Here is a 57671-nt window from a genome sequence, read left to right on the forward strand (position 1 = left end):
GTTCATATGCTCCACTTAACAGACGAAGAAGTGTACTTTTGCCCGCACCGTTGTGTCCTAAAAGACCCACTCGATCACCATCTCTCAGTACAAATGACAAATTATCAATTGCACGAACAACAACTCTTCCTTGTTGATCCGAACCTAATTGCCCCCCAGTGGCCACTTGTAATAATCGTTTTTTCAATGAACGACCATCGGCATTGTAAATAGGGAAGTCTACGCAAACGTTATTGAATTCAACAAAAGCCATATATAAGTCTTCTTATAACCAGTAAGCAATTCGACGCTTATAGCGCCCGTAAACTATAAGTGCGAATGACCATCCAAGTACCGCAAGAGCAAGTGATATACCCCAGCTAGCAACGCCAGGTAACTGACCAAGTAATGGTGCGCGGACAATATTTATCAGATGGAACACAGGATTTAAACCTAGTATATATACCCCGACCCTTTCTGGGACTAAATGAGGCATCCACATTATTGGCGTGAAATAAAATATTACATTTAGAAGGCTGGCAATAATTTGGGGAAGATCTCTATACCTTGCACACAATATCCCTAAAACAAGTGCCATCCATGTTAAATTTAATGCTGTTAACATAAACCCCGGGATCGCTAGAAAAGCATATAATGTTAATGGCTTACCAACAGCTAAAAATACTAATGGAAGGATGACAATATTGTGACCTAATATAAGAATATTACGCCAAAGTATTCTTAATATATGTACAAACAAGGGAATGGGAAGTTGTTTAATAATGCGTTCTGCACTTATAAATCCAGCACAACCCTCATTTATTGTTGTAGTGAAAAAAGTCCAAAGAATCATGCCACAAGCAAGGAAGGGTAAAAACTCAGAAAGTGGTGCTCTGAAGATAGAGCCGAATACGATACCAATAGTACCGATTATTACCCCCATACTGATGGTCAACCAGAAGGGACCTAATGTTGAGCGGCGATATCTTTGTCTTACGTCCTGCCAACCAAGCATTCCTACTAATGAGAAACGTCTTATTGCAGCAGTAATATCTTTGAGGGCGACTTGTATAGAACTACCTTGCATTAGTTTAATCCAGCGATGAAAGTGAGGTATTTTAAACGGTGGGGGAATGTAGTCAACTTCAATTATCGTTCAAGTTTTAGCTTTGTGGTAGCTAAGAATATAATAAAGGTAGCTATTTTTCGCAAAGATTGTGCAGGGGTTAAGAAAAGAAACAAGTTGGTACATTTCATGTCAAAAGATGTTTAAGATGACTTTTAGTCATTTCTTTTTATTTCCCCAGTAAACTCTTATCTTGATGATGACATATCTATATGTTTTATATTGTTATTGTTTAATTTTCGCACTAATGTCATCCACTAAGATAATAATGTATGAGTATTGATTACTCCAATACAGCTTATTGTTTTTCATTATAACAACATCTTGTTGATCTAAACTTTTCCCCAATCAACAGCAGGTGAGTGTATTTGATGGTAAAGTTATCATCTTGATACCTAGTGTTAGTGTCATATGCGGCTTATTTAAGCATAATGCACTAATTTATCCGTCAGAGTACTTAGCTCTACTAGGTGCTCTTTTGACCTCACTATCACTAATCCCAGAGTGACTATGAGCGCAGAATCACATCTGTTATACCGTCAGTTACCGGCAATTGATCGCCTGCTGCACGAGCCTGAAATGGCATCTTTGGTGGCGGAGTATGGCTCTGTTCTATTGGCTGAAACCCTACGCCAGTTACAATTAGAGGCACGGGATCATATCCGCCAATTCGATACATTGCCTGACTGGTGTACAGATTGGCCTGCTGCTCTACGTCGACGGTTAAGCCAACGCCAGCCCGCGCTAAAACCTGTCTTTAACCTCTCCGGTACAGTTTTGCATACCAATTTAGGCCGTGCGTTGTTGGCTGAATCAGCCATTTCTGCTGTGGATGACGCGATGCGTGGCGCAGTGACGTTGGAATACTCGTTAAGTGGCGCGCGGCGGGGCCATCGTGATCGGGCGGTGGCTGACTTGCTTTGTGAACTGACCGGGGCTGAGGATGCTTGCATCGTCAATAACAATGCCGCGGCAGTATTCCTGATGTTAACTGTGATGGCAGCCGGGAAACAGGTAGTGGTTTCTCGTGGGGAATTGGTTGAAATTGGTGGCGCTTTTCGCATTCCTGATGTGATGCGTCAGGCGGGTTGTGAACTGGTGGAAGTGGGGACGACCAACCGTACTCATCTGAAAGATTATCGTCAGGCTATCAATGAACATACTGGCCTGCTAATGAAAGTTCATACCAGTAACTACAGCATTGAGGGTTTCACTGCCTCGGTTGCAGAGCAGCAACTGGCTACGTTAGGACGCGAGTTTGCCATCCCGACCGCAACTGATCTGGGCAGCGGTTCACTTATCGACATGACCTGCTATGGCCTGCCTGCCGAACCTATGCCACAACAATTGATTGCGGCGGGTGTCGATTTGGTGACTTTTTCCGGCGATAAGTTGCTGGGTGGCCCTCAAGCGGGGATTATTCTAGGCAAAAAACAGTGGATTGAGCAATTACAACAGCATCCCCTTAAACGAGTACTGCGGGCCGATAAAATGACTCTCGCTGCACTGGATGCGACTTTGCGTCTCTATCAGCAACCAGACCGATTGACTGAACAATTACCGACCATGCGGTTACTGACACGCCCGGCAGAGGCCATTGCCGAGAGCGCCCGTCGAGTGCAGGCCGGACTGGCTGGTTACTATACTGATTTTACTCTGGCTGTTGAGCCCTGTTCATCGCAGATTGGTAGTGGTTCATTGCCCGTCGATAGATTACCCAGTTGGGCGGTGACCTTTACGCCCAAAGAGGGGAGTGGGCGGGCTTTAGAGGCGCTAACGGAGCGCTTGCGTGGGCTAGCCAAACCCGTCATTGGCCGTGTTGCTGACGGGCGTTTGTGGCTGGACCTGCGTTGTCTTGAAGATGAAACCGAATTGCTCAGGGAACTGGCACTATGATTATTGCCACAGCGGGTCATGTTGATCACGGCAAAACGACGCTTTTACAGGCGATTACCGGGGTCAATGCTGATCGTCTACCGGAAGAAAAGCAGCGCGGGATGACGATTGACCTAGGCTATGCTTACTGGCCACAGCCTGATGGCACCATCATTGGGTTTATTGACGTTCCTGGCCATGAAAAGTTTTTAGCCAATATGCTCGCTGGCGTAGGTGGCATCGATCATGCCTTGCTGGTGGTCGCTTGTGATGATGGCGTGATGGCACAAACCCGCGAGCATCTGGCTATTTTACGACTGAGTGGGCATCCGACACTCACCGTGGCGCTAACCAAGGCGGATAGAGTTGATGGCGAGCGTATTGAGCAGGTTCGCCAGCAAGTCATGGCGGAACTGGTGGCACAAGGTTGGCAGGTTGAACGCGTCACTCTGTTTGTTACTGCGGCAGTGGCAGACCGTGGGATCAACGAATTGCGAGAACATTTAGCGCAATGTTATCAGCAAGATGAAGATGATGACCGGTTGCAAAGATGCTTTCGTTTGGCTATCGACCGCGCATTTAGTGTTAAGGGGGCCGGTTTAGTGGTAACAGGCACCGCGTTGGCAGGCAAGGTCGCGGTGGGGGATACATTATGGCTCACCGGTGGTGATTGCCCGGTGCGGGTGCGAGGCATCCACGCCCAAAACCAAAATACCCAGCAAGCGCGAGCCGGCCAGCGTATTGCTCTAAATATTAGTGGTGATATCAGTAAGCAGCAGGTTAACCGTGGCGATTGGTTGCTGGCGCAGCGGCCGCCAGAGGTGGTTGATCGCGTGCTGGTTGTCGTTGATGCAGACGCACCGATACAACATTGGCAACCGCTACATTTGCATCATGCAGCCAGCCATATTACCGGGCGCTTTTCGCTGCTCAACAATTCACAGTTTGAGGAGGGGAAACCTCAATGGGTGCTGGCCGAACTGTTGCTGGATAACCCACTCTGGCTGGCTGAAAATGACCGGGTGATCCTGCGGGATATCGCGGCGAAAAAGACATTGGGTGGTGCGCGGATCATTCATTTGTCCGTACCTAAACGGGGTAAGCGGCAACCGGCATTTTTAACTTGGCTCACCGAGCTGGCACAGGCAACGAGTGATCGTGAAGTGTTGGATTTGCATTTAACGCAGGGGCCAGTTTCTTTACGAAAATTCAGCTGGGCGCGTCAGCTGAAAGAGAGTGATACGGCCACATTACTGGCAAGCACCAATAGCATTGTGGCGGGTGATATCGCGCTGTCATTTCCTCATGCCCAACAGGCACAGCAAACCCTATTGCATGTTTTATGTTTGTATCATCAGCAACATAGTGATCAATTGGGGCTAGGGCGGGCGCGTTTACGGCGTATGGCTTTGCCGACACTGGATGAAGCGTTGGTTTTTCGCTTGATTGACACTTTGCTGGCGGAGGGAAAATTAAAAAATACCCGAGGCTGGCTGCATCTACCACAGCATGGTTTGGCATTCACAGAGCAAGAACAGGGGCTATGGCAGCAAGTCGCACCTTATTTTACTGACTCACCGTGGTGGGTACGGGATTTAGCCACGGCACTGCAAATCGATGAAGGTGAGATGCGGAGCCTGTTGCGAAAAGCGGCGCAACTGGGTTTTATCACGGCAATTGTTCCAGATCGCTATTACCTAAGCCAGAGGATTGAGCAGTTTGCTGATTTGGTCCGTGAGTTGGATGCCAGCCAAGGCAGCACCAGTGCTTCAGACTTTCGTGATCGGCTGGGGGTTGGCCGCAAGTTGGCTATTCAGATTCTCGAATTCTTTGACCGCAGTGGATTTACCCGACGCCGGGGCAATGACCATTTACTGCGCGACCGCGGATTGTTTGCTCCAATAGACTAAAATCTATTGATCTAAAAGATTAATGACAGCCTTGTTTTCATCATCGAAATTATCTGGGCAAGAAACCGTCTTCGCCAGTGGTTGTCACTGCGTTAATCAATCCAGATAGGTTGGCCTATATCATCAATATAGGCCATTGTATTATGTCGGTAGACTATTTCTGAAATTACTCCGCTGCCAATGTCTTTGGCTGACGGCGAATAAATATCACCACCAAGCCCAGCCACAGTAATCCACTGATCAGATTGAACAGATTAAAGATGCCGCTGTTGCCCCACAGATAGGCGACTTTGGCAAACTCAATGCCAAAAGTGAAGACCATCATACTGATCATCCCCATGGCGGCTGATACAGTGCCTTTACTCATCTCGCTGGAGAATAGAGTCAGTCGGACTAATCCGGCATTCGCCAAACCAATACCAAAGGCATAGAGACTCAGCCCGGCAGTCATCCACAGATAGGCATGAGATGAATAGAGTGTAGAGCCTGCGGCAATCATCAATCCCACAATCATCGGGCCTGCGCCGTAGCGGATAAGCTGTGGAACGCTGGTTTTACCGCTCAATCTCGCCAGTGTCAGGTTGCCAATAATCAGCGCACCGAAAATAGGAACCTGCAAGATACCGTATTCAACCGTTGAGAGTTGCTCGCCGCTAATCAGAATCACCGGGGATTGTGCAATCCACGCCAGCAACGGCAGACTGGCAAAGCCCAACGCCAGAGAACCACATAGGAAGCGGCGATTGGCGAGCACGAGTTTATAGTCGTGCCACATGGCCCCCACGGACAGTTTTTCCCCTTTGCGCGAGGCAGTTTCTGGCATAGCGCGCCACAAACCCACAAACGAAATGGCTCCCAGCACAGCAAATAGCACAAACATTGTCTGCCACGGCGCAACATGAATCAGTGCTGCCCCGGCCAGTGGGCCAAGTAGTGGGGCGATTAATGCCACATTTGCCATTAGCGCGGTAATTTTAATACAGACCGCCTCTTCAAATGATTCCTGAATCGTGGCGTAACCCACTGCACCAATAAAGCACAAGCCAATTCCTTGCAGGAAACGCATGGCTATAAATTGCTCGATGGTATTGACCAGTAAAATAGCCAGGCATGTCACAACAAAGAATGCGACTCCAGCCAGCATCACCGGACGTCGCCCACGGCGATCCGACAGCGGGCCAAGCAGCCATTGCAAGAACATACCGCCTGCCAGATAAGCCGTCATGGATGTCGGAACCCACTCTACGCTGGCGTTAAAATCAGCCACTACGGCCAGCATTCCGGGCTGAATCATATCGTTGGCAATATACGCAGCAAATTCGAACAACACTAAACACAAGGGAAATAAAAGCGCCCGCCGACCTAAACGCGTCGCGGGTGAAAATGAAGTTTGCATAGATTAAGCTATTAATAGTAAACAAAAAAATGGGACTGCTCAGGCAGGATATACAGTCAGAGCATGTCGGGACGGCTATTTTGCCGTCAATGTTCAAGTATAGCAACCCTCCTTACGGACTTGATGTTGCGGACATGCTAGCTGCAATACCATTTACTTTGTGTATATCACTCAATTTACGTTATTGTTTGCAGCCTGATGATTGGCATCCTAAATAACAAGAAAATAACTCGAGTGATAGAGAGTATGCATGACCAATAAGATTGGCTGGATTGATAATTTGCGCGCAGTGGCCTGCATTATGGTGGTTATGATCCATGCCACAACCTATTACGTCACCAGCGGTGCGCTGGTAGGGGAAACCAATTGGGACATTGCCAATTTATTGAATTCGGCTTCTCGTGCCTGTGTTCCGTTGTTTTTTATGATCTCTGGTTATCTGTTCTTTGGTGAAAAAAGCGCGCAATCAAAGCATTTTACCCGCATCGGGCTGTGCTTGTTGTTCTATAGCGTAGTGGCGCTGATTTACATTTCGACCCTGACCTCCATCAATGGTTGGGCTTCCCTGAACAATATTCTGCAAAAGCCGGTGTTTTATCATTTGTGGTTTTTTTACGCCATTATCGTGGTCTATCTGGTTTCACCGTTGATTAACGTCAAGCCGGTATCGGGACGCTATCTGGCGGTAATCATCTTGCTGTTGGCCGTGCTGGCTAACCCACAAACCAGTAAATACTCGATGGGCGACTTCCATTTACTACCAATAAATCTCTATATTTACGGCGATACTTTCTACTACCTGTTGTATGCGCTGTTGGGGCGGGCAATAGGGATGCTGGATACTCAAGGGCGAGCCATCAGTTGGGGGGCCGCATCGCTGTTTATAGTGAGCGTTATATTGATTGCCATTTCGACGGAGAAACAGACGCGAATTAATGGCAGCTTTGCAGATACTTTCTATATGTATTGTGGCCCGCTGGTTTTTGTTGCTGCTGTATCACTGTTGGTGTGGTTTAAAAATTGTCTGAATCGACCTGTTGCTTGGTTAAGCTGGCTTGCTGGGCATTCATTGGCGATTTATGGGTTCCACGCGCTGATTATTCATTTTATCCGCACCCATCATTACGATTTTACCGCCTATCCAATCTTGGACATTTTCTATGTCTTTGCGCTTGCACTGGCATTGAGTACGTTATTATCGATGGGGTTGCAGCGCATTGATAAGCGGCGTTTGGTCAGTTAACCACAACCAATCCACGCTGTTGCGCGCGACGTAATTGGCGACCGGAGGAGAACCCGGCCGCCAGTGCTGCCTTCTCCAGTGTTAATCCTTCCTGTAACCGAACTTCCGCTACCGCTACCCGTAATTGTTCGTGAAACTCGCGCACGCTGATCCCGACATGTTCCCGGAATAGTCGGGTTAAGTGGCGGCTACTGACATGGGCTTTTTGCGCAACATCAAGCAGCGACCACTCCGCTTGGGGTTCTGCCGACATCACATCTTGCGCGCGGTGAACCGCGGGATGAAGATGATTACGATAACGGAGCCAAGGAGAAAGCTGTGGATCATCACCAGAGCGGCGAAAATAAACCACCATTTCCCGCGCCACTTCCAATGCCGTCTGTGGGCTGCAATAGCGGCTAATCAGGTGCAAAGATAGGTCAATCCCCGCCGTAATCCCAGCACTGGTATACACCCCACGATCTTCAACAAAAATCCGATTCTCTTTGGTTTGCGCGCGTGGCGCTTGTTGGCGCAATCGCTCCAACACATGATGGTGGGTGGTGCATTGGTAACCATCCAGTAATCCGGCTTGGGCGGCTAACAGCGCACCAGAACAGACACAAACTAAGATGTTTTTTTGTTGCGCGATGGCTGCTTTCTGTTGCTGTAACCACTGGCGAGCCACGCCAGCCGTTTCGGTGGCAAAATAGTGGCGCGAATCACTCACTCCCGGCACCACCAACAAGCTACCTTCTGGCAAGCTATCGGGGAGTGGTTGTAGCTGGCCCAACATCATCTCGGTAGATGACATCACTTCCGGTAACGGGCTGATATAGGAAAGTGTAAACGCCCCAGCCAACCGCAAAGTTTCAGCAGGGCCGGTTAAATCCAGCGATAGCACGCCGGGCAGCAAGAGAAAGTAGACATTTCGTTGCATAATTAATCCACAGTTATCGTCAGATAACGGTTCATATAAGCCAGAATATCTGGGATAGGCTGTAGCAAAGTATCAACAAAAGCATCGCGTTCAAAGGCGATTACTTGCAAATCCCACACACAGAAAGATTCGTCTCGTGCTGCGCGCCAAATTCCGTGCTCCTGTACCCAGACTTTTACGCGCAATTCATTTTCGTTATCCCACCATCCGACAATCAGGTAATTCAGCGTTTTGCCTTGATGTTCAATCACCAACCCCACTCCGGGGCGATTTACCGTTTCAGCTTCATTAGGTAACCACTGTTTAACGAGTTGATAAGCCGGAGTGTAATCGGGTACCGCCCCTTGGGCCTGCGAATAACGAATGACATAGCGTTTCAACTGCCAGCGATTAAGATTTTTAATTCCCGCAGGCGTAATGGATCTGGGCAAGTAAGGCTGTGGTTGCCAACTGATTGGTGTTTCATTGGTTGTAATAGGCGGTTGTGAATCCAGCGCATCCAAGGTTTGGGCAACACTTTTAAGGGTGGCAAACCGGTCAACGAGCACCGTTTCAGTGCGTAGCTTCAATTCTTCACTGCTGAGTATTACGCCATTCGGTTGGGTCATAGGGAAGGTCAGCGTCGCTTCAGTGACAAACGTCACCTGATAGCCTAGATCTGATGCCACGCGAGCCGTCGTTTCGCAGCATTGTTCGGTGCGCATTCCGGCAATAATCAGATGATTGATATGCCGCTCCTTGAGCCATTGATCCAGCCCTGAATCTGTCAGCGCATTATGTACCCGTTTTTGCACAGTAACATCTGCTTGATGGGACACCAGTGACATGGGCTTAACATAGCCGGAAGCCAGAGAAAACGGGCCTTCAGCCGCCACATGAAAGACATCCACCAGAGCGACACCTCGCAGCTTACACCCAGCGATAAGCTGGTTTAAGGCCGCAGAAAATGCAGGTAAATCTTGCTGCTGCCAAAAATCTTTATGTTCAAACGATTGTTGGACATCAATGATAAGTAGTGCACTGTGAGTCATTTTCGGCCCTCCGCCGTGTAGGTAGAGGGCCATCATCACCGTGTTTTATGTTAAGTGGAATGCCAAATCCGGCCATCATAGGGAGTAAAAGAGACCAGATTCAGAACCACTACTCACATAATGGCAGTAATTGCTGATAGAGCTTTTTAAACGTGCTCCGACGAGCGGCATAATCGCGGTGCCGCTGTGCATCAGGATAATGGGTCTGTTCCAGTGGTAATGGTGGTAATAAATTGGCTAATGGAATATCTGGATTCAGGGCAATTTGCGCTAACCGAGCGGCACCCAAGGCTGGGCCAACGTCACCTCCGGTGCGATACTCCAGTGTCTGGCCACTGATATCTGCTAGCATTTGCCGCCAATAGGAGCTGCGTGCACCACCGCCAATTAATGTGACCGCTTTGGGCTGCAATCCACTGGCATGCAGAGCATCCATCCCATCGGCTAAGGCAAATCCTACGCCCTCCAACACCGCACGGGCCAAATCTGCTCGGCCATGTTGGTGAGTAAAGCCCCAGAAAGCGCCTTTAGCATTCGGATTATTATGGGGAGTCCGTTCACCGGAGAGATAGGGCAGAAACCACACGGGCGTGCTGGCGGAAGGCGTATTTTCCACGGCTTCAATGAGTGCTGGAACACTCTCCACGCCAGTGAGCTGGCAAGCCCAATCCAGACAGGATGCCGCACTTAGCATGACAGACATCAAATGCCAGGTATTTGGCAATGCATGACAAAAACTGTGCACTGCACTAGCAGGGTTACTCAGAAAACCATCACTGACCGCAAAATAGACGCCTGATGTACCCAGCGATAACATGGCTTGCCCGGTTTGGTATAACCCAACACCGATGGCACCGGCAGCATTATCACCTCCGCCTGCAACGACAGGCACCTGTTTAATTCCCCAACGGCGTGCTATATCAGCACTGACATGGCCGGTAATCTGGCTGCCTTCAAATAGGGTCGGCATGTGTTGGCGATTAAGGCCACAGGCCGCCAGCATTTCATCGCTCCAGTCGCGCTTGGCAACATTGAGCCACATTGTTCCGGCGGCATCGGACATATCAGAGGCAAAATCGCCACTGATGAGAAAACGAAGATAATCTTTTGGTAACAGCACCTTATCGATACGATTGAACATATCTGGCTCATGTTCCGCCAACCATTTCAGCTTCGGCGCGGTAAAACCCGGCATCATCAAATTACCCGTAATTTGGCGTGATTCTGGTACTGCTTTTTCCAGCGCCAAACATTGGGAAAAGCTGCGACCATCATTCCATAAAATGGCGGGACGCAGCACTTGATGCTGGTGGTCCAGCAAGGTTGCGCCGTGCATTTGCCCAGTTAGGCCGAGGGCTTTGACCTGTTGTAAATTATGCTCCGCGGCAAGAGCTTGCATGGCGTGATCAGTCGCCTGCCACCAATCAGCAGGGTTCTGTTCTGACCATAAAGGATGTGGGCGAGAGACGGATAACGCAGCACCTTGGCTGGCAATCACTTGCCCGTTTTCAGCCAGTAGAATGACTTTAACGCCGGAGGTGCCCAGATCGATGCCAATGTACATGTGTTTTCCTTATGCGAGATAGGGGCACCGTGTGCCCCCCTATTGACCATCAACCAAACAGATAGCGATTAACCAGATTTTCCAACTGCTCTTGATGCCCACTCTGATGCTGCGGGTTCAGATTATGCTGGCTGGCATAGCGGGCCAAATCTTCCAGTGACAACTTACCTTTCAGGATCTGTTGACCCAATTCAGTATTCCAACCGGCATAACGTTTCGCAACCCGTTGATCTAATTGCCCGTCTTCAATCATTTTGGCGGCAATTTTTAGTGCCAACGCCATGGTGTCCATTGCCCCAATATGGCCGTAAAACAGATCATATTTATCAGTACTTTGACGGCGCACTTTAGCATCGAAATTCAGGCCACCAGTGGTAAAACCACCTGCTTTCAGGATTTCAAACATGACCAGCGCATTTTCTTCAACACTGTTAGGGAACTGGTCGGTATCCCAACCCAGTTGTGGGTCGCCACGGTTCGCATCTACCGAGCCAAAAATGCCGAGCGCAATCGCACTGGCAATCTCATGGTGGAAGGAGTGCCCAGCCAGAGTGGCGTGGTTGGCTTCAATATTGACTTTAATTTCTTTTTCCAGCCCAAACTGTTTAAGGAAGCCATAAACAGTCGCAACATCATAATCATATTGATGCTTGGTCGGTTCCTGCGGTTTTGGCTCAATAAGCAGTGTGCCCTGAAAACCGGTTTTGTGTTTGTGCTCAACCACCATCTGCATAAAGCGACCAATCTGTTCGCGTTCTTGCCGTAAATCGGTGTTTAGTAGGGTTTCGTAACCTTCACGGCCACCCCATAACACATAGTTTTCACCGCCGAGTTTTTGGGTTGCATTCATTGCTGTGAAAACTTGAGTCGCAGCCCAGCTAAAAACTTCTGGATCTGGATTGGTTGCGGCACCGGCACCGTAGCGCGGGTGAGTAAAGCAGTTGGCTGTGCCCCATAATAATTTTACGCCGCTGCTCTCTTGTTTCTCGGCCAAAACATCAGTCATGGTAGCGAAGTTATTCAGATATTCTTTAAGAGATGAGCCTTCTGGTGACACATCCACATCGTGGAAGCAGTAATAAGGTACGTTTAATTTGTGGAAAAACTCAAATGCGACATCAGCTTTGCGTTTAGCGAGGGTGAGTGCATCACCCGGCTGTTGCCATGGACGCTCAAAGGCATTGCTGCCAAACATATCAGCCCCACCCCAGCAGAATGTGTGCCAGTAACAAGCCGCAAAGCGCAGATGGTCTGCCATCCGCTTACCAAGGATAATTTCATCCGGATTGTAGTGATGAAATGCCAGCGGATTAGTGCTCTGGCTGCCTTCGTAACGCACTTGTTCTAATTCATCAAAATAAGATTGCATGCAATACTCCTTGGAAGCTGGCCCGCATGACCGGGCTGGTGAGCTTTTATCTTCGGAGTTGTTTGTTATTCTCTCAATTACGTTATTTCACACTTAAATTCAGAGAATTATTAATTGTGGTGTAGATCTCATAAATAAACGATTAATTATAAAAATACCTTAATATTCATTGCACTGATAACATCTCTTGGTGGAATTATGTATTTTCTAGGAAAGAAAACATGATCGTTATCATAAAATTAACATTAAACCAAAAAACATAATTGGTGGATGAAAATCTGTAATTGCCGATGAGCAAATAAGCGTCAACAATCCCTAATGCAGTTGATGTTTACCGTTTCTCTTACCCTGCTTGCACAATAAGAAAGGTACTGAAAGATGAAATTTAAGAACATTTTACTCTCCGCTTGCGCCGCACTGGTAATGATTAGCCAGCCAGGCTTCAGTAAAGAAATTAAAATCGGTATGGCGATAGATGATCTACGCCTTGAGCGTTGGCAGAAAGATCGCGATATTTTTGTTAACAAGGCTGAATCCCTCGGTGCTAAAGTATTTGTTCAATCAGCAAATGGCAATGAAGAAACTCAAATGTCGCAGATTGAGAATATGATTAACCGTGGTGTGGATGTTCTTGTTATTATTCCCTATAACGGACAAGTATTAAGTAATGTTATTGCTGAAGCAAAACGAGAAGGTATAAAAGTCTTAGCTTATGATCGTATGATAAATAATGCTGATATTGATTTTTATATCTCCTTTGATAATGAGAAAGTCGGTGAGTTGCAAGCGAAGAGCCTGGTTGAGCGGGTACCGCAAGGCAATTATTTCCTGATGGGCGGTTCGCCTGTTGATAATAATGCCAAACTGTTCCGCCAAGGGCAGATGACAGTCCTTAATCCATTGATAAAAGACGGAAAAATAAAAATTGTTGGCGACCAGTGGGTTGATGCCTGGTTACCGGAAAATGCTTTGAAAATCATGGAGAACGCATTAACAGCCAACAATAATAAAATTGATGCCGTTGTGGCCTCTAATGATGCCACCGCAGGTGGTGCGATTCAGGCATTGGCGGCACAGGGGTTGGCAGGTAAAGTGGCTATTTCCGGGCAAGATGCTGACTTAGCTGCAATAAAACGTATTGTTGCAGGCACTCAAACCATGACTGTATATAAGCCAATCAGCAAATTAGCGAATGATGCCGCAGAAATTGCTGTGACTTTAGGTAAAGGTGAACAACCGCAATCGAACAGTAAATTAAATAATGGCATTAAAGATGTTCCGGCTTATTTGTTAACACCGATCCAAGTGGACAAAAACAATATCGACAGCACCATTATTGCTGATGGTTTCCACAAGAAAGCAGATATATATTAATTAACTTACCGCTAGTTTTTATCCGGTGATTAAATTAGCTGTTATTTCATATATGCCAAAGTTCTTGGAGTTGCAGTTAACACCCTGCAACTTCGAGGATGAAGGTTATATGGGGGAATTATGCCCTACCTGCTAGAAATGAAAGAAATAACGAAGCAATTCGGTGTTGTTAAAGCCGTTGATAATATTAGTCTGACACTTGAGGCTGGGCAGGTATTATCTTTATGCGGGGAGAATGGCTCCGGAAAGTCCACATTGATGAAAGTGTTATGTGGTATTTACCCTGCGGGTTCTTATCAAGGCGAAATAATCTTCTCAGGTGAAACGCTTCAGGCCAAAAACATTCGGGAAACAGAGCAAAAAGGCATTGCAATAATTCATCAAGAATTGGCACTAGTGAAACAAATGTCTGTGCTGGAAAACATGTTCCTCGGTTCCGAATGGGGGCGTTTTGGCATTATGGATTACGATGCCATGTATTTGCGTTGCCAACGGATGTTGGCGCAGGTGAAATTGGTCGTAGACCCGCATACGCCAGTAGGTGAACTGGGGCTGGGGCAGCAACAGTTGGTTGAAATTGCGAAAGCGCTAAATAAACAAGTGCGGTTGTTGGTATTGGATGAACCGACGGCCTCTCTAACAGAAAGCGAAACGGCTATTTTGCTGGATATTATTCGCGATCTGCGTAATCACGGTATTGCCTGCATCTATATTTCGCACAAATTAAATGAAGTTAAAGCTATATCGGACGATATCTGCGTGATCCGTGATGGCCGCCATATTGGCACTCGGCCCGCAGCGGCCATGACTGAAGATGACATCATTGCCATGATGGTTGGTCGTGAACTGAAAGAGCTTTATCCACATGAAGCCCATCATATTGGTGAAGAAATTCTCCGCGTGGAAAATCTCTGCGCCTGGCACCCGGTAAACCGCCATATCCGTCGGGTAGACGAGGTTTCTTTCTCCTTGAAGCGTGGTGAGATTTTGGGGGTGGCTGGATTGGTGGGATCTGGCCGGACAGAAACAGTGCAATGCTTGTTTGGTGTCTACCCTGGTCGCTGGCAGGGCGATATTTTTATTGATGGTCAAGCGGTCACCATTAACCATTGTCAGCAGGCTATGAAACTGGGCATTGCCATGGTGCCGGAAGATCGCAAAAAAGATGGCATCGTGCCGGTCATGGGGGTAGGGGCCAATATCACACTGGCTGCATTAGATGACTTCACCGGTTCTTTCAGCATGCTGGATGACGCGAAAGAGCAGTCGACTATTGTGCAGTCCTTAGCTCGTTTAAAAGTAAAAACGTCTTCTTCGGAACTGGCGATAGCTCGCCTGAGCGGGGGGAATCAGCAAAAAGCCATTCTTGCAAAGTGCCTGTTGTTAAATCCGCGCATTTTGATTCTCGACGAACCGACGCGCGGTATCGACATTGGTGCAAAGTATGAAATTTATAAACTTATCAACCAATTGGTCCAGCAGGGGATTGCGGTCATTGTGATTTCCTCTGAATTGCCGGAGGTCTTGGGATTAAGTGATCGCGTACTGGTCATGCACCAAGGGCGCATCAAGGCCGATCTCATTAACCATAACCTGACTCAAGAAAAGGTCATGGAAGCCGCACTCAGGAGTGAAACCCATGTCGCAAGCTAATCAAACGGATATCAACACACCAGAAAATGGCGATAAAAAGCCACTATTTCGGCTAAAGTCGCTTAATTTGCAAGTTTTTGTCATGTTGGCGGCTATCGCCGTTATTATGCTGTTTTTTACTTTCACCACTGAAGGGGCTTATCTCAGCGCCAGAAATATCTCTAACTTACTGAGACAAACAGCGATTACCGGAATTTTGGCCGTGGGGATGGTTTTTGTCATTATCTCGGCAGAAATCGATTTATCCGTTGGCTCAATGATGGGGTTATTAGGGGGTGTCGCGGCAATTTTTGATGTGTGGCTTGGCTGGCCATTACCGCTGACCATCGTTGTCACACTGATGCTGGGGTTGGTGCTCGGCGCATGGAATGGGTGGTGGGTTGCTTATCGCAAAGTCCCCTCGTTTATTGTCACCCTCGCGGGGATGTTGGCTTTTCGCGGTATCTTAATCGGCATCACCAATGGCACCACGGTATCACCTACCAGCAATGCCATGTCACAGATTGGTCAAAGCTATCTACCCAATGGCCTAGGATTTGGTATTGGTGCCATTGGCCTGATGCTATTTGTGGCCTGGCAGTGGCGTCGGCGTAGCCATCGTATTCGGTTGGGCCTGCCTGTTGCAGCTCCGCAAGGGGATATCACCCGCCAATCGATTACCGCCGTTATCGTTCTTGGTGCCATATATTTATTAAATGATTATCGTGGCGTACCTACTCCGGTGTTGATTCTTACTGCCCTAATGTTGGCCGGAATATTTATGGCCACTCGAACTGCTTTTGGCCGCCGGATCTATGCCATTGGTGGCAATATTGATGCTGCCCGCTTGTCTGGGGTTAATGTGGAACGCACCAAATTGGCGGTATTTGCAATCAATGGATTGATGGTCGCCATGGCCGGTTTGATTCTTAGCTCACGTTTGGGGGCGGGTTCACCTTCTGCGGGGAATATTGCCGAGTTGGATGCGATTGCCGCCTGTGTCATCGGGGGCACCAGTCTTGCTGGCGGGATCGGCAGTGTGGCGGGGGCGGTGATGGGGGCATTTATCATGGCTTCTCTCGACAATGGGATGAGCATGCTAGATGTGCCGACTTTCTGGCAGTACATTGTCAAAGGTGCAATTTTGCTGCTGGCTGTGTGGATGGATTCCGCCACAAAACGCCGGGTGTAATTTTACCCATCGCAAAGAGATCAACGCGATATTGCTTTGGTCTCTTTGCGCATTCAGTTTTGCTATCCCACCCCTTTCAGGAGCTATTCCATGTTTGAGAAACGCTACCGGATAACCTTATTATTTAATGCCAACAAAGTGTACGACCGACAAGTGGTGGAGGGCGTTGGCGAGTACTTGCAGGCTTCGCAATGTGACTGGGATATTTTCATTGAAGAGGATTTTCGCTGCCGCATCGATAACATTAGGGATTGGTTGGGTGATGGGGTGATTGCGGATTTTGATGATCGACAAATAGAGCAGCTACTGGCGAATGTCGATGTCCCGATTATTGGTGTGGGGGGGTCTTACCATCAAATAGAAGATTATCCACCGGTAGATTATATTGCGACAGATAACGCCGCCTTGGTGGAAGCAGCATTTATGCATTTGAAAGAAAAAGGATTAAATCGCTTTGCGTTTTACGGGCTGCCCGCCAGCAGCGATAAACGCTGGGCACAGGAGCGGGAATATGCGTTTCGACAATTAGTGGCCGCAGAACAATATCAGGGGGTCGTTTATCAGGGAATGGCCACCGCCCCTGCTAATTGGCAATACACACAAAATCGGCTGGCGGACTGGGTACAAACGTTGCCGCACCAGACAGGTATCATTGCGGTCACCGATGCAAGAGCGCGCCATTTATTGCAGGTTTGCGAGCATCTGGATATTGCAGTACCGGAGAAGTTAAGTGTTATCGGCATTGATAATGAAGAGTTAACCCGTTATTTATCGCGAGTGGCACTTTCGTCGGTAGTACAAGGCACACGACAGATGGGCTATCGAGCGGCTAAGTTGTTGCATCAGCGTCTTAATCAACGCCAAAAGCAACAAGAAGCCCCTCCATTGCAGCGTATTCTGGTGCCGCCGGTCAAAGTGATGGGGCGGCGTTCCACGGATTTCCGTTCATTACGCGATCCGGCAGTGATTCAGGCCATGCATTATATTCGCCATCATGCTTGCAAAGGGATTAAGGTCGAACAGGTGTTGGATGCGGTGGGCATGTCGCGCTCAAATCTGGAAAAGCGCTTTAAAGATGATATAGGGCAGACTATTCATGGTGTTATTCATGAAGAAAAACTGGATAGGGCACGCAATTTGTTGTCTGCAACATCATTGCCTATCAATGAGATTTCACAGATGTGTGGCTATCCATCATTGCAATATTTCTATTCGGTTTTCAAAAAAGGGTATTCGATCACGCCGAAAGAACACCGCGATAAATATGGCGAAGTGAGTTATTAGCTGCTTGGTTCTGACGGTGATGATTCTACAATCCACCTTATCGGGCAGTTTTATTCATCATGTTTATCTAATGGATAGCGCCATACAATAAAAACGCTATAATCCCCCCTGACTCACTCTTCCCTATGGAAGATCATCGTCCCCGGTGGGGCGGCTGGACTTCAAATCCAGATGGGGCCGCCAGCGGTCCTTGGCAGGTTCGACTCCTGTGATCTTCCGCCAAAAGTCCTCTTTTTACGTCAACTCAAGTCAATAAAAATCCATATAAACCAATGGTTAACTTGTATTTTTTCTCTCCTGATGTCAAGCAGTGTCTGCTGAAATCTATCCCCAGAAGGAGAAATCATGCCCCTAACGGATGTTAAGGTGCGTACAGCTAAAGCGCGGGATAACCCTATAAGCTAGCTGATGGAGCCGGCCTCTATGCTATTGGTCAAAACGGTAAGTATTCCGCATAGTCGTGCCATTCATATTTAGAGATCTTTAGAAACTACGGCATAACGGCCAAAATGCAAAAAGGCATCGTGATAGATGCCTTTTCAAAGAGTTAATGACCGCGATGGCGGCTTTTGTTGGGTAGCACACCGATATCATCGACCTCCATATTAACGCACGTTATATAACCGATCACCGGTGAATCCAATTCTCTGAGAAATGGATAACGCAGCTTGCGAAACCAGCGTTCCTAACTCTTTTACCCGTTCTGGGTTTCCGACCATTTTTGATGAAAGGCATGCCACACTGATTGCCGCCAGAGGCGCATTGCGTGAGTCATATATCGGCGCTGCCACACAAAAGACATCTATATTGTGTTCACGATCGTCAATAGCATAACCCCGCTGACGCGATTGATTCATCTCTTCAAGAAGGCGCTCTTCGGTGGTGATAGTGGTGGGGGTAATCGGAGGCATGCCACCGGTTCGACGGACAATATCAAGCAAACGCTCATCAGAATAGGCAGAAAGCAGCGCTTTACCTAAACCGGTGCAATACATCGGGCGATTTGATCCCAGTTTGCAGGAAGTACGAACAGAACTTTCGCTTTCCGCTTTATCCAGATAAACCAGCATTCCACCACTTTCAATAGCCAGAAATGAGGTTTCATTCACCTGAGCGGTAATCTTCTCGAGAACGGATTTCGCCACGTCATAGAATGGCTTTTTATCGCGATATCCAGAACCAACCTGGAAAAGTTTGACCCCTAAACGGAACGACTTAAGCCGCTCATCCGCCACCTCAAGATACCCCTTATTCACTAGCGTATAGATAATATCGAACGCAGTACTTTTCGGGATAGCCAGACTTTTACTAATTTCTGTGATGGTTAATTCATTTGGACTGTGAGCGAGCAGTTCGAGGATCTCAATCGCCCGCCCCACTGAGCGGTTAAATTTGTCCATTGAAGACATGCCTTTAGAAAAATTTTCACTATTATAGCGTATCTACCCCCTCAAAATGCGTAAAAAAAGGACGCTTTATCAGCGCCTTGATCACAACCCCGGCAGGGTTATGCTGCCGGACGTCGATTTATTTTCGTGGTGTACTGCTGTAAAAATTAGGTTGGCATACATTTGCCTTGGCGAAATGTTGCGACGAAATTATCAGCAAGTTTGGTTAAGCCTTGCCAATTCCCGTCTGCAATCATTTGCTTATTAATAAGTTCGCTACCGACACCTACTGCAAATGCGCCTGCTTTTGCGAAACTTTCAGTATTCGCGAGAGTAACGCCACCAACGGCAATCAGGGCGAGGTTATCGAGTGGTCCTCTAATTTCCTTAAGGTAATCAATACCTAAGGCATTGGCTGGGAACAGCTTAAGTAGATCAATTCCCATACGGCAAGCTTGCATCATCTCACTAGGCGTAACGACAGCAGGAATCATAAGCCTCTGATGTTCATGAACTATTTTTACAACCTCGGGATTAAAATCAGGTGCTAAGACAAAATTGGCTCCGGCATTTAGCACCAATTGAGCCATGATTGGATTCAATACCGTCCCGGCGCCCACATACATTTTATCGCCAAATTCTGTGGACAACATTTCAATGCATTGTAAGAACCCAGACGTGTTGCAGGTGACTTCAATCACTCGAATACCGCCGTCATATAATGCCTGTGCCAGCGGCAATACCTGCTCCGGTGTAATATGGCGCGCAATCGCGATGATCCCGGTATCTTCTATGGCCTGAATAACTTTTTGCTTAATCAAAGCATTTTCCTTCTCATCGGGAAATATAGCGTTAATAACCAGTAGAATAGGCGTCTGCGCTATCTACTGGCGTCATCAAATTCACACTCTTTAATGGGTTGCCGCGATAGGCTTAGTAACGAGGAACCAGTAGCACAAAGCCGCACATCCGGCGATGATACCGCCACTAACAAATGCCAGCGTGTATGAACCAGTAGCATCTGCAATCATCCCGGTGACCAGTGGTGATAGCGAACCGGCAAAATAGCCACCAAAATTCTGAATACTGCCCACAGAACCGACCATCGCTGACGGAGCAACATCACCCGGTAATGCCCAACCGGTTGCGGAAAGTGCAGAAAGTAATGCCATCGCAATAACCAATAATGCTAATGTCGAAGTTAAACTGGATGCGAAGGGAATACAGACCACAGTAATACCGGCTAATATGGCAGAGACGCTGATGGTGACGCGTTTCGCGACTAAGGAATCTTTAAATATTTCGCGGTCCATTAACCATTTTGAAATATATCCCCCGACTACAGCACCTACAATGCCACCAAAGTAAGGAATACTGGCATAGATACCCAATGATTTAAGTTCAATATTTTGGGTTTTCATTAAATAAAGTGGTAGAAACGTTGTGAAAATATTCATCATCCATACGTAACAGAACCAGCCTAATATCATTCCCCACACACATTTATATTTGAATAATGAACCCCAGGTTATTTTCTTACCATCATCACCAATCGCGTTACCAACGGCGGTGCCACCACCACCTTCTTTAATATAATCTAATTCTTCTTCAGTAATCGTTGGGTGCTTTTCTGGTTGATGATAAAGAAAAATGAAGAAAATTAAGAAGACTAACCCAAGTGCACCAGCGATATAAAAGAGAGATCGCCAGCCGAAAGGAACAATAATAGCAACTAAAATAGGTGGTGCTATTGCAGGGCCCCATTTTGATGCCGCATCCCAGAAGCCGGTAGCCAATGCGCGTTCTTTTTTCGGGAACCAAGTTGCCGTTATTTTTGCTGCACCAGGCCAGCAAGGAGCCTCGGTGACACCCAATAACGCACGAGCAAAAAGCAAGGTTGCCAGACTGCTACATGCTCCGGTGAGCATGGTTGCACCACTCCATAATCCAATAGCCCAGCCGTAGACTTTTTTGGGACCAAGTTTATCAACCAGCCAGCCTGAGGGAAGTTGACACATTGCATAAATCAGTGCGAAAACGGAACCCATCAGACCTATATCTGTATTCGTTAAATTCAAGTCTTTCATCATATCCGGTGCAGCGATAGATAAGCTTGCCCGGTCTATATAGTTAATAATACCGCCGACTAATAATAGAAATACAACAAACCATCTTTTCTTTCCGACTTTATTAGCAACTACCGTTGCTTTTACGGTTGTATTCATGGTGATTGCCCTATTAATACTTCATTCGTAGGATAGAGTGATTACAAAAGTTGTTTAAATCGTGCTAAGGCTATAATGCCAAGGCCTGATAATGGCTTCGGATTATCATCAATAACACGTATTTCTCCGGTAAAGAATGAATCATCTTTAATCAGTGTGCTGAAAGCCTCTTTGAGGATTCTCTTTCCACCAATGACAATCGTCATACCGGGCGTTATATTCAGCGCATCACTATTTTTAATAGCGGAAATATCACTGGATAACACAGCACCTAATAAAAAATTAGCTTTTTGATTTTTTGACTGATGCGCAAACATGTCGAGAATACGAACTGAAAAACAACTCCGGGAAAGGCCGACTTTTTGGCAAGTCCGGCTGCCTTGTAAGAGAGCTGTCCTGTCTATTTCGTCAGCGAAGTCGTGTTGTAGTGAACTGGCTAGAATCGTATTTTGTGTAATAACATCTAGAAGCTCTCCGCCAATGGTGGTGACACAACCAGTGATGCGGTTTTTCTCATCAATACGAATGAATTTTGAATGTGAACCCGGCAATATAATCAGCGCAGGTCCTTGCAAATTCATAGATTGAACAACGCCAATGACTTCCGTTTCTTCGCCGCGCATGATGTCCATGGCTTCAACGTTTTCTACCGATACGGATTGCGAATTATTCCGCACGCCGGGGACAAACCAAATGGGTTTTTCAGCCACTTCAGGCATGTCTACTTTTACCATCCCTTGAGCAAGCTCGGTAATTCCAGCAGGGGCAATTTGGTGTGCCAATTCATACAGGCCAACATTTGAGGTGATCATCCCAGATGACAACAGAATAAGAGGATCGTTATAGGTAATGTTGGCTTGTTTCATGGCGTCATCAATAGCCACCTTAACACCATTAATTAGCGTGTTTTTGCTCCCACTGATTGCCGTGTCGCGGACACCCACGGGTTGGAAAGACTTGGCAATAATGTCATTGTCTTTCCATACACTAACACGTGTATTTGTTGTCCCTGTATCTATGGTTATAACGTACATAGTAAAGTCCCAGAGGTTAAGTGAATACCGATTAATACTGCACTAGTTATTTTTTAATGTGCTATGCTTTAACAATCTCTTCATTTTAAAAATAAGGATTTTTATTAATTTCGGCTATTATTTGTAGGTGATTGTTATTTTATTTATTACATTAATTAATCTGTGATTTAGCGATATAGCACGCCCCTTTTATACCCAGTAAAGCTATTTCTTCCGGCTGAGTAATTGAAATCATATGGTTGTTAATCTTTTTGGTTTCTTTTAACATTTCTTGATATATTTTGCATCGCGCAGATTGGCCGATAAAAATAATATCGCCTGTCAGTGCAAACCCTTGTTCTTCTGCTTCATCAAAAAGTTTCATATCATCAGCTGCTATTGTACATTCGCAGTAGAATTTTCTTTCTGCTGCTGTCGTTGGTAATGAAAATTGAATAAAACGTGTAAAGAGAAGACTCCGTAACAAACCTGCACTACTGACGCATTGGTAAGCATGCTTGAGAATATCAGAGCAGTAGAAATCCTCAGTATCATTGTCAGAATCGATCATACTTGAGTTTATGAAGGTCTCTTTTTTTACTGCGGCATAAACTTGCCCGCTCAAGGACGTAATACTGCCAGCAATTGCACCATCTTTATTGATATGTATAATTTTTGTCGTTGAACCAAGTTCCACAATAGTTGCTGGTAACGTTAATGACATGCTGGATATGACACCAATAGCTTGCGTCTCCTCCCCACGCATCAGGTCGATTTTCCTGATATTTTCCCAAGTGGCTTCGCCAATATCATTTTTCACACCAGGAATGAATATAATAGGAAGATCAATCGGTAAAACTTTATATCCTGCGACCCGGCAAGTATGTTGAGCAAAGTCATTGATATTCACTGGCGCGACCAGATGAGGAACTTCCAGCAACCCCAGATTGGAAGTAATCATGCCTGAGGCAATAGCAAAATCGACATCATGCAACGAAAGCGCATTGTTACCCAATAAATCTTCAATTGCCTGAGTGAGTGCCTGTTTCAGTCGTTCATTATTTCCATCACTAACGGTGCTGTTTACCCCAATAGTAATTTCATGTTTGTCTTTTACCTCTTCCTGCTCAACTAAATACAATCGAGTATTTGTTGAACCGCAATCAATAATTATATACATATTAATTTCCCTGGCGTTTTCGTGTTGTTTCTTGAGAGATAACGATGAACTATCTCTCATTTAAATGATTATTTTTATTAAAGGCTGTGCTGATAAATATCTCTTATTGTTTCAGCATCAGGTACTTTGGGATTGTTGGATAACACGACTTTCATGGTGGTAAGCACATTATTCACCATCCAGTCAAAATGCTCTTCTTTGACACCAAGCTCAGTCAGTGTTGGTGTCATATTAATATAAGTTAGGAGACTTTTTACGGCGTCCACACTACTGGCGGCGGCTTGTTCGATGCTCATATTACGGGTATCGACACCCATCGCACGCGCGATAGCCGCGAATTTTTCAGGTGCTGCTGGCCATGTATATTCCATGAATGGCATATACATGGCGGCGATACCTTCCGCGTGAACGACATTTAATAACCCCCCCATTGGGTGTTGTAATGCGTGAGGTAGGGTTGTTCCTGCACAATCAATTGCCATGCCAGCCAATGAACTGGCAAATGTGACATTTTCCCATGCTGCTAAATCGCTAACATCGTCATAAACCCGAGGCAGATTTTGTGCAATAAGCTCGATGGCTTTTAAAGACAACATCTCACTCATTGGGTGTGCATTTTTAGAAATAAATGATTCCAATGCGTGGAACAGCACATCCGCACCAGGGCCTGCGATGACACGTTTTGGTAGTGTCAGCATCAGTTCTGCATCAATAATTGCCGCTTTGGGATAAATCAGTGGATTGACCAAGCCTTTCTTATCGTTGGTTTCAGGATTGGTGAAGACCGCAGTGCGGTTTGCTTCGCTTCCCGTGCCTGCTGTGGTAGGGATTAATACCACGGGCAGCGCCGAGGTTCCCTGTTTTACACCATAAACATAATCCCAGATGCTGCCTTCATTTTGGGCTGAAAAAGCAATACCTTTTGCCATGTCCATAGCACTGCCTCCACCGATGCCAATGACCAAATCGCATCCTTCGCGATTAGCCATCTCTGCTCCCTCAGCAACCAATGTTGAAAGTGGGTTTTGCATGAAACGATCAAATAGGCTGAAGGTGATCCCGGCTTGGGTGAGATATTCCTGCAATGAAACTAACTGCCCGGTGGGTTTGGCACTATCAGAAGCCACGATCAGCGCTTTCGTGCCATATGTGGCGGCGATTGTACCGGCTAGCTTGAACTTACCTGCACCAAAATAAAATTTCACTGGGTTCATGTAATCAAATGGCATGTTTATCTCCTTGTTCGTATATGCGTACACTGTTCGGATTTATGAATTCATCATAGGATGGATATTTTTATTCGACCAATAGAATTGTCACGAAGAGAGATCCGCATCACTATGTTTTTGGTTTGTGAAAAATATGATCGGCTAACGTAGCCAAAGAAAATGAGGCGACCTCTATGAAGAAAAGAATCAGATTCGATGTGAGATAAGGTGGCTTATTGAGGTTGGTATGCAGGTAGGATTTGGCCTCTACCTGCACGGGGAGCATTCACTACTTCGTTGAAATCAACATCGTTTAAACATCCTGAGCGGACTCTATTGCTGTTTTTTGCCTCTTAACTTCAGTCTGAATATCATTCTTCTGAGTGATTTGGACAGCAAGATAGAGATCTGGCACTACAATAATCTCTTCTGCAAAAGGTGACATATCGTTCTTCGTTAACCAGTCTGTGAGTTCCGTGTCACGGCCAGCAAGAATTAGTGTCACCCCTTTTGCTTTCAGAGTCGGAATAAGCTCTTTAAGCATGGCAAATACACTTGCGTCATTATAAGTAAAGCATGTAGCCGCATCGATCACGACCCACCGTGGTGGCGTTGGTGCACTGTTAACTAACGCAATGACGCGTTTTTTAAAATAGGTCGAATTAAAATAGGTCAAGATAGAATTGAAGCGATACATGATTAAACCATCAATAGGTTTAATATGTTCACCTGCATTAACAGAGTGGATTATCCCTTGATTGTCCACTCCGAGTAACTGATCTGTTGGCTTGAAAACAGTACGAAGGAATTGCAGTATGCCAAGAATAATAGCAAATCCGATACCGTCGATAAGACCAACCACTAACACCGCGATTAGCGTAAATACGGTCAGAATATAGGCCGAACGGTTATGTTTTCGCATGGAAAAAATAGCTTTGAAACTAAACATGGACCATGCAGCATAAATAAGTACAGCACCGAGTGTTCCTAATGGAATGAAGCTCAGTGTTTGTGTCAGGAATAAAAGCACCAAAGCGATCGTCAGCGCTGCCACTATTGAAACCATTTGAGACTTGCCACCGTTGGCATCATTAACTGCAGTGCGGCTGGTTGCTGCACTGACCGCGAATCCTTGTGATAGCCCCGCGGCGATATTGATATAACCCAAGGCACGTAGTTCCTGATCAATATCGACTTCATAACCATTTTTACTGGCGAAACTTTGTACCGTCATCATAAAACTGACAATGCTGATTACGGCAAGATTGAGTGACGGAACGACAAGTTCACGTAATAAAATGGGGTCGAAATGGGGCATGGTAATATGTGGCAACCCTTGGCCTAGGCTACCAATAATGGTGATTCCTGCAGCATTGAAATCTAAGTACCAGCTTAACAATGTGGCAATCGTCATCACAATAAGGGGTCCTGGCCATTTGGGGCGTAATACTTTCAAAATAAACAGAATGGCAAGGCAGGTAATTGACAGTACTAATGTTAACTCATGTATTTCCGATAACTTACCGGGCAATGCAATCAGGCATTTAATTAAATCTGACGGTAGTGAGTTCAACCCCAGGATATTACCAATTTGCCCAACCATAATGGTGATGGCAACACCATTTAAAAGCCCTTGTAGAATAGGCTGAGAAAGAAAGTCAGCAAAGATGGCGAGACGGAAACGACCCGCAATGACGCACCAAAAACCAGTCATCATTGTCATGATAATGGCCATTTGCCAAATCGTGTCTTGGTTTCCAAGAGCAAGAGGAGCAACTGCTGCAGTGATGACCGCGCAAGTGGCTGCATCAGGGCCGACAATCAGCTGTCTTGAGGTGCCAAATAAGGCATAAACAATCATGGGTAAAATGCAGGCATAAAGCCCAATAATGGCATTGATGCCCATTAGTTCGGTATAGGCAATAGCGGTAGGTAATGCGACCGCTGCGACCGAAAGCCCTGAACGAATATCGGGCTTCAGATAAGCTTTATCATAATGGATGAAAGTTGCGAGCCCAGGAATCCACTGAGTTGTCCATTTTAGCTGCATTATATTGAGATCCTTAGTATCGATGTCATCAAAAATATCACCGCAATATTCTTTCTCTATAGCGTAGTCTATGAATTTGCTCTCATTTAGAAGAAATTCTTCGCTGGATTTTTATCAATACAGATTACTGCGGTCTTTTTATGCCAGACAACAGATCATGGGGAATTTATGCTGATCTAAATCAATAAAATGATCTCGGTTTTTCAGTGGTACTGATAATAAAGACATGTGCTTAAAAACAGTATTGACATCTCATGTAGAACACGTAAATTAGAATTCAACACCGGTGCAATTAGTAGCAAGCTTTTTATTTACCCGGTGTCCATGTAGCAGATTTAAAATAATGCGATAAAGGTCACGAAATATTTTTTTATGTGAGATTCGCTTTGAGTTTTCATATATTTAACTCATGCGATGATGCTTTAAAGCCATGCAATAAATCTTCATAATCGCATTTTGTGGACGATACGCGATGAGTTAAGGCTTTGTTGTTAATAGTAATGTTCGCGATTTGTGTACGTTAGTATGAGATCGAGGATATCGCGACGAAAGTAAAGCCACGTAACAAAGAGTATATATCGCGAGGGTGGTGTACTAATTTAGTTAGTGTTATCAAAAACATGGCTAAATTAAATTAAACGAGGAATGTTACCATTCAGTTAATATATTGGAGGGCAAAGTTAGTTACAAACGAAAATATTCCTGTAAAACATGTACATCTTTATAAACAGTATGAAAGTTAGTATCACGTTATTAAGTTGATTAATGTTTAATTTTAAATTTGTAGTACCTTAAAAGCCCTGACTAAATGTAGTCGGGGCTTTTATCATTTTGGGGCTAGTTTTTTATCTATTACAGTGGACTAGAGGGAATCGCTTGAGGCATGTTGATACTTTTATGTATGTCATTTTGTCCAACCAATGCCCTACTTGCAGGAGTAAATTATGATTGCTGTCATCTTTGAAGTGGAGCCTGCAGAAGGTGAATACAACACGTATCTAGAGTACGCCGCAACATTAAAATCTTTGCTGGAACAAATAGATGGTTTTATTTCAGTTGAACGTTTCCAGAGTTTGAGTCACCCAAAGAAATTACTCTCACTGTCATTTTGGCGAGATGAAGATGCAGTTAAAAAATGGCGGAATATTGAACAGCACCGTATCGCGCAAGCTGCAGGGCGTGAGGGTGTCTTCTCTGGTTATCGTCTACGAGTGGCAACAGTGGTGCGGGACTATGGATTAATAGAAAGAGAACATGCACCTGTTGATAGCCAGATTCACCATAAATAATAAATAGAGAGGGCTAAAGGCGAATTTTACAACTCTTATTGGTCCCTCTTCTTATCTTCCCTAACGGTAAACCTTCTCCACTTCGGCGACAAATCCCCCACAACTATTAAGCGAGATATCGCGCATTTTTAATGTTTCAATGTAAAATTCGTGTGAAATATATGTGACTTCGTGCGCAAAAACAAACCAATTTTATGCTGCTTTCAACAGCGAAATCATGCCGAAAATCCTCTTGTTTGACTTTAAGTTAGAACGTGGTGATCAATATCTATTTGATTTTAAATGGTATTAATGTCTCTGTGTTTGTGGTGTGAAATCTCCCATTCTCTTTTTCTCCGTGCTTGATTGTACTTGTCTATACGAGTATATGTTAATAAATGTTCAAACTAAGTAATGTCGTCGATACCTGAAAAACTGGTTGAAGGAAATTGCCGTGACTGCCCAAAACAGATTCCGTGATAATGAGATTAGAGCCTCGCGTGGTACAAAGCTGACGGCTAAAAGTTGGTTAACTGAAGCCCCACTGCGCATGTTGATGAATAATCTTGATCCTGAAGTGGCTGAGAATCCTAAAGAATTAGTGGTTTACGGTGGTATTGGCCGTGCGGCCCGTAACTGGGAATGCTATGACAAAATTGTAGAAAGTCTGACTCATCTGAACGACGACGAAACATTGCTGATTCAGTCTGGTAAGCCTGTCGGCGTATTTAAAACTCACAGTAATGCACCTAGAGTTTTAATTGCTAACTCAAATTTAGTTCCTCATTGGGCTAATTGGGAACATTTCAACGAACTTGATGCTAAAGGGTTAGCCATGTATGGCCAGATGACCGCTGGTAGTTGGATCTATATTGGGAGTCAGGGCATTGTGCAAGGCACCTATGAAACCTTCGTAGAGGCTGGTCGGCAGCACTTTGGTGGTAGCTTAAAAGGGCGCTGGGTATTAACGGCAGGATTAGGGGGGATGGGCGGCGCACAGCCACTGGCGGCAACCTTGGCCGGTGCTTGTTCTCTCAATATTGAGTGTCAACAGAGCCGTATCGACTTTCGTCTTAAAACTCGTTATGTCGATGAACAAGCGGCTAATCTGGATGATGCACTCGCGCGTATTGAAAAATACACCGCTGCGGGTGACGCGGTTTCCATCGCCTTGTGTGGCAACGCGGCAGAGATTTTACCTGAGTTAGTTCGCCGTGGGGTTCGCCCGGATATGGTGACAGACCAAACCAGCGCCCATGACCCGTTGAATGGTTATCTGCCAAAAGGCTGGAGTTGGGAAGAGTATCGTCAGCGTGCTCAACGTGAGCCGGTTCTCGTGGTCAATGCTGCTAAGAAATCAATGGCAGAACATGTTGAAGCGATGCTGGCTTTCCACAACATGGGTATCCCAACATTTGACTACGGCAATAATATTCGCCAGATGGCACTAGATATGGGTGTTACTCAGGCTTTTGATTTCCCTGGTTTTGTACCTGCTTATATCCGCCCACTGTTTTGCCGTGGTATTGGCCCGTTCCGTTGGGCTGCACTTTCCGGCGATCCTACCGATATTTATAAAACAGATGCAAAAGTTAAAGAACTTATCCCTGATGATGAACATTTACATCATTGGTTGGATATGGCGCGTGAAAGAATCAGCTTCCAAGGGCTACCCGCACGTATTTGCTGGGTCGGCTTAGGTCAGCGTGCGAAGTTGGGGCTGGCTTTTAACGAGATGGTGCGTACCGGCGAGTTGTCGGCCCCCATCGTGATTGGTCGTGACCATCTGGATTCTGGCTCGGTTGCTAGCCCTAACCGTGAGACTGAAGCCATGCAGGACGGCTCCGATGCTGTATCGGACTGGCCATTACTTAACGCGCTACTGAACACAGCGAGTGGCGCAACGTGGGTGTCACTGCATCATGGCGGCGGGGTAGGAATGGGCTTCTCGCAACATTCGGGCATGGTAGTTGTGTGTGATGGCAGCGATGAAGCCGCTGAGCGTATCGCTCGAGTCTTACATAATGATCCGGCAACTGGCGTGATGCGCCATGCTGATGCGGGTTATGACATCGCCATTAATTGTGCACAAGAGCAGGGGCTGAACTTGCCAATGGTTGCCGCGACACGAGGTAAACAATAATGAAAACAACTCTCGAAACAATGACCCTGCGCCCCGGCCAAATGACGCTGGCTGATTTGCGGCATATTTATCAGCATCCCGTGCATATCACTCTGGATGAAAGTGCTCATTCTGCCATTCAGCAAAGTGTAGATTGCGTCCAGGCCATTTTGGCAGAGAAGCGTACGGCTTATGGAATCAATACCGGATTTGGTTTATTGGCATCGACCCGTATTGCTACCGAAGATTTAGAAAATCTGCAACGCTCGATTGTTCTTTCTCATGCCGCAGGGGTGGGTGAACCAAATGACGATGCAATTGTTCGCCTGATTATGGTATTAAAAATCAATAGCTTGGCCCGTGGTTTTTCAGGGATTCGCTTGGATGTTATTCAGGCGTTGATAACTTTAGTTAATGCTCAGGTTTATCCCCATATTCCGCTAAAAGGCTCAGTGGGGGCTTCCGGTGATTTGGCTCCACTGGCACATATGAGTTTGCTGCTGTTAGGTGAAGGCCAAGCTCGTTATCAAGGCGAATGGTTAGATGCGCGTACCGCACTGGCTAAAGCCGGTTTGCAGCCGCTTACACTGGCGGCAAAAGAGGGGCTGGCACTGCTTAATGGCACGCAGGTTTCTACCGCTTATGCACTGCGTGGCTTATTTGAGGCTGAAGACCTTTATGCTGCGGCTTCTGTTTTTGGTAGTTTGACGGTGGAAGCAGCGTTAGGTTCTCGCAGCCCGTTTGATGCACGCATACATGCAGTGAGAGGCCAGCGTGGCCAAATTGATGCGGCCACTGTCTATCGTCACTTGCTTGGCGAGCGTAGTGAAGTCTCTGAATCTCATCGTAATTGCGATAAAGTTCAAGACCCGTACTCGCTACGTTGTCAGCCTCAGGTTATGGGAGCTTGCTTGACTCAAATGCGTCAGGCGGCAGAGGTTCTGGAGATTGAATCTAATGCGGTGTCAGACAACCCCTTGGTTTTTGCTGAACAAGGCGATGTCTTGTCTGGTGGTAACTTCCATGCCGAACCCGTCGCTATGGCGGCGGATAATCTGGCGCTGGTATTAGCAGAAATCGGCTCATTATCCGAACGGCGTATTTCACTATTGATGGACAAACATATGTCACAGTTACCCCCATTCTTGGTGGAGAACGGTGGCGTAAACTCTGGCTTTATGATTGCTCAAGTCACCGCAGCAGCATTGACCAGTGAGAATAAAGGACTGGCATTCCCTTCGAGTGTCGATAGCATCCCAACTTCTGCCAATCAGGAAGATCATGTTTCTATGGCTCCTCGTGCGGGCAAGCGCCTATGGGAAATGGCGGAAAACGTGCGCGGTATTCTAGCTGTGGAGTGGTTGGCTGCATGTCAGGGGCTGGATTTACGTAAAGGGTTGAAGACATCAGATACGCTGGAGCGTGCGCGCCATCAGTTGCGCCAGCACGTGGCTTACTACGAAAAAGATCGTTTCTTTGCCCCCGATATTGAAGCCGCAAGTCAACTTATTACCCTGCGCCATTTGAATGAGCTGATGCCCCCGCATCTACTACCAAGCATTTAATAAATTATAGAATAATAAGCAGTCATTACATTGACCTATAGGTGGTCCCGGTTACCGGGATCACCCTCTCTGAACCCCTGCCTGAAAGGGCGCGAATCTTGCGAGAATGTACCATGAAGAATGATTCATCCACGCTCAAACGCGGGCTTAGCGCCCGGCATATCCGGTTCATGGCGTTAGGTTCCGCCATTGGAACTGGCTTATTTTATGGCTCTGCCGAGGCCATCCGTCTTGCGGGACCTGCTGTTTTACTCGCCTATCTAATTGGTGGTGGTGCCGTATTTATGGTAATGCGCGCACTGGGTGAAATGGCCGTACATGACCCCGTTGCAGGCTCTTTTGGTCACTATGCCAGCCGCTACCTTGGGCCTCTGGCCGGTTTTCTGACCGGTTGGACGTATACCTTTGAGATGATTATTGTGGCGTTGGCCGATGTCACGGCGTTCGGCATTTATATGGGGCTATGGTTCCCTGATGCGCCGCAATGGGTTTGGGTGCTAAGTATCATTTTCTTTATTGGTGCGCTAAATCTCTGTTCAGTCAAAGTTTTTGGTGAAATGGAGTTTTGGTTATCTCTGCTAAAAGTGACTGCGATTATTGCCATGATAGCGGCAGGGCTAGGTATTATGATGTTTGGCTTTGGTGCGGGTCATGAAAGTACGGGAGTCAGCAATTTATGGTCTCATCAAGGGTTTATGCCTAACGGTATGACAGGAGTGATTGCCTCATTTGCTGTGGTGATGTTTGCATTTGGTGGAATCGAAATTATTGGTGTTACTGCCAGTGAGGCGAAGAACCCAGAAAAAGTCTTACCGCGTGCGATCAATACTGTTCCTGTACGTATTCTGCTGTTCTATGTTTTGACCCTATTTGTTCTGATGGCTATCTATCCATGGAATAGCATTGGACAAAATGGTAGCCCCTTTGTAGAAATCTTCAGTAGTTTAGGTATTAGCTCTGCAGCCAATATTCTGAATTTGGTGGTTATCACCGCCGCGATTTCTGCAATTAATAGTGATATTTATGGGGCAGGCCGCATGATGTATGGCATGGCTCAAGAAGGGTTGGCACCTAAATGTTTTAGCCGCCTGACTCGTAACGGTGTGCCATGGATGACTATTCTGGTGATGGCAATTGCGCTGTTATGTGGCGTGGTGCTGAATTATTTGATCCCGAAAAATGTGTTTTTGATTATTGCCTCAATTGCGACTTTTGCGACTGTTTGGGTCTGGTTAATGATTCTGATTTCCCAAGTCGCGATGCGCCGTTCTATGAGTAAAGAAAATGTAGCTCGTCTAACCTTCCCGGTGCCATTCTGGCCAGTCGCCCCCATCCTAACCATTATTTTTATGGCATTTATTATCGCCGTTTTGGGGTATTTCCCAGACACCCGAATTGCGATGTATGTTGGTTTGACGTGGGTTGCATTAATGACCCTAGCTTGGTGGGTTTGGTTGCGTAAAGCACCACCACGCGTCATTCAAGAACCGATTGAAAGTAGCGAGGGGTAATCCTATTAGGGGGTTCATTAGCCGCTGACAGTAAGTTCAGCGGCTTAATTTATTCTGTTAATTTGGCTTGGGAGACTCTACCCATTAAGCTCTAATTGAGGGGTAATTCAAAAATTATAATGTTACAGACAATGTAATATCACTGAAAGAGACAATAGAGGTCGGAATATTAAGCTATTCGTGGATGTTTATTTGATAATAATAACTGCATGATAATTTATTAGTTCCTCACTATATACCAAGATAATGTTTTGCGTTTAAAGTAGCGGCATAGACAGAGGGTGATAAACTGACCTCAATTGTGCACGATTATATAAAAACGGAGTAGCGGCCATGCCTGCCATAGCCATTAAGCGGTGGATTAAACGGATTGTTCTGGTTTTGGTGGTAATGTCCGTTACCATACTGGCAATACGAATTTACGATACACAACGTGGACCGAAGCTTGAGCTTTGGCATACGTTCGTCCCTCATGATATGCGTGCCGCCGACATTGATAAATCCAATTGGGCGGATTACATAAAAGCTGAAAACGCGCTTTTTGATGAAGTTCGGATTAACGTTACCGAAAAACTGGAGCCGAGAACTCAGGTTCCACTCAACCGTTATTATTCGGGCAGTGCGATTTATCCACCTCATTTTAAAAATGACTGGAATCGCTCTTATATTCTGCAACCTGAAGGTAAGCCTAAGGGTGCTGTTGTATTACTACATGGTTTAACTGATACCCCGTATAGCTTGCGCCATATTGCTGAAAACTATCGCGAGCGCGGATATGTGGCCATTGGCATTCGTTTACCGGCTCATGGCACGGTGCCTGCTGGTTTGACTGATGTTGAGTGGCAAGACTGGCTGGCGGCAACACGTCTGGCAGTCCGTGAAGCCAAAGCACTGAGTGGCCCGGATTTACCCTTGCATGTTGTTGGTTTCTCCAATGGTGGTGCGCTGGCGATGAAGTACACGTTGGACTCATTGGATGATCCAACACTGGCAAAACCTGCGCGGGTTATATTGATATCCCCAATGATTGGTGTGACAAGCTTTGCTCGTTTTGCGGGTATTGCCGGTTGGCCCGCTATTTTCCCGGCCTTTGCGAAAGCGGCTTGGTTGGGGATCGTACCTGAGTTTAATCCATTCAAGTACAACTCATTCCCGGTTAATGCTGCTCGCCAGTCCTATTTATTGACGTCCGTATTGCAACAGCAAATTGCACGTGATGCGAGAAACAATAAAATGGAAGAGTTACCGCCGATCCTGACTTTCCAGTCATTAATGGACTCCACCGTCAGCACCCGAGCGGTAGTCACCGCCCTCTACAATCACTTACCGAAAAATGGTAGTGAAGTGGTACTGTTCGATTTGAATCGTGCAGCCAGTTTTGGGCCATTATTAAGAACATCTTCTTATACTGCGTTGGCACGTTTACTGCCGCCGCCACCACGTAATTACAGCACAACGATAATTACCAATGTTTCTCCGCAAAGTAATGAAACCGTAGCGTTGACCACTCTGGCAGGGGAAACGAATGAAACGTCAGTTCCTACCGGGCTGATTTATCCACCGGATATTTTCTCGCTTTCTCACGTAGCATTGCCATTCCCGATGAGCGATTCACTGTATGGCCGCTATCCTGAACCACGTGACCAATATGGTATCAGTTTAGGGACCTTCGCCGCCCGTGGTGAGCGTGCTGTGCTGGTTGTTGGGTTAGATTCTTTGATGCGAATTTCATCGAATCCGTTCTATCCCTATATGTTGCAGCGTATCGATGACAAGATAGACATGCCAGCAAAGTAAGATGATATCTCAAGCCCCCAAATCGGGGGCTTTTTCATAATGAGTGCCATACTTTCAAGTCGGACGTGTTCTTCATCTTTATTGACCCTGAAAGGAAAGCACTATGTCTATTGAAAAAGTCGTATACCGCGCCAAAGCTAAAGCCACTGGTGGCCGTGATGGTCGTGCAACATCCTCTGATGGTGTACTGGATGTGAAATTAGGTGTTCCTAAAGAAATGGGCGGCGCTGGCGGTGCGGTCACTAATCCGGAACAGTTGTTTGCTGCTGGTTACTCTGCTTGTTTCCTCGGTGCGCTGAAGTTTGTTGCATCAAAAGAAAAGGTAAAAGTACCTGACGATGCTAACATCGAGGGTACGGTGGGGATCGGCGCGATTCCAACCGGTTTTGGCATTGAAGTTCAACTGGATATCAGCCTACCGGGCATTGAACGTAGTGTGGCAGAAGATTTGGTGAAAAAAGCACATGTTGTCTGCCCGTACTCCAATGCAACCCGTGGCAATATCGATGTCACTTTGAATATTAAATAAATCAATAATTCCCTAAGAAGCTCATGAGAAATTTCTTGTGGGCTTTTGTTTGTTCAATTCTCCTCCACTGCAATCTTTTATGCTCTATTTTCAAACAAATAAGTGGATATATCCTCCACAGATTATGTGTTTGCTCGCGGAATGGAACATTAAGAATGAGTAAGATAATTCTGTAATTGAAATCAATAGCGCGCTTATGAGCTTGGTACTGAACCTGAGGGGGGGTTCACTGTCTGATTGATTTAAGCCGCAAATAGTGTCTTTGGAGACCTTGCGTTATATGGACAGAGTTAAATCTTTATCGCAGCAAAGTATTTCTTTGTTGTTGGCTGTTTATATTGGTATTTTTCTGAATATCTCTGTCTTTTATCGTCGTTTTGACACCTTTAGCCAAGGTATCCAAGGCATAAAAGTGGTGTCCGCTATCATTGAAGTGATGGCCATTATTCTGTTTACCTTTTTTGTCATGCGAGTTATCTCCCTGGGTGGCCGCTGGTTTTACCGTGTTGTGGCAACCTTATTAGTCTTAATTTCTGTTGCTGCCAGCTATTACATGACTTTTTTTAACGTCGTGATTGGTTATGGCATCGTTATTTCTGTACTGACCACGGATACGGACCTTTCTAAAGAAGTCATTGGGCTTCATTTTGTTATCTGGATGCTACTGGTCAGCGCGTTACCTCTGCTCCTTATCTGGAGAAATACCCTGCGTTTGACCTTACTTGAGCAATTTCGCACGCCAGGCCAACGTATTAAACCTGTCTTATGGATGGTTGCCGCCGCCGCGCTGGTTTGGTTACCTATTCGCTATCTGGACAAAGTGCAACATATAGATGAGCAATTGAAAACCGTGGATTTACCCAGCTATGGCGGTGTGGTTGCTCACTCATATTTACCTTCTAACTGGCTGGCTGCATTGGGTTTATATGCCTATACCCAATATGATGAGAAGTATGATGCGGCAACATTATATGACCCGACGGAGCATCATACTTATATTGCCCCCGCCGGTATTGATGACACCTATGTTGTCTTTATCATTGGCGAAACGACTCGCTGGGATCATATGGGGCTATTGGGATATTCACGTGATACGACGCCGCGCCTGAGTAAAGAAAAGAATTTGGTCGCTTTTCGCGGTACATCTTGTGATACCTCCACCAAACTTTCATTGCGCTGTATGTTTGTGCGTGAAGGAGGAGCGGAAGATAATCCGCAGCGGACGCTGAAAGAGCAAAATGTGTTTGCCGTACTAAAATCCTTGGGGTTCACCTCGGAACTGTTCGCCATGCAGAGCGAGATGTGGTTCTACAATAATACGAATACCGATAATTATTCATTCCGAGAATTGATTGCTTCAGAGAAGCGTAATGATGATAAGCCGGTGGACGACATGCTGCTGGTTGATGAGTTGAAAGAGTCTTTGGCTCGTTATCCTGTCGGTAAGCATTTGGTCGTGCTGCACACCAAAGGGTCACATTACCTTTATTCTCAACGTTATCCCCGCAGCTATGCCCGCTATCAGCCTGAATGTATGGGAGTAGATGATTTTTGCAGTAAGCAGCAACTGGTTAATGCTTTTGATAACAGCGTGTTGTATACGGATTCGTTTATTGCCAACGTAATTGATCAAATGCGTGATAAGAAGGCTATTGTGTTCTATGCCGCAGACCATGGGGAATCGATTGACGATAACTCCCACTTCCATGGCACGCCACGGGAAATGGCACCATCAGAACAATTCCGCGTACCATTAATGGTCTGGACATCAGATAAATTTCTGGCGCAGCCGGAACATCTCGCTTCGTTTGAACAACTACAAGCTGAACAGCGTGTCGGTAAAACTCATCGTCAGGTTGAATTATTTGACTCCATTCTAGGGTGTTTAGGTTATAGCTCGCCGGATGGTGGAATTAATACCGCTAATAATTGGTGTCAGGCGCCGGTGCGGCATGTTCAGCCTACTATTTAATCAATTAGTCATATAAGTATCATCTGATATGATTTGATTTTTGAACCAATCCACATCGGAATTATAAGGTTGCGGTATACTCCAGTTCAGGTCCCTCCTCGGCTGGAGTCTTCAATGACTTACCGTGTTGTTTTTATTGATGATCATGACATTGTGCGATCAGGTTTTGCCCAGCTACTGGCTCTGGAAGATGATATTCAGGTCGTGGGGGAGTTCAGTTCTGCGAAACAGGCGCGTGCCGGGTTACCGGGCCTGCAGGCGAATATCTGTATTTGTGATATTTCCATGCCTGATGAAAGTGGATTGGACTTGTTGAAAGACCTCCCTTCGGGAATGGGGGTCATTATGCTGTCGATGCATGATAGCCCGGCGTTGGTGGAAATGGCGTTGGAACGCGGTGCGCGCGGTTTTCTGTCTAAACGTTGTAAACCCGAAGATTTAGTTTCCGCTGTGCGCACTGTGGGCAGCGGTGGCGTCTATCTGATGCCCGAAATTGCCCAAAAACTCGCCCGTATTGCGGTTGACCCTCTAACTCGCCGGGAGCGCGAGGTTGCCGTGTTATTGGCACAAGGTAGAGAAGTTCGCGAGATTGCTGAGTTACTCGGCCTGTCACCCAAGACCGTCCATGTTCATCGCGCCAATTTATTTTCCAAATTAGGTGTTAGCAATAATGTTGAGTTGGCCAAGCAGGTGCTGAATCTATGATGCAGCGCTTGGTCATGCTGTTGGCATTATTCTTTATTTATACCACCGCCGCTTTTTGTTTATGGTCAGTTGGAACCCAACTTGTTGACCGCCCTTTACAGGCCATGTTGATGTTCCCTTTTGGCCTGCGTATCGGGATCTTATTACAAAGTCCACGTCAGTATTGGCCAGGCATTCTGCTTGGTGATGCCTTGTTATGGTGGTTGCTAACCGACCAGTTTGGTTATGTGGATTTACTGTGGTTTGCTATCCCTTTGTTGCTGGCAACCACGTTATTGGCTGCGCTTGCTTCTCCTTGGCTATTGCGCCATCAGAAAACGGAAAGCGAATGGCAATGGCCTTTAATGCAAGGGGCTGTGATTGTCGGCGCGGCGTTAATACAGGCGTTAGGATGGCAAATAGCCAGTAACCAAGGTGCGATGGCCCTGCTGTTGGGGCTGGTGGGTGGTTTCACGATTGCACCGACTTGCCTTTTATTATGGCACTATCTGACACGCCAAATTTGGCTGCCTCTAGAACCGGGGCTGATTCATAAACCCATTAATTTGCGTCTGCACCATATCATCTGGTATCTGCTGCTATTTGCATTGAGCATCTGGTTACAGAATCAAGTGACTGAGTCGGATTTATACCTGTTTGCTCCATTCTGTTTGGCAATCCCGATTGTCTTCATGGCGTATCGCTACGGGTGGCAGGGGGCCTCTGTTGCTACATTGCTCAATGGAGTGGTGTTATTGATCAATACTCCGACGCAATTAGATTCTCATCGCGACTTGCTGTTGTCGCTATTGGCGCAAAGTCTGACGGGCTTATTGCTGGGAGCTGGAATTCAGCGGCAGCGGGAGTTGAATCAGCAATTGCAAATACGTCTAAATGAAAATCGTCAGTTGGCTAAAGCCCTCGTGGTGGCAGAAGAGCATGCTCGGCGTGATGTGGCTCGTGAGTTGCATGATGAGGTGGGGCAGACGGTCACAGTCATCCGTACTCAGGCCAGTGTAATTAAGCGATTAACCACTCAGCAGCCTGTTTTGGCCAGTGCTGAGATGATAGAGACACAAGCATTACGGGTCTATGATGGCGTCCATGATGTTCTCGCCAAGTTATGGCCTGCGGCATTAAATAATCTACCGCTGTCGGCCGCCATTGCGGCCTTAATGCGTGAGCTTATTCCGCAAGATCAATCTGTTGTGGGTGTGTTGCACTGGCAACTGGATGATGACCCCATTGATGAGACGCTCAAAATTACGCTTTATCGCATCTGCCAAGAAGGCGTTACTAATGCTTATCGGCACGGTGCGGCCAGCCGGATTGAGATTAATGCCAGACAAGATAGTCAAAATATCTATCTCACGATCCGCGATAATGGAAAAGGTATCGATTTGGCCACACTCACGCCAGGTTATGGGTTGCGAGGGATGCAATCGCGGGTGAGTGCATTAGGCGGGAATTTTAGTTTAAGTGTGGATCAAGGGACGTGTTTGAATGTGATCCTGCCCACAGTTTCCTTGCCCGCGCATCAAAACTAAGAAATATTCTCGTATACGGCGGGAATATCCCTAATTCGTTTCGCATGCATACGCATCATGATGGTTGCACTTGCAAAAAATCCTAAGGTTCAACATGTGGTCCTTTCTCAAAAGTCGTGATAGCCAGTCAATTGTCACGAATCAGGAACAAATTGATTCGTCTTATAAATACTGGCGCATTCAATTAATGTGGACGATGTACATCGGCTACGCTGCTTTTTATTTCACTCGCAAAAGTTTTAACTTCATCATGCCGGCCATGCTCAGTGACCTAGGCCTAACGATGTCTGATGTGGGGATTTTAGGTACGCTGTTTTATATCACCTATGGCTGCTCTAAGTTTATTTCCGGGATGATCAGTGACCGCTCAAACCCACGTTATTTTATGGGGATTGGCCTGATTATGACGGGGGTTATCAATATCCTGTTCGGTATGAGTTCCTCATTGTTGGTGTTTGGTTCCCTGTGGATCCTTAATGCTTTCTTCCAAGGTTGGGGCTGGCCACCATGCTCAAAAATACTCACCAGTTGGTATTCTCGCTCAGAACGCGGTAGTTGGTGGGCTATTTGGAATACGTCGCACAATTTTGGTGGCGCGTTAATTCCGCTGCTGGTCGGTTTTATTTCTCTGCACTTTAGCTGGCGCTACGGCATGATTATTCCCGGTATTATCGGTGTGGTGATAGGCTTACTGATGTGTTGGCGTCTGCGAGATAAACCCAGCACGATGGGGCTGCCAAGTGTAGGCAAGTGGCGTAATGATGCCATGGAGTTGGTACAGGAATCGGAAGGCCAAGGGCTGTCGAATAAAGAAATAGTGAAGCGCTATGTATTAACCAATAAATATATTTGGTTGCTGGCAGTGTCTTATGTGCTGGTTTATATCGTTCGTACTGCGATTAATGACTGGGGTAATCTCTATCTGACGCAAGAGAAAGGCTATTCCTTAATGACGGCTAACTCGGCGATTTCATTATTTGAAGTCGGTGGGTTTATTGGTTCTCTGGTTGCTGGTTGGGGATCTGATAAGTGGTTCCGTGGTAATCGTGGTCCGATGAATCTGATCTTTGCCATCGGGATATTCCTCTCAGTTGCGTCATTGTGGATGATGCCCGGCATTAGCTATGTATTGCAGGCGGGGTGTTTCTTCGCCATTGGCTTCTTTATTTTTGGCCCACAGATGCTGATTGGCATGGCGGCGGCTGAATGTTCACATAAAGATGCTGCGGGAGCGGCCACAGGCTTTGTTGGGTTGTTTGCCTACTTAGGCGCAGCCTTATCAGGTTATCCTATTGCGCGCGTGATGGAGGTCTGGCACTGGAATGGTTTCTTTGTGGTTATCTCTGTGGCAGCTTGTTTATCCGCTTTCTTCTTACTGCCATTCTTGCGGGCACAATCACCTCAACTGAAGCCCGCTCAAGCTTAATTTTCACCTGAATGATTCTGTTTTAACCGCTGGTGATGCTTTTAACAACACTTACCAGCGGGTTGTGAAAAAGTGATTGACGACCTAAATATGTAGCAGTAAGATGCGCCCCAATTCGGCGAGTAGCGCAGCTTGGTAGCGCAACTGGTTTGGGACCAGTGGGTCGGAGGTTCGAATCCTCTCTCGCCGACCAAATTTAAGAACCCTGACGGAAACGTCAGGGTTTTTTTGTGTCTGTTTTTAGCCAGCCCATTCTTAATCTCCTTTTATTTTTTCTTAATCACAGAATGACAGTTTCTTCTCATACTCTCAATAATCTATTTTTATCTTATTTGTATTTATACTCTTTAAGCATATAAATTTATTATTCTTCAAATATATTATATCTACTTTGTAGCATTGACTTTTTTTATCAAAAACTGCTAATGGATATCGGTTTTTACCGAGTAATATAAATTACATGACAATCACGCTAATTATATTAAATAAGGGATCATATGAATTTAATTCGTGGCAATAATGAAAAAATAAAATTATCCATACTTCCTCTTTCTATAATACTGTCATTCTGTGGGGGTTCTACTGCTTCAGCGGCTAATATCATTGCTGATGAGCGAGCACCCAGTAGCAAACAAGCAGATATACAGATAGAGCGCCAAAATTTACCCGTTCCCTGTCAAATTAAGGTGGGCTGTGGTGAAACGGCAGTTATCAATATTCAAACCCCAGATAAAAATGGGCTGTCACATAATAAATATACTCAATTTGATGCCCCTCACCATAATGACAGGGTTATTATTAATAATGCGTTATCCAGTGATATTAATGGCAATCCATATCTCCAAAGCGAAACTGCAAAAATTATTTTAAATGAAGTGCGTTCTGATAAAGCAAGTATATTGGCTGGGAGCGTAAAACTTGCTGGCCAAGATGCCCATGTAATTATCGCTAACCCATCAGGTATTGACTGCAATGGGTGCTCATTTACAGATATGTATCATCTTACGCTGACGACGGGTGCTCCATCTTTCAGTGATAGTCATAAACTACAAAAATTTGAGGTGCGCGAGGGGAATATAAACATTAATAAAGGGGAAGAAGTAGACACTGGGTTGATGCATGAAAGTCGTCGTAATAAAACAGCTTATCTTGATTTATTCGCTGATAAAGTCAACATTAATGGTCAGCTAACCACGGATAACGCTTTTATCATCGCAGGTAAAAATTTTATCGACTTAGCTGCTCCTGGGCAAAAAATGAATATAAGGCAAATGACTGCCTTTTCAAGAGCACCAAATTATTTCACCAGTGTTGATGTCAGTGATATGGGGGGGATGTACGCAAAGAAAATACGTATTATTTCAGAAGGTAATACAATAAATTCAAACGTAATTGATTCAAAGGGATTGATCTCAATTGATGCGGGCGGAGAAATTAGAAATACAGGAGTAATAAGATCGGATGATATTAAATCACGCCCTAATAGCTATAGAGGAAAAGAATGGCAGGAGCCAGGAAAGAGTAAGTGGAGCCAAGTTTCTTTGGTCGAAAAATCAAAACAGATAAAAAAAGCGGGAGGAATATAACCTTTAAATTATAAGCCCTTCCCGACAAATATTAAATAAGTACTCATGTGCTGATTGAGAAATTAGCCACAGTTGTGGCTAATTTCTCTTATTAAGATGTGGATTAATTGAAATGGAGTTTATTAGATGGAATTTAAAGTGATAAGTAATGAAACTCCAGATAGTCATAATAGAAAACCAGCAGGATTAGCCTTATTACTTCTTTGGGTTTTTATGTTTATCTTCCCTTTTATTGCTTACGCTGAAGTCAATACCACTCAAACAGCTATTTTAGAACAACAGCAACGAGATTTAAAAAATCGCCTCATGCCGCCACTGTCTCATGCCCAGATAGAAAGTGAACCAGCAATAACGAACGACGCTATCCCTTTTGATGAAATATCCTGTCTGGCCATCAATCGCGTAGAACTGGTTAACGTAAATTTTTTTCCCAATATGACACGCTTAATGCAATGGGCGAAGCAGGCCCAAGGGCAATGTTTAGGTGAAAAAGGATTGTCAGCTCTGCGGAATAAACTTCAGTGGCAACTGGTGGATGACGGATATATCACATCGCAAGTAGCGTTCACGGCAGAGAGTTATTTTGACGGTGTACTTTCCCTGACATTGATTCCCGGCAGAGTCAGTGGCATTGAACATCATAAAGCCAGTGATAATTATGCGCAGCTAAAGACGTTATTCCCTAATAGGGTCGGTGATTTGGTGAATTTGCGTCATATTGAACAAGGCTTAGAAAATCTGCAACGTTTACCGTCGGTGAGTGCCACCATGGATATTGAATTAAATCGGGAGGATTTAGCGAGCCAGATTGTGGTTAATCGGCAACAATCTCGTTTCTGGCGAATCAATACTTTTCTTGATGATGCGGGCCATCATGCTATTGGTCGTTATCGTGCGGGTGCTACCTTTTATCTCGATAACCCATTATCGCTCAGTGATCTGGCTTATTTTTATGCCAGCCGAGAACTGGATAATCATCATGACAAAGGTTATCGCAATTTTGCCTTACATTACTCTGCACCCTTCGGCAACTGGCTGTGGAGTATGACGGGCAGCGGAGGCCGTCACTACCAAACACTGTTAATTGCTGATATCGCCTTTAAATATCATACACGGTGGCGATCATTGGATATGCAAGTTCAGCGGCTTTTGATGCGAGGCCCTAACTATAAAACAGTGGGTCATACTGGTGTATTAATCCGTAAATTCCATCGTTTTTTTGCAGATACAGAGCTGGAGGTTCAGCGACAGGATGCGGTTGACTGGCAACTCGGGTTACAGCACCTTCACTATACCCGCTGGGCTACTATAAGAGGTGGGGTTAATTATCAACAGGGGACTCAATGGTTTGGCATGGGCAGTAAAGCCCCCCCTGCAACCAAGTTAGTCAATATTGCTGCTTCGTTGGACATTCCTTTTACATTGGATAAGCAACGGTTTTATTTTCAACCGACATTCAGCCAGCAATTTACTCGCTCTGACCTTGTGATGCAGGATAAATTTTCTATCGGTGGGCGGAGTTCCGTGCGTGGTTTTCCAACCAGTAGTGCGCTGGCGGGGTCACAAGGGTGGTTTTTAAAAAATGATATTGCCTGGCAGCATCAACAGAGCGGCAGCCAGCTATATGTGGGTATGGATTATGGTGAAGTCAGTGAAAAAGGGGAGCCATTCTTGTTGGGGGATCGTTTAGTGGGGGCTGTTGCGGGGGTTCGAGGCAGTTACCATCGGTTGGGCTATGATTTTAATATTGGCATCCCGCTGGATAAACCTGCTCATTTTAATACCGACCCTGTCGTTTTTGGTTTTATACTTAATTGGCAATATTAGTAAATGACCACTCTATCGTTATAATGCGAATGCCTGTTATGTATTTTTAAGGTTGTGACCATTAACTAGTTATTTAAATATATAGCTCACTACTGCTGTTTTTATAAAGATAGTGAGAGGGTAAAATGATTTTCGCCAACTGTGACTATACAGAAAATGTTAGGTTTTTTATTAGGGGTTCTTACTTTTATTTATTATTTATTATGTTAGTTAGTGTTATTAATCCCTCGTTGGCGGGTATTGTTGCGGATAAAAAAGCAGCGAAAAACCAACAGCCTAACATTCACCACTATATTGAGGATAAAAAATTATGCAAGGTACAAGATGCTTATTGTCAGGGAGCAACATTTACAACTGTCAATATTGTCACTCCGAATGAGCATGGCGTGTCACATAACAAATATGATAAATTCAATATTACATTGGGCAAAGGGTTTAATCGAGTCTTTTTAAATAATCTTGAAATTAATAGCCCCGGTTTTGTCGGTAATCCTAATTTAGTTAATCAAACAGCGACGGTTATTTTGAACGAAGTTACATCGAATAAACAAAGTGAGCTGTATGGTGCCTTGTCCGTTATTGGCGCGAAAGCTCATGTCATTATTGCTAATCCTTCAGGGATTCGTTGCAATAATTGTCAGTTTATTAATACAGATCACGTCACTCTCACCACAGGATCTCCCCTGTTTACGGCTGGGGTATTAACGGGCTATGAGGTTAATCAAGGTGATATCAGTATTGATCGTAATGGGCTGAAATTTGATGATAACCCCAATGCTTTTCTAGATTTATTCTCTGCCACGCTTGGTGTTGATGGTGAAATCAGAGGTGGGATTATTCAAGCCATCATAGGTAAACAAAATATCATCCGTACTCCAATTAGAAAACGATTTGATACACAACTCATTGGGGATCATTTTGGTAATGAAGTAACCAATGTTGCAATTGATGTCACTCAACTTGGCGGTATGTATGCTAATAAAATATTTCTTTATTCCAAAAATGGCGGCATTCAGAATAAAGGAATGTTAGAAGCTGAAACGGTCGTAAGTTTGGCATCGGCTTCATTTATTAAAAATAGTACTGGGAGAATATACTCACCCAAAACAAAGTTAAGAAGTTCTGGCGATATTGATATCGTTTCTGGAAAAATTAAAAGTGAGCGACAAGGTGTAAATTATAAAATTGATGAACGATTTGGTATCCGAATTTTAGGTCGTAACATTAATAGTAGTGAAAGTAGCTTTTACGCCAATAGTGGGTATATTTCAATTGAAGCTGCGGATTCTATTAATAATTGGAACAGTATTATCAAATCAAATGCAACTTCAGGTCTTGCGGATATCAGTCTTAAGGCAAAGTTAGTCAATAACAATAATGGTCATATTGTGACATCTCAAAATATATTGATTGATGCAAATGAGTTAAGAAATAATAATGGCAGAATTATCAGTGCCTTTAGAGATGTGAATCTGAGTTATAAGACACTCAGCAATGAAGAGGGGGTAATATACGGGGGAATTGATGTGAATAGAATCATTAAAAAATAAGTCATCAATCTACGAAGGCCCACAATATGTCGATTCCATCTCTGCGTTGTGGTTTGCTTACCTCTACTCTGCGCTGCTTACCTTTAGCTAGCAGGTACCGCATTGTTTCGCTCGTCAATTTTCCAGCAAAGAAACATCGCGCACTGATTCGGTGCACTATAATTGTGCACGGCACTGAGTGCTATGCGCTCTGTTATCTATAATGCTTTATCGGGTCGATATTTCGCTTTTTTAACGACACGCAAGATGTGCGTCATTCTGGTTGTCTGTGACAACATTCACGTCACTTATCGGCTGTCGCCACAGCATTTCCATCTATTTTCTGTCGATATTACAAAAAAATCTGAACAGATAGACATCATTTGGCAACAAAGTTTTTCTGTTTGTCACTGGGTATTGCTACTGCTTTATTTATCCTAGCCAGTTAATCCCTCTAGTTTATTGCCAATAGCATAAATTTTAATGCTGATAATGTTAACGAGAAGTTTTTTTTATGTTTGCATGCTGTTTCTCATTGTCTTGATAAATCCTTTCAGACCGTATTGACGTTGCCACCAACTGTTGCCAAATTGGTACCCTCAGGGGGAGTAATCGAGAGCAGTTTGGGTGATTCCACTCATTCAACATTGTCGTCGCGATAAGATTTATCCGGCATCTCAATCCCGCATCCCTGCTGTTAATGGGCAAAAACGGTACAGTCCGCGGACTAAAAAATTATAGGGCCTGGCCGTACACACAACACACATCACCATAATGGAGCACAAGCGATGACGATTTCCTTGGGAAAAACAGGGATACTGAAATTCGGTATTGGGCTGATTGCACTGACCGTAGCGGCCAGTGTACAAGCGAAAACATTGGTTTATTGTTCTGAAGGATCTCCGGAAGGTTTCAACCCGCAACTTTTCACCTCTGGCACAACCTATGACGCAAGCTCAGTACCTATTTATAACCGCCTGGTTGAATTTAAACTCGGGACAACCGAAATTGAACCCGGTCTGGCGGAGAAGTGGGAAGTCAGTGAAGACGGCAAAACCTACACTTTCCATCTGCGTAAGGGTGTGAAGTGGCAAGATAATAAAGATTTCAAGCCGACTCGCGATTTCAATGCTGACGACGTGATCTACTCTTTCATGCGTCAGAAGGATGATAAACATCCGTACCATAAAGTGTCTGGCGGTAGCTATGAATACTTCCAAGGTATGGGGATGGGTGATTTGATCACCAATGTTGTGAAAGTTGACGACAATACTGTCCGCTTCGAACTGGCTCGCCCAGAGTCGCCATTCTTGGCTGACCTGGCGATGGACTTCGCGTCAATCCTGTCTGCTGAATACGCTGATGGCATGCTGAAAGCGGGTACTCCGGAAAAAGTCGATTTGAACCCAATCGGCACCGGCCCATTCCAGTTACAGCAATATCAAAAAGACTCCCGCATTCTGTACAAAGCCTTTGATGGCTACTGGGGCACCAAACCGAAAATTGATCGTTTGGTCTTCTCTATTACTCCAGATGCCTCCGTCCGTTATGCGAAATTGCAGAAAAATGAATGTCAGGTTATGCCATACCCTAACCCGGCTGATATTGCTCGCATGAAAGAAGACAAAACGATCAACCTGATGGAACAACCTGGCCTGAACGTCGGTTACCTCTCCTTCAACGTTGAGAAAAAACCACTGGATAACGTGAAAGTTCGTCAAGCGTTGACCATGGCTGTGAATAAAGAAGCCATCATTGATGCGGTTTATCAGGGTGCGGGCCAAGCGGCCAAGAACCTGATCCCACCAACAATGTGGGGCTACAACGACGATGTGAAAGATTACGCCTATGATCCGGCTAAAGCGAAAGAGTTGCTGAAAGAAGCGGGCCTGCCAGATGGTTTCTCCATCGACCTGTGGGCGATGCCAGTTCAGCGCCCGTACAACCCAAATGCTCGTCGTATGGCTGAAATGATCCAGTCTGACTGGGCGAAAGTGGGCGTGAAAGCCAAGATTGTGACCTACGAGTGGGGCGAGTACCTCAAACGTGCCAAAGACGGCGAACATGAAACTGTCATGATGGGTTGGACCGGGGACAATGGGGATCCTGACAACTTCTTCGCGACTCTGTTCAGCTGTGATGCGGCCAAGCAAGGTTCCAACTACTCTAAGTGGTGCTACAAGCCGTTTGAAGACGTGATCCAACCAGCACGTGCTGAGTCTGACCACGACAAACGTGTCGCACTTTACAAACAAGCTCAGGTTGTTATGCATGATCAAGCGCCAGCGCTGATTGTTGCTCACTCAACTGTGTATGAGCCAGTGCGTAAAGAAGTGAAAGGCTATGTTGTTGATCCGTTGGGTAAACACCATTTCGAGAACGTGTCCCTGGATTAATTTTAACCCAGTGAAATAGGGCCGGTGGGCGTGCATAGCATGTGCACCGGCTTCTTCATTTAGGTTAAGACAGATACAGATGTGAGCCATATAACCTCGCCCAATAAGTGTCATTGTCGCAAAAATTTTGAGCATGGACAGCACGTAAACACGGGAGCGTACACGCAGTACGTGACGGTGGTGTGCACTGCCCTAGGTCAAAATGGCAAATAAAATAACTTATTGGGGAGGTTTAATAAGCTGGGTTGCCCACGAGCAGCCTGGCATTCTACACAGAGAGTTCGGGATATGTTGCAGTTCATACTCCGACGTTTGGGGTTAGTTATCCCAACGTTTATCGGCATTACTTTGCTGACCTTTGCTTTTGTTCATATGATCCCGGGTGACCCGGTGACCATCATGGCTGGGGAACGCGGTATCTCCGCCGAGCGTCACGCTCAAATCATGGCGGAAATGGGGCTAGACAAGCCTCTCTATCAACAATACTTCCATTACGTGAGTGGCGTATTACACGGCGATCTTGGCATTTCGCTGAAAAGCCGTATTTCAGTTTGGGAAGAATTCGTTCCTCGCTTTAAAGCGACACTGGAACTTGGGATCTGCGCGATGCTGTTTGCCATCGCCGTGGGGATTCCCGTTGGGGTGTTGGCAGCAGTCAAACGCGGTTCAATATTCGATCACACTGCTGTTGGGATCTCCTTGACCGGTTACTCGATGCCTATCTTCTGGTGGGGCATCATGTTGATCATGCTGGTTTCGGTGCAATGGAACCTCACCCCGGTGTCGGGGCGCGTCAGTGATACTGTTTTCCTCGATGATAGCCTACCGCTGACCGGTTTTATGCTGATAGACACCTTTGTTTGGGGTGAGCCTGGTGACTTCAAAGACGCTGTGATGCATATGATTTTGCCTGCCATCGTGCTGGGCACCATCCCCCTCGCCGTTATCGTACGTATGACCCGCTCCTCTATGCTGGAAGTTTTGGGTGAAGACTATATCCGTACTGCGCGTGCTAAAGGCTTGAGCCGGATACGAGTGATTGTCGTCCACGCTTTACGTAATGCTCTGCTGCCTGTAGTGACAGTGATCGGCTTACAGGTCGGCACGATGCTGGCGGGCGCTATTTTGACAGAAACCATCTTCTCCTGGCCGGGATTAGGGCGCTGGTTGATGGATGCATTGCAACGCCGAGATTACCCGGTCGTACAGGGCGGGGTGTTGCTGGTCGCTATCATGATTATTTTAGTTAACTTGCTGGTAGATGTGCTCTATGGCGTAGTTAACCCGCGTATTCGTCACAAGAAATAAGGGGCGCAAAATGTCTCAACTTACTGAGTCGACAGTAAAAAGTGCGCCGAAGCCGATGACTCCATTGCAGGAGTTTTGGCACTATTTCAAGCGCAATAAAGGGGCTGTCATCGGCCTGTTCTACATCATTATTATGTTGCTGATTGCCGCAGGCGCGACTTGGCTTGCCCCGCACGGCCCGGCAGAGCAATTTCGCGATGCATTATTGAAACCGCCTGTCTGGGAAGAGGGTGGCAGTTGGAAGTTTATTCTCGGTACGGATGATGTGGGCCGCGATGTCCTGTCTCGCTTGATGTATGGTGCGCGCCTCTCGCTGCTGGTCGGTTGCCTGGTGGTCGTGCTGTCGTTGGTGATGGGCGTCATCTTTGGCTTACTGGCCGGTTATTTTGGCGGCGTCGTCGATGCCATCATCATGCGTATTGTGGATATCATGCTGGCGCTGCCAAGCCTGTTGCTGGCGTTAGTTTTGGTCGCTGTGTTCGGGCCTTCCATTGTGAATGCTTCGTTGGCGTTAACCTTTGTTGCCTTGCCGCATTATGTTCGCTTGACGCGAGCGGCAGTTCTGGTCGAGGTCAATCGCGACTACGTCACGGCCTCCAGAGTGGCCGGTGCGGGTTCGATGCGCCAGATGTTTATCAATATTTTGCCAAACTGCCTTGCGCCGTTGATCGTGCAGGCTTCTCTCGGCTTCTCTAACGCCATTCTGGATATGGCGGCTCTCGGCTTCCTCGGCATGGGTGCACAACCGCCAACACCAGAATGGGGCACCATGCTCTCTGATGTGTTGCAGTTCGCACAAAGTGCCTGGTGGGTCGTGACCTTCCCCGGTGTGGCGATTCTGCTGACGGTTCTGGCGTTTAACCTGATGGGGGACGGCCTGCGTGATGCTCTCGACCCCAAACTCAAGCAGTAACAGAGGTAGAGAGAGATGGCACTTTTAAATGTAGACAAATTGTCGGTGCACTTCGGTGACGAAGGCGCGCCGTTCAAAGCCGTAGACCGTATCAGTTACAGTATTGAGCAAGGTCAAGTGGTTGGGATTGTGGGTGAATCTGGCTCTGGTAAATCGGTCAGTTCATTAGCAATCATGGGGCTGATTGATTACCCCGGTAAAGTGATGGCCGAAAAGCTCGAGTTTAATGGCCGTGACCTGACGAAAATTTCTGAAAAAGAGCGGCGTCAGTTAGTGGGTTCGGAAGTTGCGATGATCTTCCAAGACCCCATGACCAGTCTTAACCCATGCTATACCGTCGGTTTCCAAATTATGGAAGCGCTGAAGGTGCATCAGGGAGGGAACCGCAAAACCCGTCATCAGCGGGCAGTGGATTTGCTGACTTTGGTCGGGATCCCGGATCCGGCGTCGCGTTTGGATGTCTATCCGCACCAGCTTTCAGGTGGGATGAGCCAGCGCGTGATGATTGCGATGGCCATTGCCTGTCGGCCTAAGTTGTTGATTGCTGATGAACCAACGACGGCGCTGGATGTGACGATTCAGGCGCAAATTATCGAATTGCTGCTGGAATTGCAGCAGCGCGAAAATATGGCGCTGTTGTTGATTACCCATGACTTGGCACTGGTGGCTGAGGCGGCTCATCATATTATTGTGATGTATGCCGGCCAAGTGGTTGAAACGGGCAAATCGTCAGAGATTTTCCGTGCGCCACGCCATCCGTATACGCAGGCATTATTGCGGGCGCTACCGGAGTTTGCACAGGATAAAGCACGGTTGGCATCCTTACCGGGTGTGGTTCCGGGCAAATATGACCGGCCTGAAGGCTGCTTGCTTAATCCACGTTGCCCGTATGCTAATGATCGTTGCCGTCGTGAAGAACCCGAGTTGCTGGGGCCGGCGGGGCGTCAGGTTAAATGCCATACACCGCTTGATGATGCGGGGAGGCCGACCTTATGAGCCAATCAACTGAAATGAAAAATAAATCACAGGCATCCAAGCCGTTGTTGCAAGCCATCGATTTAAAAAAATATTATCCGGTCAAAAAAGGGTTATTTGCACCGGAGCGTTTGGTCAAAGCGCTTGATGGTGTTTCGTTCACACTGGAGCGAGGCAAAACATTGGCGGTGGTTGGGGAATCTGGCTGTGGTAAATCCACCTTGGGTCGTTTGTTGACCATGATTGAAATCCCAACGGGTGGTGAGCTTTATTACCAAGGCCAGGATTTGCTCAAACCGGATGAAAGTGCTGAGAAATTACGACGCCAAAAAATCCAGATTGTATTTCAGAACCCGTATGGTTCTCTAAACCCACGAAAGAAAGTGGGGCAGATTCTGGAAGAGCCACTGCAAATCAACACTAAACTCACAAAACAGGAGCGGCGCGAAAAAACCTTGGCGATGATGGCTAAGGTTGGCCTGAAAACTGAGCACTATGACCGTTATCCGCATATGTTCTCTGGCGGTCAACGTCAGCGTATCGCTATCGCACGTGGACTGATGTTGAATCCTGATGTGGTCATTGCTGATGAACCTGTGTCTGCGCTGGATGTGTCAGTGCGGGCACAGGTATTGAACCTGATGATGGATCTACAGCAAGAGCTAGGACTGTCGTATGTCTTTATCTCCCATGATCTGTCGGTGGTTGAGCATATTGCCGATGAAGTGATGGTGATGTATTTGGGGCGTTGTGTTGAAAAGGGCAGTAAAGAGGCCATTTTTAATAACCCACGCCACCCTTATACTCAGGCGCTGCTATCAGCGACACCTCGTCTGAACCCTGACATGCGCCGTGAGCGTATTAAGCTGACAGGCGAGCTACCTAGCCCGATGAGTCCACCTCCTGGTTGTGCATTCAATGCACGTTGCCGGCGGGCATTTGGGACCTGTACTCAACTGCAACCGCAGCTAAAACAGTACGGAGATCAAATGGTGGCTTGTTTTGCGGTTGATCAGGATGAAGCAGAAAAAGCCAGTTAAGTATTTATTGGCTAAAGATGAGTGTTATTTAATGCCAAAAACGCCGGTTATCCGGCGTTTTTTTATAACGGCGTAAAAATAGTGTGGTTTACGTTATAACCGCTGTCGGTTAAATCGCCGCGTATAAATATATTTACTTACTATGTAAATAAATAATTACGTAATCGTTAGCCAAGTTACCATCAGTAAATAAAATAATGCCATAGACTATATCTATGATTAAATCTGCAAGATTTAACTTAAAATAAAATTAACCGCATTTTCTACTTAAGAAATTAGAATATTATGGGTGACTTATTGTGACTACTATCACGTCTGAGTTAGCCATAAATAGAAAGGGTGCAATAAATGCACCCTGAATTAAGTTATTAGACAATAAATATACCGATATTTATTGTGGGTATGGCACCCAGTCACCCCCATTGAGCCGAATATAAGGTTTACCCTGATATTGCATCACAATGGCATTATCATTTTCTGATACAACGGCCGTCTCCGGCAACCCTTGAGTCAGGGTTTGCCAATCGATAGTGGGTGCAGTAAATATTTTGCCATCGACCATGCGCGACACCAATTCTGACACTGCCAGATAGCTACTCGGAGCGCTGATGACCTCTGGGCTGGCGGGCTGTGGTGCTTTCATACCAATGAGTTTAATCCCCACAGGAATGTGAGTGATACTTGGGCTTGGAATATCCCGCAGGCCCGACATTTGCATTTTATCACCAACCAAGGCAGCACCATGCTCAGGCACTACAATCACCATGACTTGACGCCCTGACTTTTCCAATTCATCAAGGAAGGTGTCTAGTTGATCGAATAGTGTTTGGGCGCGAGCGCGATAATCAGCGCTTTTATTGGTGCCAACAAAACGGTTTCCGTCGTGTAATGGGATGATATTCATGAAGGTTGCGCTGCGTGCATCACCCTCTTTTTTCTGTTGTTCTAACCAGCGATTAAGCAGTTCCAAATCGTTATAAATTGGCTCACCATCAAAGGAGGCTAGCTGGTTACTGATACCGTTTTGCGACATCAGTGGCGCACGCATATTGCCGTCATCCTGAATGTTTTGCAGGTAATTACCAAAGACACCAGAGTGATCCATCATTAACTGAGAGGTGAAACCTAATTTTGCTAAATTATCAAATAGATAACACTGTTGGTCTTGCGGCTGATACAAATCTTTGTGGGATGACTGGCCACAACTGGCGCGCAACAGACGAATAGAGGCCGGGCCACTGTAGGCCGTGGCGGAGTTAAAATTCTTAAACAGAATATCAAACTTATTCCACAGTGGATGCTTATCCAGTTGGGCCGCTTCGATATCTGACCATGACAGTGAACAGATATTAATAACTAACAAATCAAATGGTTGAGCGTCCCCAGGTAAAGATGTGGGGAAGGTTGTGCGGCGCGTTTTTTCTTGCTCATAAAATGCATTCAGATAGGCCGTCAAATTAGCATCAGTAGGTGGGCCACTGGTGGCTGCGGGGCTGTTTGTCGGTTGCTCTGTGGCCGATACGGCGGGTGCGGCTGTTGCTGTTGTTTCAGCCGCAGGAGCTAGAGAAAATGCTGGCCCAGCAACGCTGATTATATTCAGCCAAATCAACGCAGCCACCACAAAGACTGTCACTCGGATCCATTGTGAAATAAACAGGTAGCCGACCAGAATGACAAAGGCGGTGCCTATCATGGTCCAGTTAATAAAACGATTAAATAATTCAATAAGATAGCTGAGGCTAAAACCAGTCACCTGTGAGCCTTGACTCACAATGCTGTTGATTCCCGGCAACCAAGTGTCGTGATAGAGCAGGCCGATACCAATAGGTATGGCAATCCAGTTGCGCCAGCGATGGACTCGATAGGCCGGGATCGGGAACAGCAGAAAGGCAAGAAACACCAAGTTAGCCAGTGGATGGAAATTAAGATAGCCAAACCACAACAGAGCAAACTTTAGCAGAAAATAGTAGTTCCACGCGCCCAGACCGCGCCAATAGCGCCACGGACTCTGCGATTCTTGCTGTTTATTTTTTGCGTTCATGGTTATTTCTTAGTCTGTGAAGAGGAGCCATCACGCAACCAGATCCCTTCTGATTTTAAATAGCGCGCGGATAAGAATAAATGCTGTCTTTTCTCCCACCACTGTGGGAACCAGCGGCATGCCATGTAACCTAGCGGGAAAAAAATCACTGCGCCGAGCAAAAGGATTTGCCAAATATCGTTGAGATTCATTGGGTTTTCTCCTCATGATGGCCCGTATTCAGCACCAGTGGTACAGGAATATGCCGGATAACTTCAGATTGCTCTGGTCGGCTCGTTGCCTGTGTGTAGGCTTTTTGTTCCCCCACGGATTGCCACGCGTTGGGGGAATTCATCCGGTGCATCTCAGCGATAATTTCCTGATCCTGATACCACACCAGCCGATTACTGAACGCTTCGGCCACCGGCAAACGGAAAATATGGCCTAATGCCGTGTCCAAGTCATTGATACGGCAGGTGGAGAGAAATAGCAGCAGGCGGTTATCAGACACGGTCACCACATCGCCGTAGCGACGCAAATGGCACAGAGTCAATGCCTGACGAGCCTGTAACCCTGGAACGGCGCGCAGCGCTACCAGAACCCCTTTACCATTTTCGGGTAATAAAGTGTTGTTCATCAGCAGCAAGACTGATTGGCTGAATTCCACTGGGGAGAGATAGCCTTTAAGCTGAAGCGGGCGTAGTGCTTCCAATAACGCATTGATATCTTCGGGAACATGGCGTGAAAAACGCAGCCCCTGGATACCTTCTAACATCGTCAAAAAGCGTGATAGTGGCGCGACATGAGGCACGATCAGATTGGCCCCACAGGCCAGCAACAGGCGCTCATCGCTGTAACGCAGACTGGCATTCATTTCACGCACTACAATTTTTACGGCATTACCCCGTTGGCGGCGTATGTTATGGATTTGATGCGCTATTTCGTCAATATGTTCGCTTTGATTCAGGGCGAAAATCACTGTTGCAGCGTGGGCGCTCATCGCCCGTTGAGCCAATGCAGCATTGGTCTCCAGCAATTGCCAGTGGGTGGACAGGGGCGGTGCGCCTTCCAGAATGCTGTTTTCAGCTAAATAAAGATGTTCGTCGTTGCGTGACGGTGGCAGTGCTTGCTGGACTTCATCCGCCATGCTCCAGCCTAGTTCATCTGCCTCCAGCAAGACTAATTGATTGGCAGTGACCCCTTTTGCCGTGCTCCACCAAGAAACCACATACTGTGCGTTATCCTGTTGCCATTGCAGGCTGGCCAGACCTTGTAAATAGCGGTGCTGGCTCACTAATTGATTCTTGATTTTATTAATGCCCGTACTGTGACACAGCACCAGCAGGGTACAGTTCTGGGCATCCAACCATTGCTGGATATGCCGCAACCATTGCTGCATTTCTTCACTGGTAAATATTTGCCATAAACTGGCGGGTGCAAACAGAATGAAGAGCCGTTGTTGCGGGCGCAGTGAGCGCATTAAATCATGGGTCAAATGTTGTAAGGCGTTTTTTTGAACTGACGCATTTTTTTGTTCGGGCAATGAAAATAGCGGTAATTTTTGTGGACCAAAGTGGTCTATATTGGTCAATAGTTTTTCAGGTTTTAACCCCGAACAAATCAATGCCGCCTTGGTATTTTCAGGCTGATTGCGAATAAGTTGCTGACAAAATAAATTGGCATCAATTTGACGTTCAATATTGACCCAATAGAATCCAGGAGCCTGCATTACGGCTAATTCATCCCAGATTTTTCGAACACCTAATGAGAAAGATCGTGACATAGATTCTTTATCTGCTTTCGTTAAAGTGCTATTGGGCCAATCACTGGATAAATTCAAAGAACAATTGTAACATTGCAATAAGTATTAACCAATGTCCTTGCCTTGATATTAATCTAAGACTCATCTTACTGGGGCAAAGTATACTCCTATCCTTGTTATACTTAATTACCATAGCCTATTTTCTGAAGGCGGATAAATGCAGACTATAATAAATCGATTCCATGAGAAAACTTCACTTGAAGCTCAGGATGATCTACTAGCATTAAGTCAGGCTTTCTCGTTACCCACATTAAGTTATATCGATATTGTCCGTCAGGAACGATTAACACAAATGATGGCGCGCTGGCCATTGCTAGCCGAACTGGCACAATCTACACGGAGTAAATAGTTTATGCCGGTACTGGCGTTACAAGGAATAAGAGGGGGCATCGGCACGACATCGGTCACTGCGGCTCTTGCTTGGGCGTTACAGCAATTGGGCGAATCGGTGTTGGTCATCGATTTTTCACCGGAAAATTTATTGCGCTTGCATTTCAATATGCATTTCGAGCAGCCCCGCGGTTGGGCGAGAGCTGAAATTGATGGCGAAGGTTGGCGCTCAGGAGCCATGCGTTATACCGAGACGTTGGATTTCTTGCCGTTCGGCCAATTAACTCACGTAGAAATTGAGCAACTCAGCGCATCATTGCAGCAAAATCCTCGGCAATGGCGCGAGAATCTGTCGGCGTTGCAAGCTAGTGATCACCCGCGATGGATTTTATTGGATGTTGCTGCCAGCGACAGCGTGTTCACTCGTCAGGCTTTAGCGCTGGCGGATCAAGTGCTCATTCTGATCCATGCCGATGCCAGTTGTCATTGTCGTCTACATCAACAAAATCTACCCGCTGGGTGCCACTTCCTGCTTAACCAATTCTC

Annotated in this window: 44 protein-coding genes and 2 tRNA genes (2 of these 46 cut by a window edge); 29 read left to right on the forward strand and 17 right to left on the reverse strand. The window is 46.1% G+C overall.

Annotated elements, in window-relative coordinates; translation table 11 throughout:
* Together ACIOG0_RS00220 and ACIOG0_RS00225 are read right to left on the reverse strand one after the other, a co-directional pair.
* A protein-coding gene (locus ACIOG0_RS00220) for an ABC transporter ATP-binding protein (RefSeq protein WP_050099432.1) crosses the window boundary here: on the reverse strand, positions 1-253 show its beginning. The gene continues 488 nt to the left of window position 1, outside the view; the window shows 253 of its 741 coding nt (coding positions 1-253); it begins with the start codon at positions 251-253; the stop codon falls past the left edge of the window.
* Positions 254-265: 12 nt separating this feature from the next.
* Positions 266-1066: an ABC transporter permease gene (locus ACIOG0_RS00225; protein WP_050099434.1), complete on the reverse strand. Its 801-nt coding sequence runs from the start codon at positions 1064-1066 to the stop codon at positions 266-268.
* Between the two features lie 549 nt (positions 1067-1615).
* Here ACIOG0_RS00225 and selA point away from each other — a divergent pair.
* Both selA and selB read left to right on the forward strand, forming a co-directional pair.
* Entirely contained in the window at positions 1616-3001 is a 1386-nt protein-coding gene (selA, locus tag ACIOG0_RS00230) for an L-seryl-tRNA(Sec) selenium transferase (protein ID WP_050140070.1), read from the forward strand.
* Positions 2998-4890, forward strand: a complete 1893-nt coding sequence (gene selB / locus ACIOG0_RS00235) for a selenocysteine-specific translation elongation factor (protein WP_128451721.1) — start codon at positions 2998-3000, stop codon at positions 4888-4890. Before selA ends, selB begins: the two co-directional genes overlap by 4 nt.
* A gap of 166 nt (positions 4891-5056) precedes the next feature.
* Here the strand turns inward: selB and ACIOG0_RS00240 are convergent, their stop codons facing one another.
* Positions 5057-6286, reverse strand: coding sequence for an MFS transporter (locus tag ACIOG0_RS00240; protein ID WP_050099437.1), 1230 nt, complete (start codon positions 6284-6286; stop codon positions 5057-5059).
* Positions 6287-6536: 250 nt separating this feature from the next.
* On the opposite strand from ACIOG0_RS00240, the gene ACIOG0_RS00245 reads away from it, so the two are divergent.
* Positions 6537-7529 (forward strand): acyltransferase, encoded by a 993-nt coding sequence (locus ACIOG0_RS00245; protein WP_128451722.1) that lies wholly within the window; start codon positions 6537-6539, stop codon positions 7527-7529.
* Here ACIOG0_RS00245 and ACIOG0_RS00250 read toward each other — a convergent pair.
* From ACIOG0_RS00250 to xylA, 4 genes are all read right to left on the reverse strand, one after another.
* Positions 7522-8448: a GlxA family transcriptional regulator gene (locus ACIOG0_RS00250; RefSeq protein WP_050099439.1), complete on the reverse strand. Its 927-nt coding sequence runs from the start codon at positions 8446-8448 to the stop codon at positions 7522-7524. The two genes, ACIOG0_RS00245 and ACIOG0_RS00250, sit on opposite strands and share 8 nt — an antisense overlap.
* A gap of 2 nt (positions 8449-8450) precedes the next feature.
* Positions 8451-9479 (reverse strand): isochorismatase family protein, encoded by a 1029-nt coding sequence (locus ACIOG0_RS00255; protein WP_050295643.1) that lies wholly within the window; start codon positions 9477-9479, stop codon positions 8451-8453.
* A 109-nt stretch (positions 9480-9588) separates the two neighbouring features.
* Positions 9589-11043, reverse strand: a complete 1455-nt coding sequence (xylB, locus tag ACIOG0_RS00260) for a xylulokinase (RefSeq protein WP_050140066.1) — start codon at positions 11041-11043, stop codon at positions 9589-9591.
* A 49-nt stretch (positions 11044-11092) separates the two neighbouring features.
* Positions 11093-12412 carry a xylose isomerase gene (gene xylA / locus ACIOG0_RS00265; RefSeq protein ID WP_145524607.1) on the reverse strand — a complete coding sequence of 440 codons (1320 nt, stop codon included), beginning with the start codon at positions 12410-12412 and terminating at the stop codon, positions 11093-11095.
* A 378-nt stretch (positions 12413-12790) separates the two neighbouring features.
* On the opposite strand from xylA, the gene xylF reads away from it, so the two are divergent.
* The 5 genes from xylF to ACIOG0_RS00290 all read left to right on the forward strand — a co-directional run bounded on the left by xylF (position 12791) and on the right by ACIOG0_RS00290 (position 18116).
* Positions 12791-13786, forward strand: a complete 996-nt coding sequence (xylF, locus tag ACIOG0_RS00270) for a D-xylose ABC transporter substrate-binding protein (protein WP_050099443.1) — start codon at positions 12791-12793, stop codon at positions 13784-13786.
* Positions 13787-13906: 120 nt separating this feature from the next.
* The gene (locus ACIOG0_RS00275) at positions 13907-15439 is read left to right on the forward strand and encodes a xylose ABC transporter ATP-binding protein (RefSeq protein ID WP_050140065.1); all 1533 of its coding nucleotides are present in this window, start codon (positions 13907-13909) and stop codon (positions 15437-15439) included.
* A complete protein-coding gene (gene xylH, locus ACIOG0_RS00280) occupies positions 15426-16610 on the forward strand; it encodes a xylose ABC transporter permease XylH (RefSeq protein WP_050099445.1) in 1185 nt (394 codons plus the stop codon). The genes ACIOG0_RS00275 and xylH overlap by 14 nt, the downstream gene beginning before the upstream one ends.
* Positions 16611-16700: 90 nt before the next feature.
* Complete coding sequence (xylR, locus tag ACIOG0_RS00285) at positions 16701-17894, forward strand: D-xylose utilization transcriptional activator XylR (RefSeq protein WP_050099446.1); 1194 nt, start codon at positions 16701-16703, stop codon at positions 17892-17894.
* 127 nt (positions 17895-18021) lie between these two features.
* A tRNA-Sec gene (locus tag ACIOG0_RS00290) sits at positions 18022-18116 on the forward strand.
* Between the two features lie 383 nt (positions 18117-18499).
* On the opposite strand, the gene ACIOG0_RS00295 is transcribed toward ACIOG0_RS00290, so the two are convergent.
* From ACIOG0_RS00295 to ACIOG0_RS00325, 7 genes are all read right to left on the reverse strand, one after another.
* A complete protein-coding gene (locus ACIOG0_RS00295) occupies positions 18500-19294 on the reverse strand; it encodes an IclR family transcriptional regulator (RefSeq protein WP_050099453.1) in 795 nt (264 codons plus the stop codon).
* Between the two features lie 155 nt (positions 19295-19449).
* On the reverse strand, positions 19450-20103 hold the full coding sequence (locus tag ACIOG0_RS00300) for a bifunctional 4-hydroxy-2-oxoglutarate aldolase/2-dehydro-3-deoxy-phosphogluconate aldolase (protein WP_050295657.1): 654 nt from the start codon (positions 20101-20103) through the stop codon (positions 19450-19452).
* Positions 20104-20193: 90 nt separating this feature from the next.
* Positions 20194-21507, reverse strand: coding sequence for an MFS transporter (locus tag ACIOG0_RS00305; RefSeq protein ID WP_128451444.1), 1314 nt, complete (start codon positions 21505-21507; stop codon positions 20194-20196).
* A 41-nt stretch (positions 21508-21548) separates the two neighbouring features.
* Entirely contained in the window at positions 21549-22541 is a 993-nt protein-coding gene (locus ACIOG0_RS00310) for a 2-dehydro-3-deoxygalactonokinase (RefSeq protein ID WP_050099456.1), read from the reverse strand.
* 151 nt (positions 22542-22692) lie between these two features.
* Entirely contained in the window at positions 22693-23700 is a 1008-nt protein-coding gene (locus ACIOG0_RS00315) for a 2-dehydro-3-deoxygalactonokinase (RefSeq protein WP_050140051.1), read from the reverse strand.
* Positions 23701-23777: 77 nt separating this feature from the next.
* A complete protein-coding gene (locus ACIOG0_RS00320; protein ID WP_050099458.1) occupies positions 23778-24929 on the reverse strand; it encodes an iron-containing alcohol dehydrogenase in 1152 nt (383 codons plus the stop codon).
* 292 nt (positions 24930-25221) lie between these two features.
* Positions 25222-26958, reverse strand: coding sequence for a SulP family inorganic anion transporter (locus tag ACIOG0_RS00325; protein ID WP_050099459.1), 1737 nt, complete (start codon positions 26956-26958; stop codon positions 25222-25224).
* Between the two features lie 944 nt (positions 26959-27902).
* Between ACIOG0_RS00325 and ACIOG0_RS00330 the strand changes: the two genes are divergently transcribed.
* From ACIOG0_RS00330 to dppF, 19 genes are all read left to right on the forward strand, one after another.
* Positions 27903-28247, forward strand: a complete 345-nt coding sequence (locus ACIOG0_RS00330) for an antibiotic biosynthesis monooxygenase (RefSeq protein WP_050099460.1) — start codon at positions 27903-27905, stop codon at positions 28245-28247.
* Positions 28248-28680: 433 nt separating this feature from the next.
* On the forward strand, positions 28681-30369 hold the full coding sequence (gene hutU / locus ACIOG0_RS00335) for a urocanate hydratase (protein WP_050099461.1): 1689 nt from the start codon (positions 28681-28683) through the stop codon (positions 30367-30369).
* A complete protein-coding gene (gene hutH, locus ACIOG0_RS00340) occupies positions 30369-31913 on the forward strand; it encodes a histidine ammonia-lyase (protein ID WP_164908363.1) in 1545 nt (514 codons plus the stop codon). Before hutU ends, hutH begins: the two co-directional genes overlap by 1 nt.
* A gap of 113 nt (positions 31914-32026) precedes the next feature.
* Complete coding sequence (locus ACIOG0_RS00345) at positions 32027-33424, forward strand: amino acid permease (protein WP_050140047.1); 1398 nt, start codon at positions 32027-32029, stop codon at positions 33422-33424.
* Positions 33425-33757: 333 nt separating this feature from the next.
* A complete protein-coding gene (locus ACIOG0_RS00350) occupies positions 33758-35221 on the forward strand; it encodes a carboxylesterase (RefSeq protein ID WP_050099464.1) in 1464 nt (487 codons plus the stop codon).
* Between the two features lie 103 nt (positions 35222-35324).
* Entirely contained in the window at positions 35325-35750 is a 426-nt protein-coding gene (locus ACIOG0_RS00355) for an organic hydroperoxide resistance protein (protein WP_050099465.1), read from the forward strand.
* 280 nt (positions 35751-36030) lie between these two features.
* Positions 36031-37722 carry a kdo(2)-lipid A phosphoethanolamine 7''-transferase gene (eptB, locus tag ACIOG0_RS00360; RefSeq protein ID WP_128451441.1) on the forward strand — a complete coding sequence of 564 codons (1692 nt, stop codon included), beginning with the start codon at positions 36031-36033 and terminating at the stop codon, positions 37720-37722.
* Between the two features lie 114 nt (positions 37723-37836).
* On the forward strand, positions 37837-38427 hold the full coding sequence (gene uhpA, locus ACIOG0_RS00365; RefSeq protein ID WP_050295676.1) for a transcriptional regulator UhpA: 591 nt from the start codon (positions 37837-37839) through the stop codon (positions 38425-38427).
* Complete coding sequence (gene uhpB, locus ACIOG0_RS00370) at positions 38424-39953, forward strand: signal transduction histidine-protein kinase/phosphatase UhpB (RefSeq protein WP_050099468.1); 1530 nt, start codon at positions 38424-38426, stop codon at positions 39951-39953. The genes uhpA and uhpB overlap by 4 nt, the downstream gene beginning before the upstream one ends.
* 94 nt (positions 39954-40047) lie before the next feature.
* Positions 40048-41379, forward strand: coding sequence for an MFS transporter (locus ACIOG0_RS00375; protein WP_050099469.1), 1332 nt, complete (start codon positions 40048-40050; stop codon positions 41377-41379).
* Between the two features lie 116 nt (positions 41380-41495).
* A tRNA-Pro gene (locus ACIOG0_RS00380) sits at positions 41496-41572 on the forward strand.
* A gap of 304 nt (positions 41573-41876) precedes the next feature.
* Entirely contained in the window at positions 41877-42965 is a 1089-nt protein-coding gene (locus ACIOG0_RS00385; protein ID WP_072086617.1) for a filamentous hemagglutinin N-terminal domain-containing protein, read from the forward strand.
* A gap of 126 nt (positions 42966-43091) precedes the next feature.
* Positions 43092-44792, forward strand: a complete 1701-nt coding sequence (locus tag ACIOG0_RS00390; protein WP_128451440.1) for a ShlB/FhaC/HecB family hemolysin secretion/activation protein — start codon at positions 43092-43094, stop codon at positions 44790-44792.
* Between the two features lie 125 nt (positions 44793-44917).
* Positions 44918-46342 carry a filamentous hemagglutinin N-terminal domain-containing protein gene (locus ACIOG0_RS00395; protein ID WP_230678348.1) on the forward strand — a complete coding sequence of 475 codons (1425 nt, stop codon included), beginning with the start codon at positions 44918-44920 and terminating at the stop codon, positions 46340-46342.
* Positions 46343-47109: 767 nt separating this feature from the next.
* The gene (gene dppA / locus ACIOG0_RS00400; protein WP_050099471.1) at positions 47110-48717 is read left to right on the forward strand and encodes a dipeptide ABC transporter periplasmic-binding protein DppA; all 1608 of its coding nucleotides are present in this window, start codon (positions 47110-47112) and stop codon (positions 48715-48717) included.
* Between the two features lie 288 nt (positions 48718-49005).
* Positions 49006-50025 (forward strand): dipeptide ABC transporter permease DppB, encoded by a 1020-nt coding sequence (gene dppB / locus ACIOG0_RS00405; protein WP_050099472.1) that lies wholly within the window; start codon positions 49006-49008, stop codon positions 50023-50025.
* Between the two features lie 10 nt (positions 50026-50035).
* Positions 50036-50938, forward strand: a complete 903-nt coding sequence (gene dppC / locus ACIOG0_RS00410; protein ID WP_025376524.1) for a dipeptide ABC transporter permease DppC — start codon at positions 50036-50038, stop codon at positions 50936-50938.
* A gap of 15 nt (positions 50939-50953) precedes the next feature.
* Positions 50954-51934, forward strand: coding sequence for a dipeptide ABC transporter ATP-binding protein (gene dppD / locus ACIOG0_RS00415; RefSeq protein ID WP_050099473.1), 981 nt, complete (start codon positions 50954-50956; stop codon positions 51932-51934).
* Positions 51935-51948: 14 nt separating this feature from the next.
* Positions 51949-52953 (forward strand): dipeptide ABC transporter ATP-binding subunit DppF, encoded by a 1005-nt coding sequence (gene dppF / locus ACIOG0_RS00420; RefSeq protein WP_145582069.1) that lies wholly within the window; start codon positions 51949-51951, stop codon positions 52951-52953.
* Positions 52954-53344: 391 nt separating this feature from the next.
* On the opposite strand, the gene bcsG is transcribed toward dppF, so the two are convergent.
* The 3 genes from bcsG to bcsE are packed head-to-tail and all read right to left on the reverse strand — an operon-like array spanning position 53345 to position 56756.
* The gene (gene bcsG / locus ACIOG0_RS00425; RefSeq protein WP_128451439.1) at positions 53345-54994 is read right to left on the reverse strand and encodes a cellulose biosynthesis protein BcsG; all 1650 of its coding nucleotides are present in this window, start codon (positions 54992-54994) and stop codon (positions 53345-53347) included.
* 2 nt (positions 54995-54996) lie between these two features.
* Complete coding sequence (gene bcsF, locus ACIOG0_RS00430) at positions 54997-55185, reverse strand: cellulose biosynthesis protein BcsF (RefSeq protein ID WP_050099475.1); 189 nt, start codon at positions 55183-55185, stop codon at positions 54997-54999.
* A complete protein-coding gene (gene bcsE / locus ACIOG0_RS00435; protein ID WP_050140043.1) occupies positions 55182-56756 on the reverse strand; it encodes a cellulose biosynthesis protein BcsE in 1575 nt (524 codons plus the stop codon). The genes bcsF and bcsE overlap by 4 nt, the downstream gene beginning before the upstream one ends.
* A 196-nt stretch (positions 56757-56952) precedes the next feature.
* Here bcsE and bcsR point away from each other — a divergent pair, with 196 nt between their 5' ends.
* Together bcsR and bcsQ are read left to right on the forward strand one after the other, a co-directional pair.
* On the forward strand, positions 56953-57144 hold the full coding sequence (gene bcsR / locus ACIOG0_RS00440; protein WP_050099477.1) for a cellulose biosynthesis protein BcsR: 192 nt from the start codon (positions 56953-56955) through the stop codon (positions 57142-57144).
* A gap of 3 nt (positions 57145-57147) precedes the next feature.
* Positions 57148-57671: the 5' portion of a cellulose biosynthesis protein BcsQ gene (gene bcsQ, locus ACIOG0_RS00445; RefSeq protein ID WP_050295680.1), read on the forward strand. It continues 214 nt past the right edge of the window; 524 of the gene's 738 nt are visible here — the first part of the coding sequence; its start codon is at positions 57148-57150; the stop codon falls past the right edge of the window.

The organism is Yersinia vastinensis, assembly GCF_044905075.1.
GTDB classification, from domain to species: domain Bacteria; phylum Pseudomonadota; class Gammaproteobacteria; order Enterobacterales; family Enterobacteriaceae; genus Yersinia; species Yersinia vastinensis.

What these genes read in the sequence shown, in the direction of transcription:
- ACIOG0_RS00320 (WP_050099458.1), bottom strand. Translation starts at nt 24,929, where the DNA reads ATGCCATTTGATTACATGAACCCAGTGAAATTTTATTTTGGTGCAGGT.
- ACIOG0_RS00330 (WP_050099460.1), top strand. Translation starts at nt 27,903, where the DNA reads ATGATTGCTGTCATCTTTGAAGTGGAGCCTGCAGAAGGTGAATACAAC.
- dppB (WP_050099472.1), top strand. Translation starts at nt 49,006, where the DNA reads ATGTTGCAGTTCATACTCCGACGTTTGGGGTTAGTTATCCCAACGTTT.
- uhpB (WP_050099468.1), top strand. Translation starts at nt 38,424, where the DNA reads ATGATGCAGCGCTTGGTCATGCTGTTGGCATTATTCTTTATTTATACC.
- ACIOG0_RS00325 (WP_050099459.1), bottom strand. Translation starts at nt 26,958, where the DNA reads ATGCAGCTAAAATGGACAACTCAGTGGATTCCTGGGCTCGCAACTTTC.
- ACIOG0_RS00355 (WP_050099465.1), top strand. Translation starts at nt 35,325, where the DNA reads ATGTCTATTGAAAAAGTCGTATACCGCGCCAAAGCTAAAGCCACTGGT.
- eptB (WP_128451441.1), top strand. Translation starts at nt 36,031, where the DNA reads ATGGACAGAGTTAAATCTTTATCGCAGCAAAGTATTTCTTTGTTGTTG.
- ACIOG0_RS00385 (WP_072086617.1), top strand. Translation starts at nt 41,877, where the DNA reads ATGAATTTAATTCGTGGCAATAATGAAAAAATAAAATTATCCATACTT.
- ACIOG0_RS00250 (WP_050099439.1), bottom strand. Translation starts at nt 8,448, where the DNA reads ATGCAACGAAATGTCTACTTTCTCTTGCTGCCCGGCGTGCTATCGCTG.
- bcsE (WP_050140043.1), bottom strand. Translation starts at nt 56,756, where the DNA reads ATGTCACGATCTTTCTCATTAGGTGTTCGAAAAATCTGGGATGAATTA.
- ACIOG0_RS00315 (WP_050140051.1), bottom strand. Translation starts at nt 23,700, where the DNA reads ATGTATATAATTATTGATTGCGGTTCAACAAATACTCGATTGTATTTA.
- dppA (WP_050099471.1), top strand. Translation starts at nt 47,110, where the DNA reads ATGACGATTTCCTTGGGAAAAACAGGGATACTGAAATTCGGTATTGGG.
- ACIOG0_RS00295 (WP_050099453.1), bottom strand. Translation starts at nt 19,294, where the DNA reads ATGGACAAATTTAACCGCTCAGTGGGGCGGGCGATTGAGATCCTCGAA.
- xylF (WP_050099443.1), top strand. Translation starts at nt 12,791, where the DNA reads ATGAAATTTAAGAACATTTTACTCTCCGCTTGCGCCGCACTGGTAATG.
- dppD (WP_050099473.1), top strand. Translation starts at nt 50,954, where the DNA reads ATGGCACTTTTAAATGTAGACAAATTGTCGGTGCACTTCGGTGACGAA.
- ACIOG0_RS00255 (WP_050295643.1), bottom strand. Translation starts at nt 9,479, where the DNA reads ATGACTCACAGTGCACTACTTATCATTGATGTCCAACAATCGTTTGAA.
- xylB (WP_050140066.1), bottom strand. Translation starts at nt 11,043, where the DNA reads ATGTACATTGGCATCGATCTGGGCACCTCCGGCGTTAAAGTCATTCTA.
- ACIOG0_RS00375 (WP_050099469.1), top strand. Translation starts at nt 40,048, where the DNA reads ATGTGGTCCTTTCTCAAAAGTCGTGATAGCCAGTCAATTGTCACGAAT.
- bcsR (WP_050099477.1), top strand. Translation starts at nt 56,953, where the DNA reads ATGCAGACTATAATAAATCGATTCCATGAGAAAACTTCACTTGAAGCT.
- hutH (WP_164908363.1), top strand. Translation starts at nt 30,369, where the DNA reads ATGAAAACAACTCTCGAAACAATGACCCTGCGCCCCGGCCAAATGACG.
- selB (WP_128451721.1), top strand. Translation starts at nt 2,998, where the DNA reads ATGATTATTGCCACAGCGGGTCATGTTGATCACGGCAAAACGACGCTT.
- bcsF (WP_050099475.1), bottom strand. Translation starts at nt 55,185, where the DNA reads ATGAATCTCAACGATATTTGGCAAATCCTTTTGCTCGGCGCAGTGATT.
- ACIOG0_RS00310 (WP_050099456.1), bottom strand. Translation starts at nt 22,541, where the DNA reads ATGTACGTTATAACCATAGATACAGGGACAACAAATACACGTGTTAGT.
- ACIOG0_RS00240 (WP_050099437.1), bottom strand. Translation starts at nt 6,286, where the DNA reads ATGCAAACTTCATTTTCACCCGCGACGCGTTTAGGTCGGCGGGCGCTT.
- uhpA (WP_050295676.1), top strand. Translation starts at nt 37,837, where the DNA reads ATGACTTACCGTGTTGTTTTTATTGATGATCATGACATTGTGCGATCA.
- xylH (WP_050099445.1), top strand. Translation starts at nt 15,426, where the DNA reads ATGTCGCAAGCTAATCAAACGGATATCAACACACCAGAAAATGGCGAT.
- ACIOG0_RS00350 (WP_050099464.1), top strand. Translation starts at nt 33,758, where the DNA reads ATGCCTGCCATAGCCATTAAGCGGTGGATTAAACGGATTGTTCTGGTT.
- ACIOG0_RS00225 (WP_050099434.1), bottom strand. Translation starts at nt 1,066, where the DNA reads ATGCAAGGTAGTTCTATACAAGTCGCCCTCAAAGATATTACTGCTGCA.
- xylR (WP_050099446.1), top strand. Translation starts at nt 16,701, where the DNA reads ATGTTTGAGAAACGCTACCGGATAACCTTATTATTTAATGCCAACAAA.
- ACIOG0_RS00275 (WP_050140065.1), top strand. Translation starts at nt 13,907, where the DNA reads ATGCCCTACCTGCTAGAAATGAAAGAAATAACGAAGCAATTCGGTGTT.
- ACIOG0_RS00305 (WP_128451444.1), bottom strand. Translation starts at nt 21,507, where the DNA reads ATGAATACAACCGTAAAAGCAACGGTAGTTGCTAATAAAGTCGGAAAG.
- ACIOG0_RS00345 (WP_050140047.1), top strand. Translation starts at nt 32,027, where the DNA reads ATGAAGAATGATTCATCCACGCTCAAACGCGGGCTTAGCGCCCGGCAT.
- ACIOG0_RS00390 (WP_128451440.1), top strand. Translation starts at nt 43,092, where the DNA reads ATGGAATTTAAAGTGATAAGTAATGAAACTCCAGATAGTCATAATAGA.
- xylA (WP_145524607.1), bottom strand. Translation starts at nt 12,412, where the DNA reads ATGCAATCTTATTTTGATGAATTAGAACAAGTGCGTTACGAAGGCAGC.
- bcsG (WP_128451439.1), bottom strand. Translation starts at nt 54,994, where the DNA reads ATGAACGCAAAAAATAAACAGCAAGAATCGCAGAGTCCGTGGCGCTAT.
- selA (WP_050140070.1), top strand. Translation starts at nt 1,616, where the DNA reads ATGAGCGCAGAATCACATCTGTTATACCGTCAGTTACCGGCAATTGAT.
- ACIOG0_RS00395 (WP_230678348.1), top strand. Translation starts at nt 44,918, where the DNA reads ATGATTTTCGCCAACTGTGACTATACAGAAAATGTTAGGTTTTTTATT.
- ACIOG0_RS00245 (WP_128451722.1), top strand. Translation starts at nt 6,537, where the DNA reads ATGACCAATAAGATTGGCTGGATTGATAATTTGCGCGCAGTGGCCTGC.
- dppC (WP_025376524.1), top strand. Translation starts at nt 50,036, where the DNA reads ATGTCTCAACTTACTGAGTCGACAGTAAAAAGTGCGCCGAAGCCGATG.
- dppF (WP_145582069.1), top strand. Translation starts at nt 51,949, where the DNA reads ATGAAAAATAAATCACAGGCATCCAAGCCGTTGTTGCAAGCCATCGAT.